Origin of the sequence: Pseudomonas sp. PDM31, from assembly GCF_019218965.1 — a bacterium.
In the GTDB taxonomy this organism is placed as follows: Bacteria; Pseudomonadota; Gammaproteobacteria; order Pseudomonadales; family Pseudomonadaceae; genus Aquipseudomonas.
Map to the genome: position 1 here is coordinate 511145 of NZ_JAHUWS010000002.1, position 57404 is coordinate 568548.

Below are 57404 nucleotides of genomic sequence, written 5' to 3' on the forward strand. Positions count from 1 at the left end.
GCCGAGCTCGACGCACTGGGCAAGGCCCTGGGCGCCCCGGCCCAGCCAATGGCTGCCATCGTGGCCGGTTCCAAGGTTTCGACCAAGCTCGACGTGCTCAACAGCCTGAGCCAGATCTGCAACCAGTTGATCGTCGGCGGCGGTATCGCCAACACCTTCCTGGCGGCTGCCGGTCACCCGGTTGGCAAATCCCTGTACGAGCCGGACCTGCTGGACACGGCCCGCGCCATCGCCGCAAAGGTCAGTGTGCCATTGCCGGTAGACGTGGTAGTTGCCAAGGAATTCGCTGAAAGCGCTGCGGCCACCGTGAAGCTGATCGCCGACGTTGCGGAAGACGACATGATCCTCGACATCGGCCCACAGACCGCGGCGAATTTCGCCGAACTGCTGAAGTCGTCGAAGACCATCCTGTGGAACGGCCCGGTGGGTGTATTCGAGTTCGACCAGTTCGGTAACGGCACCAAAGTGCTGGCCCAGGCTATCGCAGACAGCGCGGCGTTCTCCATCGCGGGCGGTGGCGACACCCTGGCTGCCATCGACAAATATGGCGTGGCCGAGCAAATTTCCTACATTTCTACCGGTGGCGGCGCGTTCCTCGAATTCGTTGAAGGCAAGGTGTTGCCAGCCGTTGAAGTCCTGGAAAGCCGGGCCAAGGCCTGAGGGTCGCCCGTTTGACCAGGCAAGGGAGTGTTGAAATGGTCAAGACGTTAGCGCTGATGATCGTCGCGGGTTTGCTGGCCGCTTGCGGGAGTAATCCGAAAGCCACGCCGGAGCCTGCGCCGTCTGCAGCGGAAAAGGGCTGCTACCAGGCTGACTGGCAGGCGGAAACCAATCCGGTGCTCAACAAGCGTTCCGGGCCTGATGGCCTGGACAAATACGAGACCCAGACCCCCGCCAAGGAACATGGATGTCCTTGACGGGTCTGACTCTTTACTCAGGGCTGGCGGCGTGCGCCGTTGGTCGAGGGACACGGATGAAAGGATTTATCGCCATTACGGCGCTGGCATTGTTGGCCGGGTGCACCAGCTTGAACCCGTTCGAGTCGTCCGCACCGGTGGACAACTGGACTACCTGGACCTGCGACAGCCAGGCGAAGGTTGTCTGGCGCTATACCGACGACAGCCGTGAGCAAGTCGACGTCCGCCTCGGCGGAGCCGATCAGGTCTACCGTCTCAAGCAGGAGCCGGGCGCGTCGGGTTCGCTATACAGCAACGACATGCTGGCGTTTCACATAAAAGGTGAGGAAGGCCTGGTTTACTGGGTCGCCACCAATGATTTGATTGGCCGTGGTTGCAAGGCGCAGTAATCGATACACCACCAATCCCGTGTGTAAACGGGTTTTTATGGTGAGGGGGCTTTTGTGGCGAGGGGGCTTGCCCCCGATGGGCTGCGCAGCAGCCCCCAATCGGTAAGTCAGAAATGTCGCATGGGAGCGCTTCGCACTCCAACGGGGGCTAGCCCCCTCGCCACAAGGCAACACCGAATTCGCAGCGCGGGGCCAACCCCCGATCTGCAATAACTTGAATAGCCGCCGCCGCTACGGCAGGCTGGCACGATTAACGACCCTCAACCGGGAGAGATACACACAATGGCACTTATCAGCATGCGCCAGATGCTGGACCACGCAGCCGAGTTCGGCTACGGCGTTCCAGCCTTCAACGTCAACAACCTTGAGCAGATGCGCGCCATCATGGAAGCCGCTGACAAGACTGACTCCCCGGTGATCGTCCAGGCTTCGGCCGGTGCTCGCAAATACGCCGGTGCTCCATTCCTGCGCCACCTGATCCTGGCGGCAATCGAAGAGTTCCCGCACATCCCGGTATGCATGCACCAGGACCACGGCACCAGCCCTGACGTCTGCCAGCGTTCCATTCAACTGGGCTTCAGCTCGGTAATGATGGACGGTTCCCTGGGCGAAGACGGCAAGACCCCGACCGACTACGACTACAACGTCCGTGTAACCCAACAAACCGTGGCCATGGCTCACGCCTGCGGCGTATCGGTAGAGGGCGAACTGGGCTGCCTGGGTTCGCTGGAAACCGGCATGGCTGGTGAAGAAGACGGCATCGGCGCCGAAGGCATTCTGGATCACAGCCAGATGCTGACTGACCCGGAAGAAGCCGCTGACTTCGTCAAACGCACCCAGGTCGACGCCCTGGCCATCGCCATTGGTACCAGCCACGGCGCGTACAAGTTCACCAAGCCGCCTACCGGCGATGTGCTGGCGATCGACCGCATCAAAGAGATCCACAAGCGTATTCCGAACACTCACCTGGTGATGCACGGTTCGTCTTCGGTTCCGCAAGAGTGGCTGGCGATCATCAACCAGTACGGCGGCGACATCAAAGAAACCTACGGCGTACCGGTTGAAGAAATCGTCGAAGGCATCAAGCACGGCGTGCGCAAGGTCAACATCGACACCGACCTGCGCCTGGCATCCACCGGCGCCATGCGTCGCCTGATGGCCACCAACCCGAGCGAATTCGACCCGCGCAAGTTCTTCGGCGCCACCGTGACCGCCATGCGCGACGTGTGCATCGCTCGTTATGAAGCCTTCGGTACCGCAGGCAACGCTTCGAAGATCAAGCCGATCTCCCTGGAAGCAATGTTCCAGCGTTATCTGAAAGGTGAGTTGAACGCCAAGGTCAACTAAGACCCGCAGCGTTTGGATCGAATGAAAAACCCGCCCGGAGGCGGGTTTTTTGTGGGCGCAAGATCTAAAGATTGCAGCCTGTTTACTTATCGTGATCGATATCCAGCTTGCTGAACGTCACTTTCCCGCCTTCACTGGTGTACCCGGTGTTGTCCTGCACATAAACGCCAGCCTTGAAGTACAGTGGTTTGTCCCGCCACGTCGCACTGATATTGGTGTCCCATTGATAGCCCGCCGCGCTGATGCCCAGCGCACCTCCAGGACTGAGGTGGATGAGATACGAGAACTCCCGATCAAGCTTCACTCCCGTGGCGATTGTGATCACCCGGCCTTCGGCGTCATAGGGGTGCATGCGCACTTTGGCGACGATATTGCCGGTGGCGGTCGTGGTTTTGTATTGGTATTCGACCTTCACCATGGGTTTCTGGCTTTCATAGGCATGGATCTGGCCTATGACGATTTTTCCCGAGCTTGGCACCTGGTTCACCGCCAGGGTGGCGCGCAATGTGTTGTCGGCGTCCGGGTAGTACCAATTGCGCAGGGTGCCGTTGCTGTAGGTTTCCCGTAGTTCGGTACGCGGATAAATGGCGTTTGCGGTACGGGAGCCGGTCACTGGAGCCCAGAAAAACAACGTACCGGTGTCGGAGTGGAAGTATTGATCCTTGAAGCCGTTCACCAGTTTTGACGTTTCAACGGTGTAGGGCGGGCTGCCGACGGGAACACTGAGGTTCCAGGTTGCGAGGTCGATCATGTCAGTGCTTCCATCTGCTGCTTCCTGTACGAACGTGCCAAACGCTCTGGCACGTGCCTTTGACGGCGGTCTTTATAAGCGTACGAGGTGAGCTTGTTAACGCTGGCCCGGTATTTAATTGGCGCCAGCATGTTGTCGAAATGCCATCCTTCCCGGTTTTATTGGGCCTCAAGGACTGACCGTTAGTCGGCAAAAAGACTTATTGGTAGATGATGGCGCTATGACACCTACTGCTTTAGTAGATCCGCGTCTAGAGTAAGCACTTACAATTTGTCCGGTTTTCACAAGAGCCCGGCCTGACTCCCGCCAAAGAGAAGCAGCATGGAATGCGCGCAACCCACGCCGGGTGAAGGCAGCTCAACCTTACTGATCGTCGATGACTACCCTGAAAACCTGATCAGCCTGCACGCCTTGCTGTCTCGTCAGGACTGGCAGGTCATCACCGCCGCGTCGGGCTTCGAAGCGCTGGGTCTGCTGCTCGAACACGATATCGACCTGGTGCTGCTGGATGTGCAGATGCCGGGCATGGATGGTTTTGAAGTCGCGCGCCTGATGCGCGGCAGCCAGCGAACGCGCCTTACGCCGATCATTTTCCTGACCGCCGCCGAACAGACCCAGGACGCCGTGATCAAAGGCTATGCCAGCGGTGCTGTGGACTATCTTTTCAAACCCTTCGATCCACAGATTCTTAAACCCAAGGTCCAGGCCCTGCTCGAGCATCAGCGCAATCGCCGGCAGTTGCAGCACCTGAGCCATGACCTGGAGTCCGCACGCGCCTTCAACGCTTCGATACTGGACAACGCCGCCGAAGGCATTGCGGTAGTGGGTGAGGACGGGCTGATACGGTTTGCCAACCCGGCAATGTCGCGGTTGCTCAATGCCACGGTGCAGGAGCTGCAAGGCAAGGAATTTCTGGACTGCCTGCAAAAACCGCATATTCCGGTATGGGCCGATTCCGACTTCTTTGCCGCTTACCGACGCGGCGAGACCCTGCGTCTGCACGATGCGCTGTTGCGCACGGCGCTGGGTCAGCAGGTGCCGGTGACGCTTTCCTGTGCACCATTGCCTTCGGAGCAACATGCGATGGTGGTGACCGTGCTGGACATGTCCGTGGTGCGTCACCTGCATCAGCAGCTGGAGTTTCAGGCCGTGACCGACCCGCTGACCGGGCTGCTCAACCGCCGGGGGTTTTACCAGACGGTGGAAAACCTGCTGCTGCGCGGCGAGCGAGCGGACAGCCACTGGGTATTGCTGTTCCTGGATCTCGATGGTTTCAAGCGAGTCAACGACTCTCTTGGGCACGATGCCGGTGATCGGGTCCTGCGCTGGGTGTCCGAGCAGCTCAAGACCTGCCTGCGGCCTTTCGATATCCTGGCGCGGATAGGCGGCGACGAGTTCACAGCGCTGCTGGATCTTGAGTTTCCCGAGCAGGCGGCCAAGATTGCCGAGAAGCTTATTGAGCGAGTATCCATCTGCCAGCAAATCGATGGGCTGGATATTGCGCTGGGCGCCAGTATCGGCATTGCCACGTTTCCCGATTGTGCTACCAATCTCGACGGGCTGTTGCGAGCGTCCGACATCGCCATGTACGAAGCCAAGCGTGCGGGCCGTCAGCAATATCGCTTTTATGACCACGAAATGAACGGGCGGGCGCGTTCGCGGCTGATGCTCGAGGAAAGTGTGCGAACGGCCATCGAGAATCGTGAGTTCAATCTGGTGTATCAACCCCAGGTCGCGATTGCTGGCGGGCGGCTCCGTGGTTTCGAGGCGTTGCTGCACTGGCAGCATCCAAGCGTCGGCGATGTTCCCCCGGGGCTGTTTTTACCCTTGCTGGAAGAGGCACGGTTGATCAGCCGGCTTGGCAGCTGGATTTACCAGCGCAGCGCAGGGCAACGCAAAGCCTGGGAAGCCGTATTTGCCGAGGATCTGGTATTGAGTGTCAGCTTGAGCAGTACGCAATTCGCTATGCCTGGCCTGGCAACAGAACTGCGTCAGGTACTTGAGCGCCATGGCTTGCAGCCACACCATCTGGAAATCGAGGTCACCGAGGAGGCCTTGATGCATAACACCGAGGAAACCCGCAAGCAACTGCGTCTGCTTCGCAATCTGGGGGTGCGGGTGGCTCTCGATGATTTTGGTTGCGGGCCATGCTCCCTCGCGCTTATTCGCGACCTGGAGCTCCACACGCTGAAACTCGACCGCCATATGATCGCGCGGTTGCCTTCATCCGAACGGGATGCGGCACTGGTGCGTAGCGTGATCGACCTGTGCAGCCAGTTGGCCATGGAGGTGGTTGCCGAAGGAGTGGAAAACGTCGTGCAATATCAATGGCTGCAAGCCAATGGTTGCGGCTATGTGCAAGGTTCACTGGTGGCGCGGCCGATGATGGCCGAGGAGGTCGGCGGCTTTGTGCAACCATTCGACTGGAGCGCGTTGTCCGGCTGAATTCGCTACACTGGCGATCTTTTCGTGACTTGTATTTACCGCCCCGATGACCGTTCTGAAATACCTCCAGGCCTATCCCGCTTCCCTGCAGGCTCAGGTGCGCCAACTGATCACCGACGGTCGGCTGGGTGATTACCTGAGCCAGCGTTACCCGGAAAAACACGCAGTGCAGAGTGACAAGGCGCTGTACACCTATGCGCTCGACCTCAAGCAGGAATACTTGCGCAATGCCCCGGCCATCGACAAGGTGCTGTTCGACAACCGTCTGGACCTGACTCACCGAGCCCTTGGCCTGCACACCACGATCTCCCGGGTGCAGGGCGGCAAACTCAAGGCCAAGAACGAAATTCGCATTGCCTCGCTGTTCAAGGATGCGCCTTCGCAGTTCCTGAAAATGATCGTGGTGCACGAGCTGGCACACTTCAAGGAATCGGACCACAACAAGGCGTTCTACAAGCTTTGCGAGCACATGTTGCCGGGGTATCACCAAGTCGAGTTTGATGTTCGGGTGTACCTGACGTGGCGGGATATGCAATAGACGATCTTTCAAGGAGCGTTAGATGGACGTAAGCAAGACCAAAAGCAGTTTCTATCGCCGCTTGTACGTGGCGTACCTGATCGACAGCGGGCTGGCCAGCAGCGTCCCGGCGTTGACCGAAGCCACCGGCATGCCACGGCGCACCGCCCAGGACACCATCGCGGCCTTGGCGGATCTGGATATTGTTTGCGAGTTCGAGCAGGAAGAGGGAGCGCGCAACCATGCGGGGCGCTACCGGATTCGCGAGTGGGGCGCGATCGATCGGGGCTGGATCGAGGGCAATCTGCAGCAGATCAAGGCAGTGCTGGAGTATCCCTGAGCTTCAGTATTGTGCAGCCTGCCGTATAACCCGGATCCCCTGCGGCAATCCGGGTTGAAGCACTTCAGGAACGACGCATCCCGATGTGTGGAATGCCATCCTCGACATATTCCTCACCCGACACGACAAACCCGTATCGCCCGTAATACCCCTGCAAATGTGCCTGTGCCGAGAGATAGACCGGCATGTCGGGCCAGTATTTTTCGATCTGCTTGAGCGCCTGCTCCATCAACTCGTGACCCAGGCCACTGCGACGAGCGTGCGGTGCGGTGAGCACCCGGCCGATCACCACGTCACCACCCTGTGATTGCGGGTCCAGCAGCCGCAGGTAGGCCACCAGTCGGTTGCCGTCCCAGGCCATCACGTGGCAGGTGTCACCTTCCAGATCCTGGCCATCAATGTCCTGATAAACGCATTTCTGTTCGACGACAAATACCTCGGTACGCAACTGCAGAATGGCGTACAGCTGCTCTTTGCCCAGATCGCTGTGGTGTTTGCAGATCCAATCGACTGTCATGTTTTGATTTCCTGAAAACGTACCTCCGATACTAAGCGCACTGGTGGCAGAAGTCTTTATGGCGGATCAATCTGTAACAATGTCCAAAATGCCATCATTGATTGCTCGCGGTTGCGCCGCCTTTGTGTACTCTGCAATGAAGCGCTTTGCAGTGGCTCCGATGAGCTACTTTGAGTACCCGGGATATGCCGGTAAGGGGCCTTGGGGTTCTGGCTGAAAGCACACCGGGCAAACCGCCCGCTAAGGATTTTCCAGCATGCCGCGATTGCATCGAGCTTTGGCCTTGATCGGATTGCTGTTGCAGGTCCAGGGGGTGTCCGCTGACAGGCTGCGTCTGGAAGCCGATGCCTGGCCTCCCTTTACCGATGCCACGTTGATCAATGGCGGCCTGGCCACGGATATTGTCAGTACCGCACTGGCCAGGGCCGGTTATGCCAGTGAGTTTGAACAGGTGCCCTGGGCGAGGGCTCTGCGGGGGGTGGGCGAGGGGCGGTACGACGTGCTGGTCAACGCCTGGTACAACGACGAGCGCACAAAACTTGGCCAGTTTTCCGCGCAGTACCTGCTCAACCGCGTGCGGTTTCTCAAGCGCAAAGATGCCCCCATCGAATTCAATGATCTGCAGCAACTGCACACCTATCCGATTGCGGTGGTGCGCGGTTACGCCTATTCATCGACCTTCGATGAAGACCAGTCGTTGCAAAAAGTCCCGGTGCACAGCTTCGCCATGGCAGTGCGCATGGTCGCGGCGAACAGGGTCAAACTGACCCTTGAAGACGAATATGTCGCCCGTTACTACCTCGCTCGCGAAGTGCCCAAGGTGCGCAATGCCGTGGAGTTCCTGCCCAAGCCGTTGAGCGAAAACAGTCTGCACATTCTGGTTAGCCTGAAGAACCCGGAGCACGAACAGATCGTCGCTGGTTTCGACCGCGCGATTGCGGCGATGAAGGCGGATGGGAGTTATGCCAGGTTGATGAGGCAGCATGGGATGTAGGGCGTTAGCTGCCAGCGGCGGGTTCGGCGTTGTTTGAGCGGGCCTCATCGCGAGCCTGCTCGCGATGAGGCCCCTCCAGGCGCCGCATGTCTCAAGCTTCGCTGGTGTCCTTGATCAGATGCGCCGCCAGCGTCCGCAACGGTCCCAATTGCCGGCAGATCAACGCCAGTTGTGTCTGCACCAACCGCTGGCCTTCATCGATTTCATCGGGCATCTGCTCAAGGGTATCGGCCAGCGCCTCTTCTTCGTCGCTCTGGATCGCAATCGAGGATTTACTGGCCAGCCCCTGGGCTATTTCGTCGATGCTGGTGGCGAGCTTCACCCCGGCGCCTTCGATCAGGTTCTCGCGAACATCGGCCGGCAACTGCGTTTCCCGGTGTGCCCCCAGGCCTGACAAATAGCTGAGCAGCGTGTGTGACAGCACCAGGAAGCGAAAGCCGACATCCGCCTCCTTACGGAAGTGCCCCGGCTCCATCAGCATGTTCGCCAAGGTGGTCGACAGCGCAGCGTCGGCGTTGTGTGCGTTGCGTCGGGCGAGGCGGTAGGCCAGGTCGTCGCTCTTGCCGGCGGCGTACTGCAGCATGATCTGGCGCAGGTAAATGCTGTTGCAGGTCAGCGTGTTGGCCAGCACCTTGTTCAGGCGTCGGCCTTGCCAGTCCGGCAGGAACAAAAACACCGCCAGCCCGGCGATCAGGCTGCCGAGCAAGGTATCGAGCAGTCGTGGCAGGAACAGCCCGTAACCGTCGCCCACCTGGTTGAAGCAGAACAGCACCATCAAGGTAATTGCCGCCGTCGCCAGGGTGTAGCGGGTGGTGCGATTGATAAAGAACACCACCCCGGCGGCGATGGCGAAGCATGACTGGATCAGCGGGTTCGGGAACAGATCGAACAGCGCCCAGGCCAGCGTCAGGCCAAAGGCGGTGCCGATGATCCGCTGGCCGAGTTTGCGTCGTGTCGCGCCGTAGTTCGGTTGGCAGACAAACAGCGTGGTGAGGATGATCCAGTAGCCTTGGGAAGGGTGGATCAAATGCACCATGGCGTAGCCGATGCTCAAGGCCAGGGGCAATCGCAGGGCGTGGCGGAACAGCAGCGAGGTCGGCGTGAGTTGCGTACGCAGGCGGGTCCACACGTCCTTGAGGTTGCGTGGCGAGCGATCGAGCAGGCTACTGTCGGTGGCGTCGGCCAGGGCATCAGGGTTGCTCGCGTCGCTGAGCAGGTGGTCGAGGGTACCCAGGTTTGCCGCCAGTGCCCGCAAGGAGCGGAGCAAGCCGCGCCAGGCTGGGTTGCTCTGCACCCGCAGGTGTTCGAGGGAGGCGTCCAGGTCGCTCAGGGCCTCGGCGAAGCTGGCGTCATAGATGAATGGCTGGCGCATCTGGATCGATTCGGCCAGTGCCCTGCAGGCCTTGCCTTGCTGGCGCAGCAGGCGCTGACAGCGGAACAGCACGTCGCTGTGGAAGAATGCTTCGGCCAGGGCGTTGTAGGGGTAGTGCGATGAGCTGGCGCGCTCGTGGATGTCCTGGGCGAGGAAGTACAGCTTGAGGTAGCGACTGACTTTCGATCCCGGCCGGGCGTTGCCAACCCGATGCAGGATGATTTCCTTGGCCGCATTCATCGCCGCCACCACCCGGCCGTTCTGCTGGGCCAGCTCCAGGCGTCGCGCTTCAACGTCCATTTGCCGGATCGGTTCGAACAGCGATGATTTGAGCTTCAGGTAAAACCCCAGCTCCCGGAACAGCCGCGCGAGGCTCTGCTGTACAGGCTGGTTGGAGAACAGCGCCTGCCAAAGCACTGAAAGCAGACCGTACCAGGCTGCACCGGCCACCAGCAGCACCGGTTCGTGCCAGACATCGGTGACCGCACCACCACGCTGGTCCACGCCGATCATGGTGTAGACCGACAGGATCAAGGTCGCTGAAGCAATCGCGCCATAGCGTTCGCCGAGGGCGCCGAGCATGGTCAGGCAGAAGGCAGCCAGGGCGAAGGCGACGATAAAGATTTTCGGGTAGGGGAATAGCAGTTCGACGGACAGCGAAGCGACCAGGAAACACACCAGCGTGACCGCCAGTGCATTGAGACGGCCCTGCCAACTGTCGTCGGTTTCAGCCAGGGCGCTGGCAATGATCCCCAGGAACAACGGGATCAACAGGCCCATTTCATCCTGATACCAACACAGCGCCATGGTGCCGGTCAGGGCGATGAACACCCGCACGCTGTAGCTGAATTTATCCAGCGCCCAAAGGCGACGCAGAGACTGGCTGAACGAAGTCGATGACATGAAGTGCGAAGGCCTTCCGAGGCAATGACGCTAAATTGAGCCACTAATGACGTCGACGCAATGGCGGCGATCACATCAGACAGCAAAATCTGTTCCTTCCTTGTGTGAATACACTCTGCAAATCATCACAGACCCAATGTGGGAGCGGGCTTGCTCGCGAAGGCGGTGTGTCATTCAACATCAATGTTGACTGATCCGACGCTTTCGCGAGCAAGCCCGCTCCCACAGTTGTTTTGTGTACGCCAGTTGGTCAGACGTACTGCGCGGCGGCGTAGCCGGATGCCCAGGCCCACTGGAAGTTGAAACCGCCCAGGTGCCCGGTGACATCGAGCACTTCGCCAATGAAATACAAGCCGGGGCTTTTCAACGATTCCATGGTCTTGGAAGACACCTCGTTGGTGTTGACGCCGCCCAAGGTCACTTCGGCGGTGCGATAGCCTTCGGTGCCGGCCGGGACCACTTTCCAGCTCGCCAGTTTTTCCGCGATGTCCGCCAGTTCCGCATGGGTGTACTGCTTCATCGGTTTGGAGGCGAACCAGTTGTCCGCCAGCAGGTTGGCCATTTTCTTGGTGAAAATTTCTCCGAGCAGGGTTTTCAGTTCGCTGTTCGGACGTTCGGCTTGCTGCTGTTGCAGCCAACTCGGCACGTCGTGGTCCGGCATCAGGTTGATTTCAACGGTGTCGCCGGATTCCCAGAACGAGGAAATCTGCAGGATCGCCGGGCCGCTGAGGCCGCGGTGGGTGAACAGGATGTTCTCGCGAAAGCTCTGGTCGTTGCAGCTCACCAGGCAATCCACCGACGTACCGGACAACTCGGTGCACAGGGCCTTGAGCTGATCGGTAATGGTGAACGGCACCAGGCCGGCGCGGGTCGGCAGCAGTTCGTGGCCGAATTGCCTGGCCACCTGATAGCCGAAACCGGTGGCACCCAGGGTCGGGATCGACAGGCCGCCGGTGGCGATTACCAGGGATTCGCAGGTGATCTGGTCGAGCGTGGTGTCCAGCAGGTAACCGCTTTCGAGTTTCTCGATGGTCTGGATCGAGGTGTCCAGGTGCAGGCTGACGCCGACCTGATCGCACTCGTTGAGCAGCATTTCGAGGATGTCGCTGGATTTGTTATCGCAGAACAGCTGGCCGAGTTTTTTCTCGTGGTAGGGCACGCCGTGCTTGGCCACCATGCCGATGAAGTCCCACTGGGTATAGCGGGCCAGGGCAGATTTGCAGAAGTGCGCGTTCTGCGACAGGAAATTGCCCGGTTCTGCGTACATGTTGGTGAAATTGCAGCGCCCGCCACCCGACATCAGGATTTTCTTGCCGGCCTTGTTGGCGTGGTCGAGCAACAACACTTTGCGCCCACGCCCGGCGGCGGTCAGTGCACACATCAACCCTGCGGCGCCAGCGCCAATGATCACGACTTCGGTAGAGCGCAAAACGGTGTCCTCTCGATGTATCACCACAAAACAAACTGTGGGAGCGGGCTTGCTCGCGATGGGGCCATCACATTCAACATCAATGTCGACTGATAGACCGCTTTCGCGAGCAAGCCCGCTCCCACAGGGGACCTTCTTTGGTTGGAAGATCGCTTACAAAATACGCACGCGCAACGAGCGGCCTTTGATCTTGCCATCGTTCAAACGCTGCAAGGCCTGCTTGGCGATGCCACGTTCCACGGCCACATAGGCCTGGAAGTCGAAGATCGCGATCTTGCCGACCTGGGCGCCGGGGATGCCGGCATCACCAGTGAGTGCGCCCAGAATGTCGCCCGGACGAACCTTGTCTTTACGGCCAGCACCGATGCACAGGGTACTCATCTGCGGCAGCAGCGGGCCACCGCCCTGATTGGTGAGGTTGTCTACCTGATCCCAGGTCAACGGCGATTTCTGCAACTGCTCGATGGCCTGCGCACGCTGGGCTTCGGACGGTGCGACCAGGCTGATCGCGAGGCCTTTCTCACCGGCACGGCCGGTACGGCCCACGCGGTGGATGTGGATTTCCGAATCACGGGCCAGCTCGACGTTGATCACCATGTCCAGGGAATCGATATCAAGGCCGCGGGCGGCAACGTCGGTGGCAACCAGTACCGAAGTACTGCGGTTGGCGAACATGGCCAGTACCTGGTCGCGGTCGCGCTGTTCCAGATCGCCGTGCAGGCCGACCGCGGAGATGCCTTTGGCGGTCAGGTGATCGACGGTTTCCTGCACCTGCTGCTTGGTGAAGCAGAATGCTACACAGGACGCCGGGCGGAAGTGGCCGAGGACCTTGGTCACGGCGCTCATGCGCTCTTCCGGGGAGATCTCGTAGAAACGTTGCTCGATCTGCGTGTCGTCGTGGAACGCCTCGGCCTTCACCTGCTGCGGGTTGCGCATGAATTTCGAGGCCAACTGCTTGATACCTACCGGGTAGGTGGCGGAGAACAGCAGGGTCTGGCGGCGCTCCGGGGCCTGCATGATGATTTCTTCGATGGAGTCGTAGAAACCCATGTCGAGCATGCGGTCGGCTTCGTCGAGGATCAGGGTGTTCAGGCCGTGAAGCACTAGCGAACCTTTGCGCAGGTGCTGCTGGATGCGCCCCGGGGTGCCGACGATGATATGCGCGCCGTGCTCCAGCGAAGCGATCTGCGGGCCGAGGGACACGCCTCCGCACAGGGTCAGAACCTTGATGTTGTCTTCGGCACGGGCCAGGCGACGGATTTCCTTGGCAACCTGGTCAGCCAGCTCGCGGGTCGGGCAAAGAATCAATGCCTGGCAGCCGAAATAGCGCGGATTGATCGGGTTCAGCAGGCCGATACCGAAGGCGGCAGTCTTGCCGCTGCCGGTCTTGGCCTGGGCAATCAGGTCCATCCCCTTGAGGATCACCGGCAAGCTTTGCGCCTGGATCGGCGTCATCTGGGCATAACCGAGGGAGTCGAGGTTAGCCAGCATGGCGGCGGACAGCGGCAAAGTATTAAATTCGGTGGCGATGGTGGTCACGGGACTGGCCTGCAAAACAAAATGTCGCGCAGTGTACCAGCCCAGTGGCCATTCGCCCTAAGGTTCGATGTGCTGTTCCGGACGTTTGACGCGCCGTCCGTCTTCCTTTGAGAGCTGCGAGAAGATCGTAGCGGCCAGCATGGCCATGATTCCAACGGTTACAAACGTCAGCTGGAATGCACCCAATACGGTCTCGACGCCGTCATTTCCGATTTCCGCCGTAAACCCGCCGAGCAGCGCCCCGGCGCAGGCAACGCCGAGGCTCAGGGACAATTGCGCGACCACCGACAACAGGCTGTTGCCGCTGCTGGCGCTGGCGTCGTCGAGGTCAATCAGGGTCACGGTGTTCATCGCGGTGAACTGCAAGGAGTTGATCGCGCCGAGAACCGCCAGCAGGCACAACAACAGCCAGTACGGCGTCTGTTCGCTGACCAGGCCCATGCCCGCCAGCATGATTCCCAAGGCGAGGGTGTTGCCGGTGAGCACGATGCGATAGCCCAGACGCTCGATCAGCGGCCGCGCCACCCACTTGGCGACCATCGCCGCTGCAGCCAGCGGCAGCATGCTCATCCCGGCCTGGGACGGCGAATAGCCCAATGCGACTTGCAGCAACAATGGCACCAGAAAGGGGAGCGCGCCGCTGCCGAGGCGGGCGAACAGGTTGCCGAGGATGCCGACGGCGAAAGTCCGGGTCTTGAACAGCGACGGTGCAAACAGCGGGTTCTCGATATGTCCGGCGCGCAACCAGTAGGCCGCGAGGCACGCCATGCCGGCGAACAGCAGCAGCATCACTCGCAAGTGCGGCAGGTGCAGTTCGCCCAGACCCTCCATGGCGACGGTGATCAGGATCATCGCCGCGCCGAACAATACGAAGCCCAGGCTATCGAAACGGGTACGCTCGGAACCGCGCAGGTCGGGGATGAATTTCCACACGGCGTAGCAACCGACCAGCCCCACCGGCAGGTTGATCAGGAAAATCCAGTGCCAGGTCAGGTATTGCACCATCCAGCCACCCATGGTCGGACCGATCAACGGTCCGAGCAGGCCGGGAATGGTGATGAAGCCCATGATCCGCACCAGTTCCGAGCGCGGGTAGGCGCGTAGCACCACCAGCCGCCCGACTGGCAGCATCAGCGCACCGCCCAGGCCCTGAATCACCCGGGCGCCGTTCAACTGGGTCAGGCTGGTGGACAATGCGCAGAGCAGCGAGCCGAGGCTGAACAGCAGAATCGCGCTGAAGAAGATTTTCTTGGTGCCGAAGCGGTCGGCGATCCAGCCTGAGGCGGGAATCAGCAGGGCGACGGTGAGCATGTAGGCGATGATCACGCCCTGCATGCGCAGCGGGTCTTCCGCCAGGTCTGCGGCCATGGCCGGCAGGGCGGTATTGAGGATCGTCCCGTCGAGGGACTGCATGAAGAAGGCAATGGCCACGACCCACGGTATCCAGCGGGCGGTGACGGCGTCGAGAGGCGGGCGGTTGGGCATGGGACCTCTGTTGGGTTGGAATGGACCATTGTGGCGAGGGGGCTTGCCCCCGTTGGACTGCGAAGCAGTCCCTGCACAGCAAATGCGTTTCATCAGAAAAAACGCATCCTGGATTTACGACGGCTTCGCCGCCGAACGGGGGCAAGCCCCATCGCCACAGGGTTTTGTGTTTACAAGGTCAGGGTCAACCGGCTGACGATCGCCCCCGGCAACAGGGACGACGCGGTGTCCCGCTGGCTATAGGTGCTCGCCGACAACAGCATCTCGCGTTCCTGGGTCAACGCTTCCAGTTGCGAACCCAGCAGGCTGTAGGCGCTGTCATCAAACCGCATGGTGCTCACCGGCGCCTGAATCTCGCCATTCTCGACCCAGAACGTCGCAAACCGGGTCATGCCAGTCAGGCGTGCCGCCGGTTGGTCCGAGTAGTTCAGGTACCACAGGTTGCTGATGTACAAACCGGTGCCGAGTTGTTTGAGTACATCTGCCTCAGGCAAATCACCCGCCTGCAAGTTCAACGCACTCGGCGATTCACCGCCACTGGCGCCGTTCGCGGTCAGACCGTATTCGGCGGCACTGCGCGAGCCGACCATTTGCGCCCCGGCCTTGCCTTCGACAATCAAGCGCAGATCGCTGCGCGGGTAACCCTCGGCGGAAAACGCCGGGCTGAGCGAGCCGGTGACTTTTTCATCCAGCGAAACCAGTGGGCTGAACGTCTGATCTCCTGCGTAGAGCTTCTGCAATGGGCTGCTTTTGCTGGCAATCGACTGCGCGGAAAAACCGCCCCAGCACAGCATGCCCATGATCTCCTCCAGCGCGGCAGGGGCGAGGTAAGCGCGGTACTGCCCCGGCGCCAACGTGCGCAACGGCCGCCCCAGAAACTCAAGTTGCTCACGGGCCTGCTGGAAGCGCTTGGCAAAACCCTCACTGCTCCAGTCGTGCCCGGCGTAGCTGGCTTTCACTGCCTGGCCGTTTTCATGGAACAGGCTGAAGTCGAAGTTGAAACTGTTGGCCTGATGCCAGCCGAACGCCCCGGCGGAGCTTGCAAAGCCACGGCTGATCGGCCCGGCGGCATAGAAGCCGACCAGATCGAGACCTTCGGCGGCCTGGGTGATTTCAGCAATCACCTGCTCGCTGTCCGGCAGTGGATGCTCCTGCACGTTCCTGCTTTGCCAACCATTGTGGTTGAGCAGCAGGTACGGATCCTTCGGCAGGAGTGGCAAGGTTTCACGCAGCTGTTGCAGACCTTCGGTCAGACGCTGAAGGTCGACTTGCGGATCGTCCGCCAGGGTGATTTGCAGGTCGGCGTGACGGCCCTCGTTGATCAGTTTCAAACCGATGCTCGCCTGCTGCACTTGCCCGGCTTGCCGGACCTTGGCGTGGTTGAAACGCACGAAGGCCGACGACTCGGCGGCGTAGCTGAGGGTGAACTGTTCCGGTTCGCGCAGAGCTGCGCGCAATCCGGCGACCAAGGCCTGGAACGATTCGGCCTGGGCTTTTGACGAGATCGTGAAAGTAGTCATCAGGCATCTCCCCCGAACACATCAACGTTGCTGAACACGCAGGCAGGTGAAGCATGGCCGACGCGGATTACCTGATTCGGCTCGCCCTTGCCGCAGTTCGGCGTCCCGAGGACCTTGAACGTGCTGGCATCGCCGACGGCGCTGAGACTTTTCCAGAACTGCGCGGAAATTGCCCGGTAGTTCGGGTTCTTCACCACACCCTTGAGTTCGCCGTTTTCGATCAACTGGCCCCATTCGCAGCCGAACTGGAATTTGTTGCGCGCATCGTCGATGGACCAGGAGCGGTTGGTACTCATCAGAATGCCGTGCTCGATGTTGCCGATCAGTTGCTCCAGCGGTTGATCGCCGGGCTCGATATTCAGGTTGGCCATGCGGTCGATTGGCGGACGGTTCCAGCCGCAGGCGCGGCTGTTGGCGACGCCTTCCATGCCGGCGCGAAATTGCGACAGGGCACCGCCCAGCGGGCGCAGCAACAGACCCTCGCGGATCAGGAATTGTTTGCTGGCGGGCGTACCGTCGTCGTCATGGCTGTAGCTGGCCAGTTGTTCGGGAATGTCCGGGTCGAAGGTCACATTGAGCAGTTTCGAGCCGTACTGCAGGCTGCCGAAGTCTTCGGCTTTGACGAAGCTGGTGCCGGCGTAATTGCGTTCGTCGCCGAGGATGCGGTCCAGCTCCAGCGGGTGGCCGATGGATTCGTGGATCTGCAACATCATCTGGTCGGGCATCAGCAGCAGGTCGCGCGGACCTTGCGGCGTGTTCGGCGCCAACAGCAATTGCAGAGCCTGATCGGCAACTCGTGCGCCGGCCCCGATCAGGCCGCAACGACTGATGACATCGAAGCCACCCTGTTGGCCGAAGTTTTCCCGGCCGAGGGTACGGGTCTGACTGTCATTGCCGTCGTAGGCGGTGACATCGAGGCCGGGGTAGACGAAACGCTGGGCCTGACGCAGTTCGGCACCGGCACTGCTGAGGTATATCTGTTCGACATGAGTGATGCCGATGCTCACCTGCCAGTTCACCAGACGCTCGTCCTTGGGGACGGCGGCGGATTCGGCACTGAGCAATGCGTAGCAGTCGCTCAGGTTCGGGAAGGGCTGATCGAGGTTCGGCGAAAAGTAGTCGGCACGGTCGCTGGAAACGGATTGCTCGCGCAGATCCAGCAGGGCGTGAGGCTTGAGCCGGCGCGCCTGGTGCTCGGCGCGTTCGAGGGCGGCTTGCAAGCCCTGTTGCGACAGGTCATTGGTGGCGGCATAGGCTTCGACGCCGTTGACCCGCACCGTCAGCATCGCCCCTTCGTCACGGCTCAGGCTTGGCGGTTCGGCGACGTTCTTGCGCACCGACAGGTACTGGCCAGACTCGCGCACATAACGCAGGGAAAAGAATTCAGCGCCCGTGCGCAAGGCAGCGAAGCGCTGCTTGAGCTGGGGGTAGAAATCGAACATTCGGAAACCTCCTTGGTATGGAGCATCGATGTTGCGAGGGGAGGGTGAAATATTTGCGTGGCGCTAGATTAGGCCTGCGTGGTGGTGGGAGCAAGGATGGAGCGGATTGGGAAGGTTTGACTCGGGTGAGCCAGATAGAGGGGTGTCGCTTTATAAGGCCCCTTCGCGAGCAAGCCCGCTCCCACATTTACCCTCGGGTGTTCACAATATATATGTTCACCGAAGATCCAGTGTGGGAGCGGACTTGCTCGCGAATAGCCGTGACGCGGTGCAGCGTCTTACGCAGTCTGGCCCACTTCCCGCATCGGCTTGCCCTTCACCGGCGCATCACCACACACGTAGTACGAAGCCTTGCTGCGCGGCAACGGCTGGCGGCCACGGATCTTGTCGGCGATTTTCTCGGCCATCATGATCGTCGGGGCGTTGAGGTTGCCGGTGGTGATGATCGGCATGATCGAGGCATCGACCACGCGCAGGCCTTGCATGCCGTGCACGCGACCTTCGCCATCGACCACGGCCATGTCGTCGGTGCCCATCTTGCACGAGCAGGACGGGTGGAACGCGGTTTCGGCGTGTTCGCGGATGAACTTGTCCAGTTGCTCGTCGGTTTGCACTTCGATGCCCGGGCTGATCTCGCGACCGCGGAAGGCATCCAGTGCCGGCTGCTGCATGATTTCACGGGTCAGGCGGATGCCGTCGCGAAATTCCTGCCAGTCCTGTTCGGTAGCCATGTAGTTGAACAGGATGCTCGGGTGCTGGCGTGGGTCCTTGGACTTGGCCTGGATGCGACCGCGGCTTGGCGAGCGCATGGAACCCATGTGCGCCTGGAAGCCGTGCTCTTTCACACCGTTGCTGCCGTTGTAGTTAATCGCCACCGGCAGGAAGTGGTACTGGATGTTCGGCCACTCGAACTCTTCTCGGGTGCGGATGAAACCGCCGGCTTCGAACTGGTTGCTGGCGCCGATGCCGGTGCCGTTGAACAGCCATTCGGCACCAATGGCCGGCTGGTTGTACCAGAGCAGCGACGGGTACAGCGAGACCGGTTGGGTGCACGCGTATTGCAGGTACAGCTCAAGGTGATCCTGCAGGTTTTCACCGACGCCCGGCAGGTCATGGACCACCGCAATGTCGAGCTTGTCCAGCAGTTGCGCAGGGCCGACGCCGGAGCGTTGCAGGATCTGCGGCGAAGCGATGGCGCCAGAGCACAGCAGCACTTCCTTGCGCGCCTTGGCTTCAACACGCTCTTCAGCATCGCCGACCAGGTAACGAACGCCGACCGCACGCTTGCCTTCGAACAGGATCTTGTCGGTCAGGGCGTGGGTGACGATGGTCAGGGTCGAACGCTTCTTGGCCACGTCCAGGTAGCCACGGGCGGTGGAGGCGCGACGACCTTTCGGGGTCACGGTGCGGTCCATCGGGCCGAAGCCTTCCTGCTGGTAGCCGTTCAAGTCTTCGGTACGCGGGTAACCGGCCTGCACGCCGGCTTCAACCATGGCGTGGAACAGCGGGTTGTTGCCGGCTTTTGGCGTGGTCACGCTGACCGGACCGTCGCCACCGTGGTAGTCGTTCGGGCCGATGTCGCGGGTTTCCGCTTTACGGAAATACGGCAGGCAGTCCAGGTACGACCAGTCTTCCAGGCCTGGCAGTTTCGCCCAGCCGTCGTAGTCCATGGCGTTGCCGCGGATGTAGCACATGCCGTTGATCAGCGAGGAACCGCCCAGGCCCTTGCCGCGGCCGCATTCCATGCGACGGCCGTCCATGTGTGGCTCCGGATCGGTTTCGTAGGCCCAGTTGTAGCGACGGCCTTGCAGCGGGAACGCCAGCGCAGCCGGCATTTGCGTACGGAAGTCAAAACGGTAGTCCGGGCCGCCGGCTTCGAGCAGCAGGACGGTGACGCCTTCGTCTTCAGTCAGACGGGTCGCCAGGGTGTTACCGGCCGAGCCGGCACCGATGATGATGTAATCGAATTCTTGGGACATTGAATGCACCCTCTTTGATGTTGGTTCAGGTCTCGGTCGCTGGGACACTGCACAACCTGTGGCGAGGGGGCTTGCCCCCGTTCGGCTGCGCAGCAGTCGCAAATTCAGCGACCTCGTTCTATCTGAAAGCATGCAGTGCCTGGATGGGGCCGCTTCGCAGCCCAACGGGGGCAAGCCCCCTCGCCACAATGGCGTTCACTCCAGAGCGCGTGCGAATCAGAACACCGAGGCGTAATCGCCCAGCTCGACCTGTACCGATTTGATGCGGGTAAAGTTGTTCAGCGAGCTGATGCCGTTCTCACGACCAACACCCGACTGCTTGTAGCCACCGACCGGCATCTTCGCGTCGGACTCGCCCCAGGCGTTGATCCAGCAGATACCGGCTTCCAGTTGATGAATCACGCGGTGGGCGCGGTTCAGGTCCTTGGTGACGATACCGGCGGCCAGGCCGAAGTCGGTATCGTTGGCACGGCGGATCACTTCTTCTTCGGTTTCATAAGACAGGATCGCCATGACCGGGCCGAAGATCTCTTCGCGAACGATGGTCATGTCGTCGGTGCAGTCGGTGAACACGGTGGGTGCCACGAACGCACCTTTGGCGAATTCACCGTCAGTCAGGCGCTCGCCGCCGCACAGCAGGCGTGCACCTTCTTCCTTGCCCTTGGCGATGTAGCCCAGCACGCTTTCCATGTGGGCGAAGCTGACCAGCGGGCCGAAGTTGGTGTTTTCGTCTTCCGGGTTGCCGATGCGGATGCGTGCAACGCGCTCAGCAATCTTGGCTTCGAAAGCGGCTTTCAGGTGCGCCGGTACGAACACGCGAGTGCCGTTGGTGCAGACCTGACCGGAGCTGTAGAAGTTGGCCATCATCGCGGTGTCGGCGGCGCGATCGAGGTCGGCGTCGTCGCAGATGATCAGCGGCGACTTGCCGCCCAGTTCCATGGTCACGTCCTTGAGCGAGGAGCTCGAAGCGCTGGCCATGACTTTCTTGCCGGTGTCGGTGCCGCCGGTGAACGAGACTTTCTCGATGCGCGGGTGCTCGGTCAGCCAGGTGCCGACTTCGCGGCCGCTGCCGGTCAGAACGTTGAACACGCCATTCGGCACGCCGGCTTCGGTGTAGATCTCGGCCAGCTTCAGGGTGGTCAGGGAAGTGACTTCGCTTGGTTTGAAGATCATTGCGTTACCGGCCGCCAGGGCCGGTGCGGATTTCCACAGCGCGATCTGGATCGGGTAGTTCCACGCGCCGATACCGGCGACAACGCCCAGTGGCTCGCGACGGGTGTAGACGAACGAAGTGGTGCGCAGTGGGATCTGCTCGCCTTCGATGGCCGGGACCAGGCCTGCGTAGTACTCCAGCACGTCTGCACCGGTGACGATGTCGACGTAACGGGTTTCGGAGTAAGCCTTGCCGGTGTCCAGGGTTTCCAGGGCAGCCAGCTCGTCGTTGCGCTCGCGCAGGATTTCCACGGCGCGACGCAGGATGCGCGAACGCTCCATGGCGGTCATGGCGGCCCAGATTTTCTGGCCCTTTTCAGCGCTGACTACGGCGCGCTCGACGTCTTCCTTGGTCGCACGTTGTACTTTTGCGAGGACTTCTCCGTTAGCCGGGTTGATGGCTTCGAAAGTGGCGTCGCTGCTGGCGTCGCTGTACGCGCCGTCGATGTAGAGTTTTTGCAGTTCGAAACGGGCCATATAGTCCTCGCAAGTGCATAAGTGGTTGGCGTTGACCACCGGGCGCGCCATGCAACCGGGCGACGCTGATCAGTGGCGGTTCAGGGGTTGAGCGTTTATGTGTGCTCTAACTCACCCGCTTGGCCAATTGGATATCCATGTATTCGTAAGCAATCTTTTGCGCCTGCCCGGTGTCGAAAGCGTCTCCCGACAGCGCGCCGCGCAACCACAATCCGTCGATCAACGCTGCCAGGCCACGGGCCGCGCTGCGCGCATCATCGAGCGCCATCACACGGCGGAACTGGCAGCACAGGTTGGAATACAGGCGGTGATCGTTGATCCGCTGCAACCTGTGCAAAGACGGCTGGTGCATGCTGGTGGCCCAGAAGGCCAGCCAGGTTTTCATTGCCGGGCCATTGACCTGGCTGGCGTCGAAGTTGCCTTCGATAATCACCTGCAGATGCGCCCGCGGGCTGTCATCTGTCAGCGCCTGTCGACGTGCGGTGACGTTCTCGCTCAGGACAGTCATCAGGTACCCCATGGTGGCGGCGATCAGGCCATTCTTGTCCTGAAAGTAGTGACTGATGATGCCATTCGAGACACCGGCCAAACGGGCGATCAGCGCAATGCTGGCGTCCCCCATTCCGACCTGGTCGACCGCCTGCAAAGTAGCTTCGATCAACTGTTGGCGACGGATGGGTTGCATACCGACCTTGGGCATCTTGCACATCTCCTTAGGCCTTCCGGCAGACGCAAAACGTCTATCGGATCGAGGGCCAGTCTATTTTGTTTTGATTGAACGTTCAATCAACAAAGAATAAGATCTGCGACAAATCGTCGCTACCTACAGATTTTTCCTACGCGTCGCGGCGAAAAAAACGACTTCCGAAAATGCTCGAAACCTACGCGCCACGGCGCTCAAGAGGGTTCGAGCTTTTTATGGCTGTCTTTATATCACCCGCTGGTCGGCTGCTCACAAAGCGATTGGTCGGGTAATTCGTTTGTCTTGCGTCTTCTCTCGCACTGCCCGGAGCATCTGTGCCATGAGTTCTGCCTCGCTAATAAAGACCCCACCCGAAAAGGTGACGGTCAACGGTTGGGTGTTCTACACCTCTACCGCGCTGATTCTGTTGTTGACCGCCATTCTGATCATCGCCCCGCAGGAGGCCGGCAAAATGCTCGGCACGGCGCAGGCCTGGTTGTCTCGCAGCTTCGGCTGGTACTACATGGTGGTGATTGCCGCCTACCTGATTTTCGTGGTCGGCCTGGCGTTCTCGTCCTACGGCAAGCTCAAGCTGGGCAGCAAGGACGACACCCCGGACTTCAGCTACGGCGCCTGGGCGGGGATGCTGTTCTCGTCGGGCATCGGCATTTCGTTGCTGTACTTCGGTGCTTCCGAGCCGCTGGACCACTACTTCAACCCGCCGGAAGGCGTGGCCGCCAGCAACCTTGCCGCCCGTCAGGCTGTGCAGTTGACGTTCCTGCACTGGGGCCTGCATGGCTGGGCAATTTATGCCTTGGTCGGCCTGGCGGTGGCGTACTTTGCTTATCGGCATAACCAGCCGCTGGCATTGCGTTCGGCGCTTTATCCGCTGGTGGGCGAGCGTTGGGTCAAAGGCGCGGCCGGTCATGCGGTGGACGGCTTCGGCATGTTCGTGACCCTGTTGGGGCTGGTGACCAACCTGGGGATTGGTTCGCTGCAGGTGTCGTCGGGCCTTGAAAACCTGTTCGGCATGGAACACAGCAACACCAACCTGCTGATCGTGATCATCGTGATGAGCACCGTGGCGACCATCGCTGCCGTGTCCGGGGTGGAAAACGGCATTCGTCGTCTGTCCAACCTCAACATCATCCTGTTTAGCGGCCTGCTGATTTTCGTCCTGCTGTTCGGTCCGACCCTGCACCTGCTCAATGGCTTCGTGCAAAACGTCGGTGACTATCTGAACGGCGTGGTGCTGAAGACTTTCGACCTTTACGTGTATGAAGGCGACAGTGAGAAGTCCGACCGCTGGTTGGGCCTGTGGACCTTGTTCTACTGGGCCTGGTGGATTTCCTGGGCGCCATTCGTAGGCATGTTTATCGCGCGTATCTCCCGTGGTCGTACGGTGCGTGAGCTGGTGGCTGGCGTGTTGCTGATTCCTCTGGGCTTCACCCTGGCATGGCTGTCGATCTTCGGTAACTCGGCCCTGGACCTGGTGATGAACCACGGGGCGGTGGAACTCGGGAAGACGGCTCTGGAACAACCGTCCATGGCGATCTACCAGTTGCTTGAGCATTACCCGGCGTCGAAGGTTGTGATCGGCGTGTCGATTTTTGTTGGTTTCGTGTTGTTCCTGACGCCTGCGGATTCCGGCGCGGTGATGATGGCCAACCTGTCCTGCAAGGGCGGCACCGTCGACGAAGACGCCCCACACTGGCTGCGGATCTTCTGGTCGGCGGTGATCACCCTGGTGACTATCGGTCTGTTGTTCGCCGGTAACTTCGAAGCCATGCAGACCATGGTGGTGCTGGCCGGCCTGCCGTTCTCGGTGGTGCTTGTCTGCTTCATGTTTGGCTTGCACAAGGCCATGCGCCAGGACGTGCAGATCGAACAGGAGCAAGCGGAACTGGCTGCACGCGGTCGCCGTGGCTTCAGCGAGCGTCTGACACAGTTGGACCTGCAACCGAGCCAGTCGGTGGTACAGCGTTTCATGGACAAGCAGGTGAGCCCGGCATTGGCCGATGCGACGGCGCAGATGCGTGCTCAAGGGCTGCAAGTGCAGACGTTGTTGGGTAAATCCAAGCGCTGCATGGGCGTGCGGGTCGAGATGGAAGAGGGCAACCCTTTTGTCTACGAAGTGAGCCTGGATGGCTATCTGGCGACGCCGACCGAGTCGGCCCAGTCCGATGAGACGCGTCAGCGTTACTACCGCGCCGAGGTGTACCTGCACAACGGTAGCCAGGACTACGACTTGATGGGCTTCACCCAGGATCAGATCACCCGGGACGTGCTCGATCACTTTGAAAGCCATCGGCAGCTCCTTGGCCGGGTTTATAGCTGAAGTTGCAGTGACGCGGCCCGGGGTTAGGGCCGCGTTGTTCCTGCGGCCATCGATTGATCCGCAATCCAGCCCTCACCCCAGCCCTCTCCCAGAGGGAGAGGGAGCCGACCGAGTTGTCTTGCGCAATGCGTCGACCTGAAAAATCGAGTCGATTATGGATCCGATGGAGGAGCAGCAGGCGGGTGTAACGCTGAAGAGGGAGTCGACCGCGTTGTCTTGCGCAATGCGTCGACCTGAAAAATCGAGTCGATTATGGATTCGATGAAGCAGGATCAGGTCGGTGTAGCTCTGAAGCATCCCCCAATCAGTCCCCTCTCCCTCTGGGAGAGGGTTAGGGTGAGGGGCTTTTTCCCTGACCCAATAAAAAAGGATCGCTCATAGCGATCCCTTTTTTCATCCCGCCTTACCCCAGGTTCTTCCCAAGCAAAGCGTGATACAGCTCGCTGTCCCCCAGAATCCCGACCACATGGTTGTTATCGTGCAGCACCAGCTTGTTACCTGTCTGGTAACGAATCTGCAGCGCGTCACGCATGCCGATGTTCGAGTCCACCAAGGTTGGTCGACGACCCAGACCTTCAACCGCCTGACCCGGTATCCAGTTCTGCAAATCCAGCGCAGAACCGTTCTGGCGCGCGCCCTTGATGGTGTTGCCTTCGGCCAGGTCCAGCCACGAATCGCCACCCGGGTCGAGGCACACCGAACCGTTGATGCGTTTGCATTTGTCCAGGGTGCGCATCAGGCTGCGACCGCACAGCACGTTCAGCGGGTTAGTGTGGGCGACGAAGGTCCGCACGTAGTCGTCCGCAGGGTTGAGGACGATTTCCTCCGGCTTGCTGTACTGGATGATCCGCCCGTCTTTCATGATCGCGATGCGGCTGCCCAGTTTCAGGGCTTCATCGAGGTCGTGACTGACGAACACGATGGTCTTGCTCAGCTTGCGTTGCAGTTCCAGCAGTTCGTCTTGCAGACCCTGGCGGATCAGCGGGTCGAGTGCGGAGAACGGTTCGTCCATCAACAGGATATCGGCGTCCATCGCCAGTGCTCGGGCCAGGCCCACCCGTTGCTGCATCCCGCCGGAAAGCTCGTCGGGTTTCTTGTTGCGCCATTGGGTCAGGCCTACCAGCTCAAGCTTGTCGTCCACCAGCTTGCGTCGTTCCTTCTCCGGTCGGCCCTGCATTTCCAGGCCGAAGCTGATGTTTTCGCGCACCGTCAGCCAGGGCATCAGGGCGAACTTCTGGAATACCATCGCAATGCGCTTGGTGCGCATCATTTTCAGTTCAGCGGCGGTGCAGGACGCAATGTTGATCTGCTTGCCTTCGTGCTCGACGAACAGCTTGCCACGGCTGACGGTGTTGAGGCCGTTGATGCAACGCAGCAGGCTGGACTTGCCGGAGCCGGACAGGCCCATCAGCACGCAGATTTCCCCTTTTTCGATATCCAGGCTGGCCTTTTCGACGCCAACGATCTGCCCGGTCTTTTTCAGGATCTCGCCACGGGTCAAACCTTGATCGAGAAGTTTGAGTGCTTCGCGCGGATCTTTGGTGAAGATCACGTCTACGTCTTCAAAGCGAATTATGCTCATGCGTCACCCCCTACTTTGGCGTCGGGTTGTTTGCAGATACGGTCGAGCATGATCGCCAGCAGTACGATCGCCAGGCCCGCTTCGAAGCCCAGGGCGATATCAGCAGTGTTCAGTGCGTTGACCACCGGTTTGCCCAGGCCATCGGCGCCTACCAGTGCCGCGATCACCACCATCGACAGCGACAGCATGATGCACTGGGTGATGCCGGCCGCGATGCTCGGCATGGCGTGGGGCAGTTCAATCCGTGTGAGCAGTTGGCGACGCGAGCAGCCGAAGGCTTTGCCGGCGTCCATCAATTCTTGCGGGACATCGCGGATACCCAGGTAGGTCAGGCGGATGGGCGCGGCAATCGCAAACACCACCGTGGAGATCAGGCCCGGGACCACGCCCAGCCCGAAGAGGGTCAGGGTAGGAATGAGATAAACGAAGGTCGGTACGGTCTGCATAAGATCGAGTACCGGACGCATTACCGTGTAGAACATCGGCTTGTGCGCCGCGACGATGCCCAGTGGCACGCCGATCAGCACGCACACCAGGGTGGCGAACAGCACCTGGGCGAGGGTTTCCATGGTTTCCTGCCAGTACCCAAGGTTGAGGATCAGCAGAAAGGATGCGACGACGAACGCGGTCAGGCCCCATTTGCGTTGGATGAAGTGTGCCAGCAGTGCAATCAGGCCGATCAATGCCAGCGGGTTGAACCAGGTCAGCGCAAACGTCACGCCGTGGATCATCGTTTCCAGGGTCACGGCGATTGCGTCAAAGGTGTTGGCGCCGTGTTGCGTCAACCATTCAACGAAGCCCGCGATGTACTGGCCTAAAGGGATTTTCTGATCAATCAGCATGGTATTGAACGTCCGCATGCAAGGAAATAACAGCCCGGACGGCCGGAGCCGTCCGGCATAAACAATTACTGCGCAAGCTTGGCTTTCACGGCCTCCAGGCCAGGTTTACCGTCAATGGTGGTCACGCCAGCGAGCCAGGTATCGAGCACCTGTGGATTGTTTTTCAGCCAGGCCTTGGCGGCCGCATCAGGCTTCATCTTGTCGTCCAGGATGTTGCCCATCAGTTCACTTTCCATGTCGACGGTGAACTCCAGGTTCTTGAGCAACTGACCGACGTTGCTGCACTCCTGCGCATAGCCCTTGCGGGTGTTGGTCGCCACGGTGGCGGCACCGAAGTCCGGGCCGAAGAAGTCATCACCACCGGTCAGGTATTGAATCTTGAAACGCTTATTCATCGGATGCGGCGCCCAGCCGAGGAACACCACGGAGGTGTCGCGTTTCTGTGCGCGTTCGACCTGCGACAGCATGCCTGCCTCGCTGGACTCGACGACTTTGAAACCGGCGTCCTTGAGGCCAAAGGCGTTCTTGTCGATCATGGTCTGGATCAGACGGTTACCGTCGTTGCCGGGCTCGATGCCATAGATCTTGCCGTCGAGTTCTTTCTTGAATTTGGCGATGTCGGCGAAATCGTGCAGCCCCTTGTCGTACAAGGCTTGAGGAACGGCGAGGGTGTACTTGGCGCCCTTGAGGTTGGTGCGCACGGTTTCCACGGTGCCGGCCTCGCGATAAGCCTTGATGTCGTTTTCCATGGTCGGCATCCAGTTACCGAGGAACACGTCCATGTTCTTGCCATCGGCCAGGGACTTATAGGTCACGGGCACGGAAATCATGGTGGTCTTGGTCTTGTAGCCCAAGGCGTTGAGCACGACGCTGGTGGTCGCGGTTGTTGCGGTGATATCGGTCCAGCCGACATCGGAGAAGTTTACGGTGCTGCATTGCGCCGGTTCTGCGGCATGCGCCAGAACCGGCAGACTTAGCATGGCGGCCAACAACAACGACGGGGAACCTTTCATGGATGGACTCCTTGGTGTTTTTTTTGGCAGTGTTCCGACTGGACCACCGCACTTATAGGTTGCGGTTGGGTGGCGTTTGGAGACAGCTCTACTACGGCGCCGTGCAATCGAGTCGATATGATCATGTACCAGTGAAAATCTGACGCCTACAGGGTGCGTCGTATCCAGTACAGGGAGGGTCGCATCCAGTGTCGGTGACGTCGTTTACAGATTTTTTCAGCCCTCTTTGTCCCTCTGATCCGCAAAAAAACGGCGAAAACGCTGCGTAAAAGACACGCGGCGTTAGTGGGCATGAGTGCGTCGGTGTGAGACGTCGAAAGACACGGTAAAAGCCCGATCATGCGGCCATCTCGGCGGATTGCAGCTTGAGCGTAGCAGCTCCGCCACCGGGCGCTTTTGCGTGCGGCGCAGGTACACCCAGGAGTTCGGCAGTCATGGCTATCAGTGTTTTCGATCTGTTCAAAATCGGTATCGGCCCTTCCAGTTCCCACACAGTGGGGCCGATGCGGGCTGCGGCTTTGTTCGTGCAAGGCTTGCGTGAGCGTGGGTTGCTCGAGCGGGTTCGGCGAGTCGAGGTCCAGCTGTTCGGTTCGTTGTCGGCCACCGGTATCGGTCACGGCAGCGACAACGCGGTGATCATGGGCCTGATGGGGGAGTGGCCGGACGCGATCGATCCGTCGCAAATCGGCCTGCGCATCGACATCCTGCGCGAAACGGATACTTTGTTGCTCGACGGACGTTTGCCGGTCCCGTTCATCTGGTCTCGGGACATGCGCCTGATCGATGAAAACCTGCCGTTTCACCCCAACGCCATGACCCTGATTGTCGAAGGCGACGACGGCGAGTTGCATCGCGACACCTACTATTCGGTCGGCGGCGGTTTTGTCGTCGATGAGGCGCAAGCCAGCAGCGGGGTGGTCGACATGGATCGCACCGAGCTGCCATACGATTTTTCCAGTGCGGCCGAGCTGCTGGAACTGTGTAAAACGCACAACCTGCGGGTGGCCGAACTGATGATGGCCAACGAGAAGGTCTGGCGCAGCGAAGAGGAAATCCGCAGTGGCCTGATGCACCTGTGGCGCGCCATGCAGGATTGCGTCGAGCACGGCCTCAAGCACGAGGGCATCCTGCCCGGTGGCCTGAATGTGCGCCGTCGCGCGGCCAAATTGCATCGCAGCCTGCAGGAGCTGAACAAACCCAACGTGATCGGCTCGACGCTGAGCGCCATGGAGTGGGTCAACCTGTTTGCCCTCGCGGTCAACGAAGAGAACGCCGCCGGCGGGCGCATGGTCACGGCACCGACCAATGGCGCGGCGGGGATCATTCCTGCGGTGTTGCACTACTTCATGAAGTTCAGCGAGGACGTGACCGACGCCAATGTCGTCGACTACCTGCTCGGCGCGGCTTCGGTGGGGATCCTGTGCAAGAAGAACGCCTCGATCTCCGGTGCCGAAGTCGGTTGCCAGGGCGAAGTCGGTTCGGCCTGCGCCATGGCGGCAGCGGGTTTGGCGGAAATCCTCGGGGCCACACCGGAACAACTGTGTAACGCGGCGGAAATTGGCCTGGAGCACAACCTGGGACTCACGTGCGATCCGGTGGGCGGCCTGGTGCAGGTGCCGTGTATCGAGCGCAACGCGATTGCTGCGGTGAAAGCGATCAACGCGGCGCAAATGGCTTTGCGCGGCGATGGTCAGCACTTTATCTCGCTGGACCGGGTGATTCGCACAATGCGCGATACCGGTGCCGATATGCATGACAAATATAAGGAGACGTCGCGGGGTGGGTTGGCGGTTAGTGCGGTGGAGTGCTGAGACCGAGTGGCCTCCATTCGCGAGCAAGCCCGCTCCCACATTGAAATGCGTTCCCCTGTGGGAGCGGGCTTGCTCGCGAAGGCGCCAGACCAGTCAAAACTGCGCGCTAAGTGAACACGTATTCCCAAACGCGCCACCTTTTGGCGCGTCGCTCACAGATAAGTACCTGACTTCAAAATCAGGACCACTCCTGTCCCTGACCACCCGCCACCCGTGCCTGCGGTGACACTCTTGCCGGGCGGCCCGCAGCCCTGTTCCCACAAGTGCTACCGATTTGCTCACAGGCAACGGAGCAGGGCACTCGCCGCCGCTGATGGCACTTATAACCCCTACTCCCTGCGCGTCATATATAGACACATTCCGACGTCGTTTTCAGGAGTTATTGAACGCGCATTCAAATTTAGGCATGGCAATTGCTCTGTCATTACAAAGCCCGTCTCCCGCGCGAGAACGATGGCCATAACAAGAGCCTCCGCCTGAGGCCATCACCCGCTTTGTGTGAGGAGATACCGCGATGACGTCGTCCAACTCTGGGGCCCAACCCCAGAACCGTGCGCCTCAATCCATCGGCTTTTTGCTGCTGGACAATTTCACGCTGATTTCCCTGGCCTCGGCAGTGGAACCCCTGCGCATGGCCAACCAATTGTCCGGCCGTGAGCTGTATCGCTGGACGACCCTCACCGTCGACGGCGGTCAGGTATGGGCCAGTGATGGTCTGCAGATCACTCCAGATGCTTCCATGCACAAAGCTCCGCCGATGGACACCATCATTGTTTGCGGTGGCATTGGTATTCAACGCACTGTTACCCGCGAACACGTGTCATGGCTGCAGAGCCAGGCCCGTCAGTCCCGCCGCCTCGGAGCCGTGTGCACCGGTAGCTGGGCGCTAGCCTGTGCGGGTCTGCTCGATGGTTTCGATTGCAGCGTGCACTGGGAATGCCTGGCAGCGATGCAGGAAGCGTTTCCGCGGGTGGCCATGAGTACCCGCCTGTTCACCCTCGACCGTAACCGCTTCACCAGCTCCGGTGGCACCGCGCCGCTGGACATGATGCTGCACCTGATCAGCCGCGATCACGGTCGCGAGCTGTCGGCCGCGATCTCGGAGATGTTCGTTTACGAACGCATCCGCAACGAACAGGATCACCAGCGCGTCCCGCTCAAGCACATGCTCGGCACCAATCAGCCGAAGTTGCAGGAAATCGTCGCACTGATGGAGGCCAACCTCGAAGAGCCGATCGACCTCGACGAACTGGCGGTGTACGTCGCCGTGTCCCGTCGTCAGCTTGAGCGGTTGTTCCAGAAATACCTGCACTGCTCGCCGTCGCGTTACTACCTGAAGCTGCGCCTGATCCGCGCGCGTCAGTTGCTCAAGCAAACGCCGATGTCGATCATCGAAGTGGCGTCGGTCTGTGGCTTCGTGTCCACGCCGCACTTCTCCAAGTGCTACCGCGAATACTTCGGCATTCCGCCGCGTGACGAGCGCGTAGGGTCCAATACCACGCAGCAGGTGGCGATGATGCCGCTGCCACAGGCCTTGGTACTGTCGCCGTTGTCGGGGCCGTTGTCGGCGCTGAGTCAGGCGCGTAATGAGTCGACTTTTGCCAGTGTAAGGCTCTAGACCGAGGCGCCTTCATTCGCGAGCAAGCCCGCTCCCGCATTCAACCGCATTCCCATGATGGAACTCGGTTGAATGTGGGAGCGGGCTTGCTCGCGAAGGCGTCTTAACGGGCGGTCTGGCTCTGCTGGTACTCCGCCAATGCCGGCAGCAATTGCCTGTCAATGGCCTGGCGCACCGCCGGCAGGATCGTCGCGCTGCTGGTGTACATCTGCTTGACCATGGTGCGCAGCACGATGGCCCGCTCGTTGTTCAAACCTCGCACCGCAAACTCGCAAGCCTGCTCAGCCGTGGCGCTGGTCGGCACTTGAAAGCCCAATGACTTGAGCTGACCCAACAGGTCTTCCTGGTCTATCAAATCGGCGTGCATCATGACGCTAATCCTTCTTCTGGGAATGATGTCGTGGCTCGATTCTGGTAGGGGCACGCAGTGGCGGCAAGGGCGATTTGTCGTAATGGCAGCATTGACTATGAACAGGTCGTTTTCGGGCTATTTCCCTGCGCTGAGAGTCGGCACACTGGACCCAGCTTGCTTCACGAGGGTTTGGTCACCTTTCCACGGCAGCTCCTCAACAGTACCTTCTGCCTCGATCCTGTCACGGCTTGATCGGGGCTTTTTTTTGCCTGTGAATCTCCCACATTGGATCAATGTCGTGCACGGATCCCCTGTGGGAGCAGGCTTGCTCGCGAAGAACGATGACGCGGTCTAGCGTTGCAACACAAGAATGCGCGACAACAACTCATCCCGATCCACATAACACCCCTGGAAATGCCGCGCCCCGGTAGCGGGATCAAAGGCATTGCGCGCATGCAAAGTGCGACGGTTGTCGAAGCACCAGAGCTCGCCCGGATTGAGCCTTTGCATCAGCCTGAATCGGGGTTCACGAGTCATCGCAATGAAGCGCCGATAGGCGTGATAAAGCGTGGGCATCTGCTCCACCGACGCATCGAACGGCCCCCGCAAAAAGTTCGCCATGCGAATCTCCGACACCTGCCCCAATGCATCCAGGGCGATGATCGGCGCGAGGCAGCGGTAGTCGCTGTAGCGGTCCTTGTTGCGAAACTCCACGGGGATCTCGCAAAGGCTGGTGAATGCCTCTGGGTCTTCGCGGCGCAAGGCGTCGGCGATGGCAAAACCGTCGACGAAAATACTCTCGCCACCCTCGGCATCGTTGACCAGGCAATGCAGGAATTGCAGCCCCGGTTGTAACTCGCGGGTCGGCAGGTCGCTGTGCAGCGGCAGGTTGAAAGCGGTGTAGGCGTTGCTGTCGGCATCGGCCTTGGATTGCACGTTGAACAGCACGCCGAAATTGCTCTCGCGGATGAAGGAAATGCGCTGGGCGATCAGCTTCAGCGAGCCGGGCTCCGTTGGGACGCCACGGACCTGGGTCAGGCCGGTGTCGCGCACGGCCAGCAGCCATTGCAGCAGGGCGTCGTTGTCCTTCATCAGCGCTTGATAGTCGAACACCGGCAACTGCAGATCACTGTGCCAAAGCCTGGCTTTGGGCTTGCCGGCCAGGCGCTCGGCGCGGGATTCGTCGTCATAGGCGTGGGCCCGCAACCAGCCAGGGTCGAAGCGGCTGAGGTGGCCATCCTGCCATTGCACGCTCAGGCAACCTTCAGCGTCGATGCTGGTTTGGGCGGGCATCAGGTTTTCCGGTACATCGACGATTTCCAGCACCTGTTCGCGGGTCACCGTATAGACGCATGACGGGCACGGGCAATTGTCCCGCAGCCAGGGGTGGTGAAAGGGGCTGACGCGGTTGTCGGCCCACTTCACCAGGACACGATCGGCCATGGCCTGCACGCCGGTCAGCGCGCTGATCAATGGATAAGTACGGAAGTCGGCAAAAGCGGCGGCGGTGTTCATGCGATCTCCTGGTTATTTTTTTGGCGGTAATGCGATCACTCGGCCGACGTAGGCGGGGGCGGGCAGGTCGGTCTGTTCGGCGACGATGGCTTGCAGTTTGCCCAGGGTATCTTCGTTGAATGGTGTAGAGCGCGGCCCGGCGAGGTCGACGTGCAGCAGCATTTGTTCATTACCCGCGAGCTCTTGGTCGTCACCGACCCGATGCAGGCTGTGATAGAGGTGCAGGCGTTTGCTGTCGTGGGCGATGATTTGTGTGTGCACCTCGACCTCGGCGTCGAGCTTCACCTCGTGCAGGTAATTGAGGTGCAGTTCGAGGGTGAACAGCGAGTGGCCGCTGGCTTCGCGGTTGTTGCTGTCCATGCCGAGGCGATCCATCAGGGCGTCGGTGGCGTAGCTGAAAATCAGCAGGTAGAAAGCGTCGCGCAGGTGGCCGTTGTAGTCGACCCAGTCGGGGATGATTTTGGTTTGGTAGGTGGTGAGGGTGGGCATGATGGCCGATCCAGAACAGATTGTGATTGGAATGCCGTCATCGCCAGCAGGCTGGCTCCCACAGTGGACTGCATTCGCCTGTGGGAGCCAGCCTGCTGGCGATGGGGCCAGTCCTGATAGTCGATTAATCGCTGAACGCCATCCCATGCTTCTCTTTGGTGGTCTTGACCGCCTCCAGCACGGCCAGCAGGCAGTCATCACGATAGCGCTCCAGCGCCGAAATGCTGTGTTTGCCCAACTGATCGCTGGTGCCGTCCACCACATCGTCGATCAACTTGTCGGTCAGCTCCGGCGCCGGCAGGTAAGTCCACGGCAACTGCAAGGCCGGGCCGAACTGGGCCATGAAGTGGCGCATGCCCGCGTCGCCGCCGGCGAGCGTGTAGGTCAGGAACGTGCCCATGAACGACCAGCGCAAACCGGCGCCAAAACGGATCGCGTCATCGATTTCGCCGGTGGTCGCCACGCCGTCGTTGACCAGATGCAACGCCTCGCGCCACAGCGCTTCGAGTAGACGGTCGGCGATAAACCCCGGCACTTCCTTGCGCACATGCAGCGGGCGCATGCCGAGGGATTCGTAGACTTTCATCGCCGCTTGAACGGCTTCGGGAGCGGTGTTTTTTCCGCCGACCACTTCCACCAGCGGCAACAGGTAAACCGGGTTGAACGGGTGTCCGACTACACAGCGTTGCGGGTGCGTCGAACTCTCGTAGAACTCGCTTGGCAACAGGCCTGAGGTGCTGGAGCCGATCAATGCATTCGGCTTGGCTGCGGCGCTGATTTTGCTGTGCAGTTCCAGTTTCAGTTCCAGGCGTTCGGGGGCGCTTTCCTGGATGAAGTCAGCGTCGCGAACGCATTCTTCGATGGTCGCGACAAAGCGCAGGCGATCCTGTGACGCACCGGGTGCCAGGCCCTGTTTTTCCAGTGCGCCCCAGGCATTGGCGACGCGTTTGCGCAGGGCAGCTTCAGCGCCGGGCGCCGGGTCCCAAGCGACTACGTCCAGGCCATGGGCGAGGGCGCGGGACACCCAGCCGCTGCCGATGACACCGCTGCCCAGGGCTGCGAAGGTTTTGATTTCGGTAATGAAGCTCATGGCGACTTCCTGAATAAGTATGAAGACCCTGTGGGAGCGGGCTTGTGTGGCGAGGGGGCTTGCCCCCGTTGGGTCGCGAAGCGGCCCTAAAAGATTTACGACTGCTTCGCAGCCGAACGGGGCGATGCGGCGTTCCGACAAGCCCCCTCGCCACACAGACTCGCTCCTACAGTGGTTTTTGTGAGGTTTTAGCCGCGCTGGGTCAGGCCCATTTTCTTGCGGCCTTCAGCCGGGGTCAGCACACGAGCGCCGAGGCGGCTGAGGATTTGCGTGGCACGCTCGACCAACTGGCCGTTGGTCGCCAACACACCCTTGTCCAGCCACAGGTTGTCTTCCAGTCCGACCCTTACGTTGCCACCGAGCAGCACCGCTTGCGCAGCCATCGGCATTTGCATGCGGCCGATGCCGAAACCGGCCCAGACGGCGTCTGCAGGCAGGTTGTCGACCATGGCTTTCATGGTGGTGGTGTCGGCCGGCGCGCCCCACGGGATGCCCAGGCACAGCTGGAACAGCGGATTGTCGAGCAGGCCTTCCTTGATCATCTGTTTGGCGAACCACAGGTGACCGGTGTCGAAAATCTCCAGCTCGGCCTTCACGCCCAGCTCCTGGATGCGTTTGGCGCCAGCACGCAGCTGCGCCGGGGTGGAGACGTAAATGGTGTCGCCATCGCCGAAGTTCAGGGTGCCGCAATCGAGGGTACAGATTTCCGGCAGCAGTTCTTCGACATGAGCCAGGCGGGTCAGCGGGCCGACCAGGTCAGTGTTGGGGCCGAACTCCATCGGGTTCTCGCCAGCGCCGATTTCCAGGTCACCACCCATACCGGCGGTGAGGTTGACGATGATGTCGACATCGGCCTCGCGGATGCGCTCCATCACTTCGCGGTACAGCGCGACATCGCGGCTGAATTTGCCGGTTTGAGGGTCGCGAACGTGGCAATGAACCACGGTGGCGCCGGCCTTCGCGGCTTCCACGGCGGCTGCGGCGATCTGTTTGGGGGTGACCGGCACGTGTGGGCTCTTGGCGGTCGTGTCGCCAGCACCGGTGAGTGCGCAGGTGATGATGACGTCGTGGTTCATTTGGCGGTTCCTTACAAGCGAGTGCGTATTAGGTAAAAGGCTGGGTGTGACGAACCCGTCCGCAGCCCGCGCGGGCTGCGAATCGGTGCCTCAACAGGATTTATTTGCTGGTCAGTTGCAGGTTTTCAGCGGCCGGCTTGCCATCGAAGGTGGTCACGCCTTGCAGCCAGCGCTCCTTGTCTTGCGGGTGATCCTTGAGCCATTGTCTGGCGGACTCGAAGGCGTCCTTGTGATCCAGCAACGGCTGCATCATCCGGCTCTCGTCTGCGGCGGTGAATGTCAGGTTGCTCAGCAGGCGACCGATGTTCGGGCATTGTTCGGCGTACTTGGGCGCGGTGACGGTCCATACGGTGGCCATGCCTTCGTTCGGACCGAGCGCATCGTCGCTGCCGGTGAGGTAGGTCATCTTGATGTTCACGTTCATCGGGTGCGGTGCCCAGCCGAAGAACACCACGGCTTCGTTGCGCCGCACGGCGCGGTCCACGGCGGAGAGCATGCCGGCTTCACTGGACTCCACCAGCTGGAACTTGCCGAGGCCGAACTGGTTCTTGGTGATCATCGCCTTGATCTGTGTATTGGCGCCTGAACCTGGTTCGATGCCGTAGATTTTGCCGCCCAGTTCTTTTTCGAATTTGGCGATGTCAGCAAAGGTTTTCAGACCCTTGTCGGCGAGGTAAGTGGGTACGGCGAGGGTGGCGCGGGCGTCTTTCAGGCTTGGGGCTTGAAGTACCTTGACCTGGTTGGCGTCGACGAACGGGGTGATGGTCTGGGTCATCAGCGGGTTCCAGTACCCCAGGAACAGGTCCAGACGCTGATCGCGGATCCCGGCGAAGATGATTTGCTGGGAAGCGCTGGTTTGTTTGGTGTTGTAGCCGAGGCCGTCGAGCAATACCTGGGTCATCGCACTGGTGGCGATCACGTCGGTCCAGTTCACCACACCCATGCGTACCTTCTGGCAAGAGGCGGGTTCGGCGGCCATGACGCTGGCGCTCAGCAAAGCGGTACCACTGAGTGCAAGAACACAGCTGCTGATCAGTCGTTTCATTCTCAGGTTCCTCGGCAGTTCATTATTGTGAGTTCCGGTGTCTGATGCGCCGGTGATGCCAAGTTACGCAGCTATGCGGCCATGAAAGCGCACTGCGGCGACCAGCACTTGCACTGCAGCGACCTGTGCTCTTGAATGCCTGTTGCAAGTGGCGTATCAACGTCCTCACGTTACCCGCCCCCTCGTTACCGGCTAATCGAGTGCGCTCCATGTCCCAGGATTTCTATTTCTTGTTGATGCCGGGTTTCTCGGCCATTGGATTTATCTCGGCCATCGAGCCATTGCGGGTCGCCAATCGCTTTCGTGGCGAGCTCTATCGCTGGCATGTACTGAGCGCCGATGGCGGGGCGGTACTGGCCAGTAACGGCATGTCGGTCAACGCCGATGCGGCACTGGAGCCGCTGAAAAAAGGTGCAACCCTGTTGGTGGTCGCCGGCTTCGAACCTCTGAAATTCGCCATCCCGGCACTGGAACACTGGCTGCGGCGGCTCGACATTGAAGGTGTGACCCTCGGCGCCATCGATACCGGCAGCTTTATCCTCGCCGAAGCCGGGCTGCTTGATGGCTATCGCCTGACCCTGCACTGGGAAGCCATCGACGCCTTCAAGGAATCCTATCCACAGCTCAGCGTCACCCAGGAACTGTTCGAGATAGATCGTCGGCGCATCACCTCCGCCGGCGGCACCGCCTCCATTGATTTAATGCTGGACCTGATCGCCCAGGCCCATGGGCCGGATCTGGCGATCCAGGTCAGTGAGCAATTCGTACTCGGCCGCATCCGTCCGCGCAAAGACCACCAGCGTATGGAAGTCGCCACGCGTTATGGCATCAGTAACAAGAAACTGGTGCAGGTGATTGGTGAGATGGAGCAGCACAGCGAACCGCCGTTGAGTACGCTGGAATTGGCGGAATCGATCAAGGTGACGCGGCGACAGCTGGAGCGGTTGTTTCGCCTGCACCTGAACGACACGCCGAGCAATTTCTATCTGCGGTTACGGTTGGAAAAAGCGCGGCAGTTGCTGCGGCAGACCGATATGAGCGTGCTGGAAGTGAGCATCGCCTGCGGGTTTGAATCGCCGTCGTATTTCACCCGCAGTTATCGGGCGAAGTATGAGCGGTGTCCGCGGGAAGATCGGCGCACCGCAAAAGCATAGACACCTGGGAACCCTGTGGGAGCGGGCTTGCTCGCGAAAGCGGTGTGTCATCAACAATGATGGCGACTGACACTGCGCCTTCGCGAGCAAGCCCGCTCCCACAATTTGATCTGTTTTTGCGGTTATTTCTTCAGCAACGCCGAACACGCCGCCTTGTAAGCCTCATGCTGATACTTGTTCAGCGTCGCCGGAGGCTCAAACCCGTGCTTCTTGGCCTGGGCATTGATCGTCTGTGGTGACAACAACGTCACTTCGCAATTCTCCAGCAACTGGAAAACCCCTTCGATCTTGAACGTCGTCGGCCCACCGGCGAACTCGCCTTTCTTGCTGCGCTTCTTGATCGCAATGCGGTCAATGGAATTCTCCCGGACAAAGGAGGCAACCTGGGCCGCGAAGAGTTTGACGTTGGCGGCGTCGTCGTCATCCTCCAGGGCGATCTTTTTGGTGGCGAGCGCAAGGTGGCTCAACGCCGAACCGTCGAGGGCGGCCACGGCGATAATCGCTTCACTGCCTTTGATTTCGATGCCGCAGACTTTCATGTTGAATCCCTTTAATGGCTGATAGCGTGCAGCTTACAGCTCAAGTTGACTGGCGTTGATGCCGAAAGCCGCAGCTATTTTTTCGCGGGTTGCCCTGCGTGGCTTTGCGACCGTCTCTTGCTGAGCGAAAGCCGGTTGGGAAATGCCCATACGTTTGGCCACCTCATCCTGTGTAAGGTTCAGGTGTTCGCGCCATGCTCGAATAGGCGTGGCGCCATCGACCATTCGACTGACCACATCATGAGGGATCAGGTCGGACTCTACCTTTTGCGCTACATACTGCGCATAGGGAATGACCACGAATGCGGGGTTGCCGTGTTCATCATTGATGATTTGAACGTCAGTAGGTGCGTTCATCGCGTTTTTTGACCTCTTGAATACTGACCACTTTGATTGCGCCATCCCAGTCAAACATCACCCGATAATTGCCGACGCGTAACCGGTAAGCGTAATCATGACCAACCAGAGCTTTGACTTGAGCCACATCTGGCATGTCGGTTAGCGCCGTGATGGCATCACGAACCTGAAACTGGTGAACGGAATGCAATCTCAAGAGTTGCTTAACGGCCTTTCGAGTCCAGTGGATGCTGTTCATGGAATAATATAAGTCTTTTATAAGATATGCGAATTTTCACTTATATTTCTCAGCCGGCCAACACATGAAATTTGTCGGGATATTGCGCGCAAAGCGCGCCGAACGGCGAACTCAAACCGCAGTAGAGGACTTTTCAGAAGGCGCTGTGGGAAAGTAATGTTCTGAAGTTGAAAGCTGGTCGGCAATACCAGCTTTCGACGGACAATGCGGGACTACTCCTGCCCAATCGACTCCAGAAACTCCGACCGCTCGTCACTCATCCGGGCGATGCAATCGTTCTGCGCAATGGTGTACGCCTTACTGCCAGCTGCTGCTGGAAAGGCTTCCACGTCGCAGTCGGCGTCGCGGGTTTTCAGCCATTGTTGCTGGGCGGCCTTGATCCTGGCGGTGATGTCGGCCAATTGCGACGGGTTCTTGCCGTAGAGCGACTGCATGCGCTCGGTCAGGCTCTGGTAGTTGTCTTTGAGCAGATCTTCGGCGGTGGTTTTGCTGAAAGCCGAACATTCCATGGTCTGGATGTCGTTTTCGACCTTGTCGCAGGGGGTATCCTCAGACTCCTCTGCCGCGTGTACGCCGGTCGCAATGAGTGCCAAAGCCAGGAAGATCGATTTCATTCGTCGCCGCCCCAAATTTCAGTAGTTTGGCGAATTCTGGCCCAAGCCGCAGGCGTTGAACAGGGCGACGATTGTGTCCTGTATTGGCCCTTTGTCGTGGATTGACGCTTTCGGCAATTCCCCTGTCGTTTTTGCACCCGGCTGCCGAGTCACCGAGGCATATGCTGGCCCCAAAGCGCCGGCAGACGATTCGGCGCATGAATCGCTAATAAGGGGACAGCCTGATGAGCCCAGCCGAATTGCACGCCGACAGCATCGTTATCGACGGGCTGATTATTGCCAAGTGGAACCGTGAGCTGTTCGAAGACATGCGCAAGGGCGGCCTGACTGCGGCCAACTGCACCGTGTCGGTGTGGGAGGGCTTCCAGGCCACCGTCAATAACATCGCCGCCAGCCAGAAGCTGATCCGCGAAAACAGCGATCTGGTGATGCCGGTGCGCACCACCGCCGACATCCGCAAGGCCAAGGAGCAGGGCAAGACCGGCATCCTTTTCGGCTTCCAGAATGCCCATGCCTTCGAAGACCAGATCGGCTACGTCGAGGTGTTCAAGCAGCTCGGCGTGGGTATCGTGCAGATGTGCTACAACACCCAGAACCTGGTGGGCACCGGTTGCTACGAGCGTGATGGCGGTCTGTCGGGCTTCGGTCGGGAAATCGTCGCCGAGATGAACCGCGTCGGTGTGATGTGCGATTTGTCCCACGTCGGTTCCAAGACCTCCGAGGAAGTCATCCTCGAATCGAAAAAGCCGGTGTGCTATTCCCACTGCCTGCCGTCGGGGCTCAAGGAGCACCCGCGCAACAAGTCCGATGAAGAACTCAAGTTCATTGCCGACCACGGAGGCTTTGTCGGCGTGACCATGTTCGCGCCGTTCCTCGCCAAGGGCATCGATTCGACCATCGACGACTACGCCGAAGCCATCGAATACGTGATGAACATCGTTGGCGAAGACGCCATCGGCATCGGCACCGATTTCACCCAGGGCCACGGCCAGGACTTCTTCGAGTACCTGACCCACGACAAGGGCTACGCCCGCCGCCTGACCAGCTTCGGCAAGATCATCAACCCGCTGGGCATCCGCACCGTCGGCGAGTTCCCGAACCTGACCGAAACCCTGCTCAAGCGCGGCCATCCCGAACGCGTGGTACGCAAGATCATGGGCGAGAACTGGGTCAACGTCCTCAAAGACGTCTGGGGCGAGTAACGCTTTCCAAGACCGCCGCCGAACTGCCCCCTCTCCTGTGGGAGAGGGCTGGGGTGAGGGCTGCGGCCAACACTGAATCCAAATTTTTCCGGAGTTAAGTTTCCATGGCCAAGATCGCCCCGCAATTGCCAATCGAAGTCGACAGCGAAACCGGTGTCTGGACTTCCGACGCCCTGCCGATGCTGTATGTGCCGCGCCATTTCTTCGTCAACAATCACATGGGCATCGAGGAAGTGCTGGGCGCTGACGCCTACGCCGAGATCCTCTACAAGGCCGGCTACAAATCCGCCTGGCACTGGTGTGAAAAAGAAGCTGAATGCCACGGCCTGGAAGGCGTCGCGGTATTCGAGCACTACATGAAACGCCTGTCGCAACGCGGCTGGGGCCTGTTCAAGATCCAGGACATCGACCTCGACAAAGGTACTGCAAGCGTCAAGCTCGAACACTCGGCGTTCGTCTACGTGTACGGCAAGGTCGGGCGCAAGGTCGACTACATGTTCACCGGCTGGTTTGCCGGCGCGATGGACCAGATCCTCGCCGCTCGCGGCAGCAAGATCCGCACCGTGGCCGAGCAAGTCTACGGTGGCTCCGAAGAGGGCCACGAAGACGGCTTGTTCACCGTCAAGCCGTTGTAAGTCGAGGAACCCGCCATGGCTTTCGAAGCAATGTTCCAGCCGATCCAGATCGGCAAACTGACCATCCGCAACCGTGTGCTCAGCACCGCGCACGCCGAGGTCTACGCGACCGACGGCGGCATGACCACCGACCGGTACGTCAAGTATTACGAAGAGAAGGCCAAGGGCGGGATCGGCCTGGCGATCTGCGGCGGTTCGTCCGTGGTGGCGATCGACAGCCCGCAGGAATGGTGGAGTTCGGTCAACCTGTCCACCGACCGTATCATTCCGCACTTCCAGAATCTTGCCGACGCCATGCACAAGCACGGCGCCAAGATCATGATCCAGATTACCCACATGGGCCGTCGCTCGCGCTGGGACGGCTTCAACTGGCCGACCCTGATGTCGCCATCGGGCGTGCGCGAGCCAGTGCACCGTGCCACCTGCAAGACCATCGAGCCGGAAGAGATCTGGCGAGTGATCGGCAACTACGCGCAGGCTGCGCGCCGCGCCAAGGCCGGTGGCCTGGACGGCGTCGAACTGTCGGCGGTGCACCAGCACATGATCGACCAGTTCTGGAGCCCACGGGTCAACAAGCGCACCGACGAATGGGGCGGCACCTTCGAAGGCCGCATGAAGTTCGGTCTGGAAGTCTTGAAAGCCGTGCGTGCCGAGGTCGGTGACGATTTCTGCGTGGGCATGCGTATCTGCGGTGACGAGTTCCACCCGGACGGTCTGTCCCACGAGGACATGAAGCAGATCGCCAAGTATTACGACGACACCGGCATGCTCGATTTCATCGGCGTCGTGGGCTCGGGTTGCGACACCCACAACACCCTGGCCAACGTGATTCCGAACATGAGTTATCCTCCGGAGCCGTTCCTGCACCTGGCCGCCGGCATCAAGGAAGTGGTCAAGGTTCCGGTGCTGCATGCGCAGAACATCAAGGACCCGAACCAGGCCACGCGGATTCTGGAGGGCGGTTACGTCGACATGGTCGGCATGACCCGCGCGCACATTGCCGACCCGCACCTGATCGCCAAGATCAAGATGGGCCAGATCGACCAGATCAAGCAGTGCGTCGGCGCCAACTACTGCATCGACCGTCAGTATCAAGGTCTGGATGTGCTGTGCATCCAGAACGCCGCGACGTCCCGTGAATACATGGGCGTGCCGCACATCATTGAGAAAACCACCGGCGTGAAGCGCAAAGTGGTGGTCGTGGGTGCCGGTCCTGCGGGGATGGAAGCGGCTCGCGTCGCTGCCGAACGTGGCCACGAGGTGACGCTGTTCGAGAAGAAAGAATTCATTGGCGGGCAGATCACCACCGCATCGAAAGCCCCGCAACGGGATCAGATCGCCGGTATCACCCGCTGGTATCAACTGGAACTGGCGCGGTTGAAAGTCGACCTGCGCCTGGGCACCGCGGCTGACGCACCAACCATTATGGACCTGCGTCCGGATGTGGTTGTGCTGGCTGTCGGCGGTCACCCGTTCATCGAGCAGAACGAGCACTGGGGCGCGGCTGAAGGCCTGGTGGTCAGCAGCTGGGACATCCTCGACGGCAAGGTTGCGCCGGGCAAGAACGTGCTGGTCTACGACACCATTTGCGAATTCACCGGCATGTCGACCGCCGACTTCATCGCCGACAAGGGCAGCCAGGTCGAGATCGTCACCGACGACATCAAGCCGGGTGTGGCCATCGGTGGTACGTCGTTCCCGACTTACTACCGCAGCATGTACCCCAAAGAAGTGATCATGACCGGCGACATGATGCTGGAGAAGGTCTATCGCGAAGGCGACAAGCTCGTAGCGGTGCTGGAAAACGAGTACACCGGCGCCAAAGAGGAGAGGGTGGTTGACCAGGTGGTCGTGGAAAACGGCGTGCGTCCGGACGAGGAGATCTACTACGCGCTGAAGGAAGGCTCGCGCAACAAAGGCCAGATCGACGTCGAAGCCTTGTTCGCGATCAAGCCGCAACCTTGTCTGGAACAGAGCGGTGACGGTTACCTGCTGTTCCGTATCGGCGACTGCGTGGCCCAGCGTAACGTGCACGCGGCGATCTACGACGCGCTGCGGCTGTGCAAGGATTTCTAACGGCATCACCACCATCACCTGTGGCGAGGGGGCTTGCCCCCGTTGGGCTGCGAAGCGGCCCCAATTCAACCAATGCGGTCTGTCGGGAAAATGCATTGGGCGGATTTACGACTGCTTTGCAGCCGAACGGGGGCAAGCCCCCTCGCCACAAGTAGGTGCATAGCCTTCATCGGCACGCACATGAATCCTTGCAAGACCCCGAGGTCTTTGGGAGCAACACCTATGTTGAACACCCTTCTTCCAATCCTGCTGTTCGCTGCCCTGGGCCTCGCGGTTCTGGGTGCGTTGCGGCGGGTGGCCATGTGGCGCCGGGGCCGGGCCTCGAAGGTCGACCTGATCGGCGGCCTGTTCGCCATGCCCAAACGCTACATGGTCGACCTGCACCATGTGGTGGCGCGGGATAAATACATCGCCAACACCCACGTGGCCACGGCCGGTGGTGCGGTGGCTTCGGTCGTGCTGGCGATTTTGGTCCACGGTTTCGGCCTCCATAACCGATTCCTCGGCTATGCGCTTCTGCTGATGTCGGCGGTAATGTTCGTTGGCGCGATCTTCGTTTATCTGCGCCGTCGCAACCCGCCATCGCGTCTGTCCAAAGGTCCGTGGATGCGCCTGCCGAAAAGCCTGCTGGCGTTCTCGGCGTCGTTCTTTCTAGTGACACTGCCTGTGGCCGGGATCCTGCCGGAGAACTTCGGTGGCTGGCTGTTGGCGGCAGTTCTCGGAGTCGGCGTGTTGTGGGGCGTTTCGGAACTGTTCTTCGGCATGACTTGGGGTGGGCCGATGAAGCATGCCTTTGCCGGTGCCCTGCACCTGGCGTGGCACCGTCGGGCCGAGCGCTTCGGTGGCGGTCGTTCCACCGGTCTCAAACCTCTGGACTTGAACGACCTGAGCGCGCCACTGGGCGTGGAAAAACCCAAGGATTTCACCTGGAACCAGTTGCTCGGCTTCGACGCCTGCGTGCAGTGCGGTAAGTGCGAAGCGGCGTGCCCGGCCTTCGCCGCCGGTCAGCCGCTGAACCCGAAAAAACTGATTCAGGACATGGTCGTCGGCCTGGCCGGCGGCACCGATGCGAAGTTCGCCGGCAGCCCTTATCCCGGCAAACCGATTGGTGAGCACGCCGGTAATCCGCATCAACCGATCGTCAACGGTCTGGTGGACGCCGAAACCCTGTGGTCCTGCACCACCTGCCGTGCCTGCGTCGAGGAATGCCCGATGATGATCGAGCACGTCGATGCCATCGTCGATATGCGTCGCCATTTGACTCTGGAAAAAGGTGCCACGCCGAACAAGGGCGCCGAAGTCCTGGAAAACCTGATCGCCACCGACAACCCGGGCGGTTTTGCGCCAGGCGGGCGGATGAACTGGGCGGCAGATCTGAACCTCAATCTGCTCAGCGAAAAGAAATCCACCGACGTGCTGTTCTGGGTTGGCGACGGCGCCTTCGACATGCGCAACCAGCGCACCCTGCGCGCCTTCGTCAAAGTGCTGAAAGCAGCGAAAATCGACTTCGCCGTGCTCGGCCTCGAAGAGCGCGACAGTGGCGACGTGGCCCGACGTCTGGGCGACGAGGCGACCTTCCAGTTGCTGGCCAAACGCAACATCCAGACCCTGGCCAAATACAGCTTCAACCGCATCGTTACCTGCGATCCACATAGCTTCCACGTTCTGAAAAACGAATACGGCGCCTTCGATGGCAACTACCTGGTGCAGCACCACAGCACCTACATGGCGGAAATCATCGGCGCCGGCGCGCTGAACCTCGGCCAGCACAAGGGCGACAGCGTGACCTATCACGACCCGTGCTACCTCGGCCGCTACAACGGCGAATACGAGGCGCCGCGCCAGGTCCTGCGCGCCCTTGGTATCGAAGTGAAAGAGATGCAACGCTCCGGCTTCCGTTCACGTTGCTGCGGCGGTGGCGGCGGTGCGCCGATCACTGACATTCCGGGAAAACAGCGTATCCCCGACATGCGCATGGAGGACATCCGCGAGACGGGCGCCGAACTGGTGGCCGTGGGCTGCCCACAATGCACCGCGATGCTTGAAGGCGTGGTCGAGCCTCGACCGTTGATCAAGGACATTGCCGAACTGGTGGCCGACGCGTTGCTTGAAGACCAGGCACCGAGCAAGCCAGCCACACCGGCGCAACGTGAACCTGCGGAGGTGCATTGATGAGCGACATTATCCGCCGCGACCCCCGTGCCGAATGGATTGCGCGCAATCGCCTGCACCCGCTGCACGCGGCCATTCAGACTGCGCAACATAGCTGGATGGGACCTAACGGCGTCATCCGCAAGAACCCCCACGGCATCGGCTTCCTCGGTCCCAACGGGATCAAGCGCATCGACCGCAGCGGCGCGCAGCAGGGCGGGGCGACCAAGCGCACGGCCGCCGTTGAAGTGCAGTTGCCGCTGCATCAGGTGCCTGCACCGGCGTTCTACATCAGCGTGGTGCCGGACATGGTCGGCGGCCGCTTGAGCAGCCACGACCGCGACTTGTTCGGCCTGGCTCATCAATTGGCCGGCAAGGATGGCGCGGTATTGGCCGTGGTCTTCGGCGAGCACAAGGAGAACGCCTTCGCCACGGCTGGCGTCGATCGCCTGCTGGTGCTTGAGGGCGAGCAGTTCAGCGGTTATGCACCGGAACAACGGGTCCAGGGACTGCGGGCTGTGGATAACCAGTTCAGCCCACGTCATTGGTTGCTGCCGGACAGTCGCACCAGTGGTGGAGAACTGGGTCGACGCTTTGCCGCCGCACTGGGCGAACGCCCGGCCACGCGAGTCTGGCAGGTCAAGGATCAGGAGTGCATCGGTCGCGCCGGTGCCGGTTTGCAAGACCTTGCTCGCCCGGTCCCACGGCTGATCCTGGCGGCTGCTGAATGTGCCGAACCGGTCAGCGAAACCCGTCACGAAGCCTTGCCGGTGGAGTTACCCACAACCGTTGCCCGCAGTCTCTCGCGCATCGAGGATTTGGGCGCGGTGGCGGTGGACCCGGCAGCGATTCCAATGGCCGAAGCGGAATTCATTTTCTCCGGGGGCAACGGGGTCAAGGATTGGGGACTTTTCCACAGGACCGCCGAAGCATTGGGCGCCACCGAAGGCGCGTCCCGGGTGGCGGTGGACGACGGCTTCATGGCCCGCGACCGCCAGGTCGGAGCGTCCGGCACCTGGGTCACCGCACGGGTATACGTGGCGGTGGGGATCTCCGGGGCGATCCAGCACCTGCAGGGCATCGGTGCCTGCGACAAGGTGGTGGCGATCAACCTCGACCCGGGCTGCGACATGATCAAACGGGCCGACCTGTCGGTGATCGGCGAGAGCGCCGAGATTCTTCAAGCCTTGATCGCGGCGGTAGAGGCCTACCGCAACGACGCCAAGCGCGATGCGGCTTAAGGGAAGGAAGGGGTTATGAGTACGAAAATCATCAGCCTGGTGTCCGTCGGCGCCCACCCGACCTCGGGTCGACCACGACGTGCGGATCAGGATGCGCGGGCGGTGGAACTGGGTTTGCAACTGGCTGGGGATAACTTGCAGGTACTGCATGCCGGCGATATCGCGGAGCCTGCGTTGCGCGCTTATCTGGGCATGGGGCTGGAGCAATTGCATGTGCTGGAACAACCGGAAGGCGCCGATGCGCTGCCGGCGCTCACCGCGTATTTGCGTGATGCCGGGGCCCAGGTGGTGCTGACCGGCAGCCAGGCGGAGACCGGCGAAGGCTCGGGCATGTTGCCGTTCCTGTTGGCCGAAGGTCTGGGCTGGCCGCTGGTGGTGGGGCTGGCGCAGGTCGAGTCGATCGACGGCAACTCGGCGCTGGTGCTGCAAGCCTTGCCCCGTGGTCAGCGCCGTCGCTTGAAAGTGCGCTTGCCATTCCTGGCCACTGTGGATAACGCCGCACCCAAGCCACGGCAAAGTGCCTACGGCCCGGCCCGGCGGGGCGTGCTGAAGGCGCAGGACGTTGAAGTGATCGACGACGAGCTGCTTGCAGTCGCCACCCTGCAACCGGCCAAGCCACGGCCTAAACGCTTGAAAGTGATCAAGGCCAAGAGCGGCGCCGACCGGATGAAGGCTGCAACGGCCAAGGCCAGCGGCGGCGGTGGGCAAGTGCTCAAGGGTGTGACTGCGCAAGCGGGGGCTGAGGCGATACTCAAACTGTTGATTGAAGAAGGGGTGATTCGCTGACGGTTAATCCGCGCAGGATCACAATGGCAGTCATTTTTTTCCAGATCCGGGGAAACCCTAGCAGAACTGCTAGTGTCGATTTTGTGGGTGGTTTGTTAGTTTGAGAAACAGAGGCTATCTACTTGCCGTGAGCGCGATAGTGGATGGTTCTGTCCGCGAATCCTGTTTCAGGGCGCGGGTCAACAAGACTGCTCAAGGATCCTCCGATGCCTGCTCCTCATCCACTTCAGAATCAAGGTCCGGTCCGTTCTCGCACAATGGATCCTGCCTTTTCACGAACGCTGTTGCTGGCAACGGACCTGCAACAGAGCATCCTTGCCGAACTAGATCGCAGTGGTCCGAATCGACTCGCTTATAGCCCATATGGTGTGCAAAGCAGCCTGCGCGCGCCTGGTACGCACTTGGGGTTCAACGGACAACTCCGGGAACGGCCAACCGGCTGGTATTACCTGGGTAACGGGTATCGCGTATATAACCCGGTGTTGATGCGATTCCACAGTCCGGATCGGTTGAGTCCGTTTGGTAGGGGTGGAGCCAATGCGTATGCCTATTGTACGGGCGATCCGGTTAACTTCGAGGATCCTACTGGGCAGTATGGGGAAATCATTGCCCGACTCGTTCAACTTACAGCCACCACCGCGCTGCATGCGGGAATAGTGACAACCAACCTGGTGGGAGCCACGGCGCGGGGCTGGCTACTGCACGCTGCACGGATGAGTACGGTGGCATCGTCGACTGCAATTGTCGGCACTGTTGGGCAATTGGCGGGGTTACCTGGCGCCGTTTACATTTCGAACGTAGCTACCACAGTCTCTGCCGCTGCAACTATGGTCCGATATGTTCCAGCAATTGTTAACGGTCTGCGTGCACGTACTTTGTGGGCGACGGTTAGAGGCAACGTTCGCAACCTGGTAAGGGGAACGGCATTTCCGAAATCTGCGGAAGTACCATCCACGTCATTGCCGGGAGGAGCGGCTCCTGCGTCAATCGAGATTCCGATGACTTCCCAAACACATGTTCCGGCTCCAGCGCAGCGGCAGGATGATTTCGCCCAAACCGGGAGTGTCATCAGAGGTAGTTTGAAACGCGAAAATTAATTTGAGCTTTACCTGCGTAGCTCCCTTCCAACTACAGTTTTTCCAGCCTTTACCCACAATCCCTGTTAATGGAGCTGTGGATAACATGTTCACCCATCTCTACACCTCATACAGATCAAGCTCTGCAAGGCGTCGATCAAAAAACGACCAGGGTTCTCGTGGATTTTTCCAAGCTTTTTCAAGGGGATAAGTCTGTCAGGTGGATCAGACTTGCCCCCAATCTCTGTTGGCGCTTCTGTGGATAAGATGTTCGCTATCCTCTGTAAGCCATATAAAACGGGCCTTTCATGCTAATGATCAAAAAATGAGCAATTCGAGGTTCAAACACATGATGTCCTTTGGAAACGTTGATTCCCAGCGCGTTTCAGTGGTTTTCCACAGACGGGGTAAAGTTGCCCCCAAAGTCTGTTGGCGCTTCTGTGGATAAGGTGTTTGCGATCCTCTACAGGCCAGGCGTGGCGGGGCTTGTAAGCCTAAGATCAAAAAATGATCAATTGCTTCGAGAAACCCTGGCTTTGGATAAGTCACGGTTTTTCTGTGGTTTGTGGAAATTTTTTTTAGCATTTTCCACAGTTGTCCCCATTAGCTGTGGGTGGAGGTGTGGATAACTTGTTTGCGGAAGGCTGGAAGGCGCGTAGATCATAGTGCTGAACGCAATAGATCATATTTCGTACAGTTCTGAATGGTGGGGGAATGTATGGCTGGGAGAGAACCTGCTGCGAGCAAGCCCCCTTGCAGGAGCGAGCTTGCTCGCGATGGAACTCAACGATGACGCAGGGAGCCTGACACCCCGCGGTGCTCTCAGGTTTTTCGCGAGCAGGCTCGCTCCTACAGGGGGGCATTAGCCTTGAACGGGTACGCCTTTGAGGTACGGCGCAGGCTCGGCGCCCAGGTTGCTCAGCAGACGCTCGCTGTACCAATCCACGAAGTTGACCACGCCGAACTCGTAGGTCTTGGAGTACGGGCCAGGCTGGTACGCGGTGGAATTGATGCCGCGCTGGTTTTCTTCCGCCAGGCGACGGTCCTGGTCGTTGGTCGCATCCCATACCTTGCGCATGCGCTCGACGTCGTAGTCCACACCTTCAACCGCGTCCTTGTGCACGATCCACTTGGTGGTGACCATGGTTTCCTGGGCGCTGATCGGCCACACGGTGAACACGATGATGTGGTCACCCATGCAGTGGTTCCAGGAGTGCGGCAGGTGCAGGATGCGCATCGAGCCCAGGTCCGGGTTCTTGATGCGGCCCATGAGCTTGGCGCAGCCCTGTTTGCCGTCCAGGGTCATCGATACGGTGCCCTTGAGCAGCGGCATGCGCACGATGCGGTTACGCAGGCCGAAGCTGGCGTGGGCGTAAGGGATCTTCTCGGCTTCCCAGGCGGCGGCGGAGGCGGCTACGTGGTCCTTGAACGCCTGGTCGGCGCGCGGGTCGGTGACGTCGTCCCACTCCAGCAGGGTTTTCAGCAGTTCCGGGTGCGACGCGTTGCAGTGGTAGCACTCGCGGTTGTTTTCCAGTACCAGCTTCCAGTTGGCCTTTTCCATCAAGGTGGTGGTGATCGCCACCTTGGTGTTTTCCATGTCGTACGGTTCCATGTAATGGCTGAGCGTCGACAGGAAGTCATCGATGGCCGGCGGATTTTCCGCCAGGCTGATGAAGATGTAGCCACCGGCGGTCTTCACGTTCACCGGCTTGAGGCCGTACTGCTTCATGTCGAAGTCGGCGCCCATCTCGGTACCGGCGAACAGCAGGCGACCATCCAGTTCGTAGGTCCACTGGTGGTAATGGCAGACCAGCTTGGCCACCTTGCCCTTTTCGCTGGTGCACAGGCGTGAGCCACGGTGGCGACAGACGTTGTGGAAAGCATGCACTACGCCCTCGGCGCCACGAATCACGATGATCGGGTTCTTGCCGACCTGCAGGGTCAGGTAGTTGCCCTTGGCAGGGATTTCGCAGGTCATGCCGGCGATCAACCACTCTTTCTGAAAGATTTCCTGCATGTCGATATCAAACAGGCGGTCGTCGGAGTAAAACGGCTGCGGCAGCGAGAACGTGCGCTCGCGCTCTTGCAACATCTGCGCGGTGGCCTTGCGTGCGGGTTCCAGCGGATCGCCCAGGCTCAGGGTAGTAGTGACGTCCATCGATTTAGTCCTCATGGCCATTCTGTGTGGCCGGCGAATTGTGGCTACGGTTGTGCGACGCAAGACAAAAAACAGCAGTTATCTGTTGAGGCGAGTGTGGGGCCGGCGCTGGCCAGAACCTTATCCATGGGCGACATGGTGCAATCTGTTCCCGACGCGCAAGCCCCGGTAGTTGGGGGCTGGTCGCGATAAGCATGTGAATGTCGCAGATAGGTAAACGGGTGGTTCGTGCTATACGCAGAATCGCCAACATGAAGGCCGACAGTCGGCCGTGGAGATCAGCATGTCCAACAACTTCCTGAACCCGGTAACCACCCAGACCTGGGCCAATGGTCGACACATCGTCCGTTGCGTCAAAGTCATCCAGGAAACCTGGGACGTGCGCACCTTTTGCTTCATGGCCGACCAGCCGATCATGTTCTTTTTCAAGCCGGGGCAGTTCGTCACCCTGGAACTGGAAATCGAAGGCGAGCCGATCATGCGCTCGTACACCATTTCCAGCTCGCCGTCGGTACCCTACAGCTTTTCCGTGACCATCAAGCGCGTGCCGGGTGGGCGGGTTTCCAACTGGCTGCATGACACCCTGCACGAAGGCCAGGAACTGGCGGTGCACGGACCGGTCGGGCTGTTCAATGCCATCGATTTTCCCAGCCCTAAAGTGCTGTACCTCAGCGGTGGCGTGGGGATCACACCATGCATGTCCATGGCGCGCTGGTTCTACGACACCAACGCCAACGTCGACATGACGTTTATCCACAGCGCCCGTTCACCCAAGGACATCATTTACCACCGCGAGCTGGAACACATGGCGTCGCGAATCGATAACTTCAGCCTGCACCTGATTTGCGAGAAGCATGGCCTGGGCGAGCCATGGGCTGGTTATCGCGGCTACCTGAACCACAAGATGCTGGAACTGATGGTGCCGGACTTCCTTGAGCGCGAAGTATTCTGCTGCGGCCCGACGCCGTACATGAACGCGGTCAAGCGTTTGCTGGAGAACGCCGGCTTCGACATGAAGCGTTACCACGAGGAGTCCTTTGGTGCGACGCCACCGGAAGCCCGCGCCGATGCTGTAGAGCAGGCCGAACAGGCTGCCGACGCGCCGCAAGTTGATGTGGCGGATCTGCATCAGGTGGAGTTCACGGCGTCCGGCAAGAGCATTCGTGTGGCGCCGGGCGAGACTGTGCATGCGGCGGCGGCGAAGGTTGGGCTGATGATTCCGAAAGCTTGCGGGATGGGGATTTGCGGCACCTGCAAGGTGTTGAAGCTGGGTGGCGAAGTGGAGATGGAACACAACGGCGGTATTACCGAGGAAGACGAAGCCGAAGGGTTCATCCTGTCGTGCTGCAGTGTGCCGAAGGGCGATGTGCGTATCGATTTCTAACGGTCACGCAATAACCCCTGTTGGAGCGAGCCTGCTCGCGATGAACCTGAGAACGCCGCGGGGTGTCAGGTTGCCAGCGTTATCGTTGACGTCCATCGCGAGCAGGCTCGCTCCTACAGGGGAGGGTGTTTAGTCGATAAACAAGTCTGTCATGAGTTTGTCGCTGCTGTCCGGCGCGAAGCGATAGTGCTCGAACTCGGTCACACCGCTTTCCCGCAGTATTTCCTCATCAATCAACAAACGGCCGGTCAGGCTGCGGTTTGTGCTGTTCAGAATGACGTGGGCCGCATCCGCCATGATCGCAGGCGTACGCGCATGTTTGAACGACTCCCTCGACCCCAACTGAAACTCAATAGCGGCGGTGGCAATCATGGTCTGCGGCCATAGCGAATTGACGCTGATGCCGTAGTTCTTGAATTCCTCACTCATGCCCAACGTCAGCATGCTCATGCCGTACTTGGTGACGGTGTACGGGCTGTATTGGGCGAACCATTTGGTCGCGAGATTCAGTGGCGGGGACAGGTTGAGGATGTGGCCGTTGGACTTCTTCAGGTACGGCAGCGCCGCCTGACTGCACAGCAGCACGGCACGGGTGTTGATCTGGTGCATCAGGTCGAAACGCTTGAGTTCGAGGTGTTGAACCCCGGTCAGCTTGATTGCCCCGGCGTTGTTGACCAGCGCATCAATGCCGCCGAAATGTTCGTTGGCCTGGGCCAATGCCTGATGCACGCCATCTTCATCGCGCACATCCACCTGCAAGGCCAATGCCTTGCCGCCTGCGGCCTCGACTTCCTGGGCGACGCTGAATATCGTCCCGGGTAGCTTGGGATGCGGCGAGGCACTTTTGGCCGCAATCACGATATTCGCCCCGTCGCGCGCAGCTCGCAGCGCGATCTCTCGGCCGATGCCACGGCTGGCGCCGGTGATGAACAGGGTTTTGCCTTGCAATGACATGCTGACGCTCCTGATTATTTTTATGTGAGCACGGGCTCGACAAACAATGTAGACGAAGTCTTTCAGGAGCAGTGGCGGGGGAACGGTTGTGGCGAGGGGGCTTGCCCCCGTTGGCCTGCGAAGCAGGCCCAAACCCTGAGAATGCGAGCAGCCAGACAGACCAGCATTTGCTGGTTTACGACGGCTGCGCCGCCGAACGGGGGCAAGCCCCCTCGCCACAGGGGATTGCGGTTATGCCATGACTTCACGGATATCCCGCGCTAATTCACGCACGCGCTCTTCCTCGGTGTCCCACGAGCACATGAAGCGTGCGCCGCCGTTGCCGATGAAGGTGTAGAAACGCCAGCCCTTGGCGGTCAGTGCGGCGATGGCCGGTTCCGAAAGTTGCAGGAACACGCCATTGGCCTGTACCGGGAACATCAGTTCCACGCCTGGAATGTCGCTCACCAGTTCGGCCAGCAATTGTGCGCAGTGGTTGGCGTGCTGGGCATATTTGAGCCAGGCGCCGTTTTCCAGAATCCCGACCCAAGGCGCCGACAGGAAGCGCATTTTCGACGCCAGTTGCCCGGCCTGTTTGCAGCGGTAGTCGAAGTCTTCGGCCAGTTTGTGGTTGAAGAACAGGATTGCTTCGCCCACTGCCATGCCGTTTTTCGTACCACCGAAGCACAGTACATCGACGCCGGCCTTCCAGGTCAGGTCCGCCGGTGTGCAGCCGAGGAACGCGCAGGCGTTGGAGAAGCGCGCGCCATCCATGTGCAGGTTCAGGCCCAGTTCTTTGCAGGTGGCGCTGATGGCGCGGATTTCGTCCGGGGTATAGACGCTGCCAACTTCGGTGGCCTGGGTCAGGGTCACCACGCGGGGTTTGGGGTAGTGGATATCCTGGCGCTTGAGGGCGACCTCGCGGATCGAATCCGGGGTCAGCTTGCCGTTCTCGGTACGGGCGATGAGCAGTTTGGAACCGTTGGAGAAAAATTCCGGGGCGCCGCACTCGTCGGTTTCGACGTGAGCCGTTTCCGAGCAGATCACGCTATGGTAACTCTGGCACAGTGACGACAGCGCCAACGAGTTGGCAGCCGTACCGTTGAACGCGAAGAACACCTCGCAATCAGTCTCGAACAACTTGCGGAAGTCATCGGACGCGCGGGCGGTCCATTCGTCGTCGCCATAAGCGCGCTGGTGGCCATGGTTGGCCTGTTCCATGGCGGCCCAGGCTTCAGGGCAAATGCCGGAATAGTTGTCGCTGGCGAATTGTTGGCTCTTATCGGTCATGGCCTGCTTCCGTGGTCGAGACGCCTATGGTGAAGTGTCTCGTGGTCAATGATGGTGCGCACTTTACCCAAGATCGTCAGGAGAGCACACGGGATGTTGCTTTCAAGAAAATACACAGTCAAAGGACGATTATGCACGCGACTCTGCACTTAAAGCAGCGCGACGGAGCACTGGATCTGCTCAAGTGGCTGGCGCTGTTGAGCATGGTGCTCGATCACCTGCGATATGTCGGTTACTCCGTCGATTTGTTGTATGTGCCGGGGCGGTTGGCGTTTCCTTGGTTTTGCCTGGCGATGGCCGCCAATCTTGCGCGAAAGCCTGCCGTGGAGAATGGTGGGCAATGGCGCTATCTGGGTTGGTTGTTGCTGTTTAGCGCCGTGAGCGAAATTCCCTACCGGATGTTCATACCCGAGCACGACACGTTGAACGTAATGCCCACCCTGGTCCTTGGCCTGTTGGTGGCGCGCGGCTGGCAGCAGCCGACACTGCATTCCCGATTGCTGGCAGCCGTCGCCTTGTTGCTGGCGGCGCTGTTCACGCAAAAAGTGATGTTCGGTTTCTTTGGGGTTTTGTTGCCATTGACGCTGTTGCTGGTGATTCGTCGCCCCTGGTATTACGCGCTGCTGCCGGGGCTGGTTTGTCTGGCGGCCAATCAATGGCAGGTGTTGTATTACGCCGTGCGGCTGGGCAACAGTGCGGCCATACCCGCCATCGTCACTTGTCTGATTGCGCCATGGCTGGGGCTGTTCTTGTTGCGACACATCAAAGACGTAAAACCACCACCGATGCGCCGCTGGGCCTATGCGCTGTATCCCGCGCATTTCCTTATTTTGTTGGCGTTGCGCCTGCTGATTGCTTGACCTCCTTTGACCCTGTGGGAGCGGGCTTGCTCGCGAAGCAGGCACCTCGGTGTTTCAGACAGACCGTGTCATCGTTCTTCGCGAGCAAGCCCGCTCCCACAGGGGACTCCTGTTGATTTGGGGATTGTGTTCGGCCTGCCATTTCAGTCCATGTCGTAAACGCACCTTTGCGTGGCGCCCGTAGGCATTTGACCACTTGAAGCCGGCCATACCATCGCTATCAAAGGGCACTGCCGAAAAGCCAGGGCCTCACCGAGACGAAAGGCGCACCGCCGCCGCTGGGAGAGACGCGATGTTCAGCAAGCAAGACCAGATCCAGGGTTACGACGATGCACTGCTGGCGGCGATGAATGCCGAGGAGCAACGTCAGGAAGATCACATCGAGCTGATCGCGTCAGAGAACTACACCAGCAAGCGCGTCATGCAAGCCCAAGGCAGTGGCCTGACCAACAAATACGCCGAAGGCTATCCGGGCAAGCGCTACTACGGTGGCTGCGAGCACGTGGACAAGGTTGAAGCCCTGGCCATCGAACGCGCCAAGCAACTGTTCGGCGCCGATTACGCCAACGTCCAGCCGCACTCCGGTTCCTCGGCCAACAGCGCCGTGTACCTGGCGCTGCTGCAAGCCGGCGACACCATACTGGGCATGAGCCTGGCCCACGGCGGTCACTTGACCCACGGCGCCAAAGTGTCGTCCTCGGGCAAGCTGTACAACCCCGTGCAGTACGGCATCGACACCAAGACCGGCCTGATCGATTACGACGAAGTTGAGCGTCTGGCCGTCGAATGCCAACCGAAGATGATCGTTGCCGGTTTCTCGGCTTACTCCAAGACGCTGGACTTCCCGCGCTTCCGTCAGATCGCCGACAAGGTCGGGGCGCTGCTGTTCGTCGACATGGCCCACGTAGCCGGTCTGGTCGCCGCCGGTCTGTACCCGAACCCGCTGCCCTACGCCGACGTGGTCACCACCACCACTCACAAGACCCTGCGCGGTCCACGTGGCGGCCTGATCCTGTGCAAGTCCAACGAAGAAATCGAGAAGAAACTCAACGCTGCAGTGTTCCCCGGCGCCCAAGGCGGCCCGCTGATGCACGTGATCGCCGGTAAGGCGGTGTGCTTCAAGGAAGCGCTGGAACCAGGCTTCAAGGTCTACCAACAGCAAGTGATCGACAACGCCCAAGCCATGGCCGGCGTGTTTATCAAACGCGGCTACGATGTAGTGTCCGGCGGCACCGACAACCACCTGTTCCTGGTCAGCCTGATCCGTCAGGGCCTCACCGGCAAAGAGGCGGATGCAGCCCTGGGTCGCGCCCATATCACCGTGAACAAGAACGCCGTGCCGAACGACCCGCAGTCGCCGTTCGTGACCTCCGGCCTGCGCATCGGCACCCCGGCGGTGACCACGCGCGGCTTCAAGGTGGCCCAGTGCGTCACGCTGGCCGGCTGGATCTGCGACATCCTCGACAACCTCGGCGACGCCGATGTCGAGGCCAATGTCGCCGAGCAGGTTTCGGCCCTGTGCGCGGACTTCCCGGTTTATCGCTGAGTGCGGTTTTGGAGTAAATGACTATGCAACGCTACTCGGGCTTCGGCCTCTTCAAACACTCCCTCAGCCACCACGAAAACTGGCAGCGCATGTGGCGCACACCGACCCCGAAAAAGGTCTACGACGTGGTCATCGT

The 57404-nt window shown here is 60.1% G+C and carries 50 protein-coding genes (2 of these 50 running past the window's edge); 23 read left to right on the forward strand and 27 right to left on the reverse strand.

Features of this window, described 5'->3' with window-relative positions:
• From KW839_RS05565 to fba, 4 genes are all read left to right on the forward strand, one after another.
• Positions 1-660 carry the 3' portion of a phosphoglycerate kinase gene (locus KW839_RS05565; RefSeq protein ID WP_218423662.1) on the forward strand. 504 nt of this gene lie to the left of the window's left edge, so the window shows 660 of its 1164 coding nt (coding positions 505-1164); its start codon lies beyond the left edge, outside the window; the stop codon is at positions 658-660.
• Between the two features lie 35 nt (positions 661-695).
• Positions 696-917: a hypothetical protein gene (locus KW839_RS05570; protein ID WP_218423663.1), complete on the forward strand. Its 222-nt coding sequence runs from the start codon at positions 696-698 to the stop codon at positions 915-917.
• A gap of 56 nt (positions 918-973) precedes the next feature.
• Entirely contained in the window at positions 974-1306 is a 333-nt protein-coding gene (locus KW839_RS05575) for an MliC family protein (RefSeq protein WP_060542371.1), read from the forward strand.
• A 282-nt stretch (positions 1307-1588) separates the two neighbouring features.
• The gene (gene fba, locus KW839_RS05580; protein ID WP_060542370.1) at positions 1589-2653 is read left to right on the forward strand and encodes a class II fructose-bisphosphate aldolase; all 1065 of its coding nucleotides are present in this window, start codon (positions 1589-1591) and stop codon (positions 2651-2653) included.
• An 82-nt stretch (positions 2654-2735) separates the two neighbouring features.
• Here fba and KW839_RS05585 read toward each other — a convergent pair whose 3' ends face one another.
• A complete protein-coding gene (locus KW839_RS05585) occupies positions 2736-3404 on the reverse strand; it encodes a polysaccharide lyase family 7 protein (protein ID WP_060542369.1) in 669 nt (222 codons plus the stop codon).
• A gap of 321 nt (positions 3405-3725) precedes the next feature.
• On the opposite strand from KW839_RS05585, the gene KW839_RS05590 reads away from it, so the two are divergent.
• From KW839_RS05590 to KW839_RS05600, 3 genes are read left to right on the forward strand one after another with little or no spacing between them, the layout of a single operon-like run.
• Positions 3726-5849 (forward strand): bifunctional diguanylate cyclase/phosphodiesterase, encoded by a 2124-nt coding sequence (locus KW839_RS05590; RefSeq protein ID WP_218423664.1) that lies wholly within the window; start codon positions 3726-3728, stop codon positions 5847-5849.
• A 46-nt stretch (positions 5850-5895) separates the two neighbouring features.
• Entirely contained in the window at positions 5896-6387 is a 492-nt protein-coding gene (locus KW839_RS05595) for a M48 family metallopeptidase (protein ID WP_218423665.1), read from the forward strand.
• 22 nt (positions 6388-6409) lie between these two features.
• Positions 6410-6706 carry a helix-turn-helix domain-containing protein gene (locus KW839_RS05600; protein WP_060542366.1) on the forward strand — a complete coding sequence of 99 codons (297 nt, stop codon included), beginning with the start codon at positions 6410-6412 and terminating at the stop codon, positions 6704-6706.
• Between the two features lie 64 nt (positions 6707-6770).
• Here the strand turns inward: KW839_RS05600 and KW839_RS05605 are convergent, their stop codons facing one another.
• Positions 6771-7223 (reverse strand): GNAT family N-acetyltransferase, encoded by a 453-nt coding sequence (locus KW839_RS05605; protein WP_060542365.1) that lies wholly within the window; start codon positions 7221-7223, stop codon positions 6771-6773.
• Positions 7224-7479: 256 nt separating this feature from the next.
• Between KW839_RS05605 and KW839_RS05610 the strand changes: the two genes are divergently transcribed.
• Positions 7480-8217 carry an ABC transporter substrate-binding protein gene (locus KW839_RS05610; protein ID WP_218423666.1) on the forward strand — a complete coding sequence of 246 codons (738 nt, stop codon included), beginning with the start codon at positions 7480-7482 and terminating at the stop codon, positions 8215-8217.
• Positions 8218-8308: 91 nt separating this feature from the next.
• Here KW839_RS05610 and yccS read toward each other — a convergent pair whose 3' ends face one another.
• The 9 genes from yccS to betI form a co-directional block, all read right to left on the reverse strand.
• The gene (gene yccS / locus KW839_RS05615) at positions 8309-10492 is read right to left on the reverse strand and encodes a YccS family putative transporter (RefSeq protein ID WP_218423667.1); all 2184 of its coding nucleotides are present in this window, start codon (positions 10490-10492) and stop codon (positions 8309-8311) included.
• Positions 10493-10742: 250 nt separating this feature from the next.
• Positions 10743-11921: an NAD(P)/FAD-dependent oxidoreductase gene (locus KW839_RS05620; RefSeq protein ID WP_218423668.1), complete on the reverse strand. Its 1179-nt coding sequence runs from the start codon at positions 11919-11921 to the stop codon at positions 10743-10745.
• 153 nt (positions 11922-12074) lie between these two features.
• Positions 12075-13412 (reverse strand): ATP-dependent RNA helicase DbpA, encoded by a 1338-nt coding sequence (gene dbpA / locus KW839_RS05625; protein WP_236707813.1) that lies wholly within the window; start codon positions 13410-13412, stop codon positions 12075-12077.
• A gap of 105 nt (positions 13413-13517) precedes the next feature.
• On the reverse strand, positions 13518-14945 hold the full coding sequence (gene mdtD, locus KW839_RS05630) for a multidrug transporter subunit MdtD (RefSeq protein ID WP_060542360.1): 1428 nt from the start codon (positions 14943-14945) through the stop codon (positions 13518-13520).
• Between the two features lie 170 nt (positions 14946-15115).
• Positions 15116-16465: a TldD/PmbA family protein gene (locus tag KW839_RS05635; RefSeq protein WP_218423669.1), complete on the reverse strand. Its 1350-nt coding sequence runs from the start codon at positions 16463-16465 to the stop codon at positions 15116-15118.
• Complete coding sequence (locus KW839_RS05640; RefSeq protein ID WP_218423670.1) at positions 16465-17907, reverse strand: TldD/PmbA family protein; 1443 nt, start codon at positions 17905-17907, stop codon at positions 16465-16467. Before KW839_RS05640 ends, KW839_RS05635 begins: the two co-directional genes overlap by 1 nt.
• A 278-nt stretch (positions 17908-18185) precedes the next feature.
• Positions 18186-19886, reverse strand: a complete 1701-nt coding sequence (gene betA / locus KW839_RS05645; RefSeq protein ID WP_218423671.1) for a choline dehydrogenase — start codon at positions 19884-19886, stop codon at positions 18186-18188.
• Positions 19887-20102: 216 nt separating this feature from the next.
• Positions 20103-21575, reverse strand: a complete 1473-nt coding sequence (gene betB / locus KW839_RS05650) for a betaine-aldehyde dehydrogenase (protein WP_060542356.1) — start codon at positions 21573-21575, stop codon at positions 20103-20105.
• A gap of 106 nt (positions 21576-21681) precedes the next feature.
• Entirely contained in the window at positions 21682-22275 is a 594-nt protein-coding gene (betI, locus tag KW839_RS05655) for a transcriptional regulator BetI (protein ID WP_060542355.1), read from the reverse strand.
• Positions 22276-22654: 379 nt separating this feature from the next.
• Here betI and KW839_RS05660 point away from each other — a divergent pair, with 379 nt between their 5' ends.
• On the forward strand, positions 22655-24595 hold the full coding sequence (locus tag KW839_RS05660; RefSeq protein WP_371318046.1) for a BCCT family transporter: 1941 nt from the start codon (positions 22655-22657) through the stop codon (positions 24593-24595).
• A gap of 403 nt (positions 24596-24998) precedes the next feature.
• Here KW839_RS05660 and choV read toward each other — a convergent pair whose 3' ends face one another.
• From choV to KW839_RS05675, 3 genes are all read right to left on the reverse strand, one after another.
• Positions 24999-26177, reverse strand: coding sequence for a choline ABC transporter ATP-binding protein (choV, locus tag KW839_RS05665; protein WP_060542353.1), 1179 nt, complete (start codon positions 26175-26177; stop codon positions 24999-25001).
• Entirely contained in the window at positions 26174-27019 is an 846-nt protein-coding gene (gene choW, locus KW839_RS05670; RefSeq protein WP_060542927.1) for a choline ABC transporter permease subunit, read from the reverse strand. Before choW ends, choV begins: the two co-directional genes overlap by 4 nt.
• A gap of 65 nt (positions 27020-27084) precedes the next feature.
• Positions 27085-28032: a choline ABC transporter substrate-binding protein gene (locus KW839_RS05675; RefSeq protein ID WP_060542352.1), complete on the reverse strand. Its 948-nt coding sequence runs from the start codon at positions 28030-28032 to the stop codon at positions 27085-27087.
• Positions 28033-28466: 434 nt separating this feature from the next.
• Between KW839_RS05675 and KW839_RS05680 the strand changes: the two genes are divergently transcribed.
• Both KW839_RS05680 and KW839_RS05685 read left to right on the forward strand, forming a co-directional pair.
• Positions 28467-29843 (forward strand): L-serine ammonia-lyase, encoded by a 1377-nt coding sequence (locus KW839_RS05680; protein ID WP_218423673.1) that lies wholly within the window; start codon positions 28467-28469, stop codon positions 29841-29843.
• 514 nt (positions 29844-30357) lie between these two features.
• The gene (locus tag KW839_RS05685; protein ID WP_060542350.1) at positions 30358-31461 is read left to right on the forward strand and encodes a GlxA family transcriptional regulator; all 1104 of its coding nucleotides are present in this window, start codon (positions 30358-30360) and stop codon (positions 31459-31461) included.
• 103 nt (positions 31462-31564) lie between these two features.
• Here the strand turns inward: KW839_RS05685 and KW839_RS05690 are convergent, their stop codons facing one another.
• The 6 genes from KW839_RS05690 to KW839_RS05715 form a co-directional block, all read right to left on the reverse strand.
• Positions 31565-31831: a hypothetical protein gene (locus tag KW839_RS05690; RefSeq protein WP_218423674.1), complete on the reverse strand. Its 267-nt coding sequence runs from the start codon at positions 31829-31831 to the stop codon at positions 31565-31567.
• Positions 31832-32164: 333 nt separating this feature from the next.
• Positions 32165-33328: a gamma-butyrobetaine dioxygenase gene (locus KW839_RS05695; RefSeq protein WP_218423675.1), complete on the reverse strand. Its 1164-nt coding sequence runs from the start codon at positions 33326-33328 to the stop codon at positions 32165-32167.
• 12 nt (positions 33329-33340) lie between these two features.
• The gene (locus KW839_RS05700; RefSeq protein WP_218423676.1) at positions 33341-33817 is read right to left on the reverse strand and encodes a thioesterase family protein; all 477 of its coding nucleotides are present in this window, start codon (positions 33815-33817) and stop codon (positions 33341-33343) included.
• Positions 33818-33941: 124 nt separating this feature from the next.
• Positions 33942-34907 carry an L-carnitine dehydrogenase gene (locus KW839_RS05705; RefSeq protein WP_218423677.1) on the reverse strand — a complete coding sequence of 322 codons (966 nt, stop codon included), beginning with the start codon at positions 34905-34907 and terminating at the stop codon, positions 33942-33944.
• 188 nt (positions 34908-35095) lie between these two features.
• Positions 35096-35983: a 3-keto-5-aminohexanoate cleavage protein gene (locus KW839_RS05710; protein ID WP_218423678.1), complete on the reverse strand. Its 888-nt coding sequence runs from the start codon at positions 35981-35983 to the stop codon at positions 35096-35098.
• Positions 35984-36083: 100 nt separating this feature from the next.
• A complete protein-coding gene (locus KW839_RS05715; RefSeq protein ID WP_060542344.1) occupies positions 36084-37028 on the reverse strand; it encodes a choline ABC transporter substrate-binding protein in 945 nt (314 codons plus the stop codon).
• Between the two features lie 209 nt (positions 37029-37237).
• Between KW839_RS05715 and KW839_RS05720 the strand changes: the two genes are divergently transcribed.
• Complete coding sequence (locus KW839_RS05720; protein ID WP_218423679.1) at positions 37238-38182, forward strand: GlxA family transcriptional regulator; 945 nt, start codon at positions 37238-37240, stop codon at positions 38180-38182.
• Positions 38183-38304: 122 nt separating this feature from the next.
• On the opposite strand, the gene KW839_RS05725 is transcribed toward KW839_RS05720, so the two are convergent.
• The 4 genes from KW839_RS05725 to KW839_RS05740 form a co-directional block, all read right to left on the reverse strand.
• Positions 38305-38721, reverse strand: a complete 417-nt coding sequence (locus KW839_RS05725) for a DUF3010 family protein (RefSeq protein ID WP_218423680.1) — start codon at positions 38719-38721, stop codon at positions 38305-38307.
• A gap of 33 nt (positions 38722-38754) precedes the next feature.
• Positions 38755-39078 (reverse strand): helix-turn-helix domain-containing protein, encoded by a 324-nt coding sequence (locus tag KW839_RS05730; RefSeq protein WP_060542341.1) that lies wholly within the window; start codon positions 39076-39078, stop codon positions 38755-38757.
• Positions 39062-39316: a type II toxin-antitoxin system RelE/ParE family toxin gene (locus KW839_RS05735; RefSeq protein WP_218423681.1), complete on the reverse strand. Its 255-nt coding sequence runs from the start codon at positions 39314-39316 to the stop codon at positions 39062-39064. Before KW839_RS05735 ends, KW839_RS05730 begins: the two co-directional genes overlap by 17 nt.
• A gap of 212 nt (positions 39317-39528) precedes the next feature.
• Positions 39529-39930: a lysozyme inhibitor LprI family protein gene (locus KW839_RS05740; protein WP_060542340.1), complete on the reverse strand. Its 402-nt coding sequence runs from the start codon at positions 39928-39930 to the stop codon at positions 39529-39531.
• Positions 39931-40154: 224 nt separating this feature from the next.
• Here KW839_RS05740 and KW839_RS05745 point away from each other — a divergent pair, with 224 nt between their 5' ends.
• The 7 genes from KW839_RS05745 (at position 40155) to KW839_RS05775 (ending at position 49118) form a co-directional block, all read left to right on the forward strand.
• Positions 40155-41132, forward strand: a complete 978-nt coding sequence (locus tag KW839_RS05745) for a dipeptidase (RefSeq protein ID WP_060542339.1) — start codon at positions 40155-40157, stop codon at positions 41130-41132.
• Between the two features lie 104 nt (positions 41133-41236).
• Entirely contained in the window at positions 41237-41767 is a 531-nt protein-coding gene (locus KW839_RS05750; RefSeq protein ID WP_060542338.1) for a DUF5943 domain-containing protein, read from the forward strand.
• A 15-nt stretch (positions 41768-41782) separates the two neighbouring features.
• A complete protein-coding gene (gene dgcA / locus KW839_RS05755) occupies positions 41783-43843 on the forward strand; it encodes a dimethylglycine demethylation protein DgcA (protein WP_060542337.1) in 2061 nt (686 codons plus the stop codon).
• Positions 43844-44065: 222 nt separating this feature from the next.
• The gene (dgcB, locus tag KW839_RS05760; protein ID WP_218423682.1) at positions 44066-46015 is read left to right on the forward strand and encodes a dimethylglycine demethylation protein DgcB; all 1950 of its coding nucleotides are present in this window, start codon (positions 44066-44068) and stop codon (positions 46013-46015) included.
• Positions 46015-47235 carry an electron transfer flavoprotein subunit alpha/FixB family protein gene (locus KW839_RS05765; protein ID WP_218423683.1) on the forward strand — a complete coding sequence of 407 codons (1221 nt, stop codon included), beginning with the start codon at positions 46015-46017 and terminating at the stop codon, positions 47233-47235. The genes dgcB and KW839_RS05765 overlap by 1 nt, the downstream gene beginning before the upstream one ends.
• Before the next feature lie 15 nt (positions 47236-47250).
• Positions 47251-48021, forward strand: a complete 771-nt coding sequence (locus tag KW839_RS05770; protein WP_218423684.1) for an electron transfer flavoprotein subunit beta — start codon at positions 47251-47253, stop codon at positions 48019-48021.
• 257 nt (positions 48022-48278) lie between these two features.
• Positions 48279-49118 (forward strand): RHS repeat-associated core domain-containing protein, encoded by an 840-nt coding sequence (locus KW839_RS05775; RefSeq protein ID WP_256352542.1) that lies wholly within the window; start codon positions 48279-48281, stop codon positions 49116-49118.
• Between the two features lie 841 nt (positions 49119-49959).
• Here the strand turns inward: KW839_RS05775 and gbcA are convergent.
• Entirely contained in the window at positions 49960-51255 is a 1296-nt protein-coding gene (gbcA, locus tag KW839_RS05780; RefSeq protein WP_060542333.1) for a glycine-betaine demethylase subunit GbcA, read from the reverse strand.
• Positions 51256-51538: 283 nt separating this feature from the next.
• Here gbcA and gbcB point away from each other — a divergent pair, with 283 nt between their 5' ends.
• Positions 51539-52639 carry a glycine-betaine demethylase subunit GbcB gene (gbcB, locus tag KW839_RS05785; protein WP_218423686.1) on the forward strand — a complete coding sequence of 367 codons (1101 nt, stop codon included), beginning with the start codon at positions 51539-51541 and terminating at the stop codon, positions 52637-52639.
• Between the two features lie 129 nt (positions 52640-52768).
• Here the strand turns inward: gbcB and KW839_RS05790 are convergent, their stop codons facing one another.
• Both KW839_RS05790 and KW839_RS05795 read right to left on the reverse strand, forming a co-directional pair.
• Positions 52769-53593, reverse strand: coding sequence for an NAD(P)-dependent oxidoreductase (locus tag KW839_RS05790; RefSeq protein ID WP_060542331.1), 825 nt, complete (start codon positions 53591-53593; stop codon positions 52769-52771).
• Positions 53594-53824: 231 nt separating this feature from the next.
• Positions 53825-54862, reverse strand: coding sequence for a low specificity L-threonine aldolase (locus tag KW839_RS05795; protein ID WP_060542330.1), 1038 nt, complete (start codon positions 54860-54862; stop codon positions 53825-53827).
• A 131-nt stretch (positions 54863-54993) separates the two neighbouring features.
• On the opposite strand from KW839_RS05795, the gene KW839_RS05800 reads away from it, so the two are divergent.
• From KW839_RS05800 to KW839_RS05810, 3 genes are all read left to right on the forward strand, one after another.
• Positions 54994-55722 (forward strand): TraX family protein, encoded by a 729-nt coding sequence (locus tag KW839_RS05800; RefSeq protein ID WP_256352543.1) that lies wholly within the window; start codon positions 54994-54996, stop codon positions 55720-55722.
• 292 nt (positions 55723-56014) lie between these two features.
• On the forward strand, positions 56015-57268 hold the full coding sequence (gene glyA, locus KW839_RS05805) for a serine hydroxymethyltransferase (protein WP_218423687.1): 1254 nt from the start codon (positions 56015-56017) through the stop codon (positions 57266-57268).
• Positions 57269-57291: 23 nt separating this feature from the next.
• Positions 57292-57404: the beginning of a sarcosine oxidase subunit beta gene (locus KW839_RS05810; protein WP_218423688.1), read on the forward strand. The gene runs 1138 nt beyond the window's last position; only the first 113 of its 1251 coding nucleotides appear in the window; it begins with the start codon at positions 57292-57294; its stop codon lies off the right edge, out of view.

Excerpts from the sequence above, each read along its gene's own strand:
- KW839_RS05570 (WP_218423663.1), top strand. The coding sequence starts at position 696 with ATGGTCAAGACGTTAGCGCTGATGATCGTCGCGGGTTTGCTGGCCGCT.
- KW839_RS05575 (WP_060542371.1), top strand. The coding sequence starts at position 974 with ATGAAAGGATTTATCGCCATTACGGCGCTGGCATTGTTGGCCGGGTGC.
- fba (WP_060542370.1), top strand. The coding sequence starts at position 1,589 with ATGGCACTTATCAGCATGCGCCAGATGCTGGACCACGCAGCCGAGTTC.
- KW839_RS05585 (WP_060542369.1), bottom strand. The coding sequence starts at position 3,404 with ATGATCGACCTCGCAACCTGGAACCTCAGTGTTCCCGTCGGCAGCCCG.
- KW839_RS05590 (WP_218423664.1), top strand. The coding sequence starts at position 3,726 with ATGGAATGCGCGCAACCCACGCCGGGTGAAGGCAGCTCAACCTTACTG.
- KW839_RS05595 (WP_218423665.1), top strand. The coding sequence starts at position 5,896 with ATGACCGTTCTGAAATACCTCCAGGCCTATCCCGCTTCCCTGCAGGCT.
- KW839_RS05600 (WP_060542366.1), top strand. The coding sequence starts at position 6,410 with ATGGACGTAAGCAAGACCAAAAGCAGTTTCTATCGCCGCTTGTACGTG.
- KW839_RS05605 (WP_060542365.1), bottom strand. The coding sequence starts at position 7,223 with ATGACAGTCGATTGGATCTGCAAACACCACAGCGATCTGGGCAAAGAG.
- KW839_RS05610 (WP_218423666.1), top strand. The coding sequence starts at position 7,480 with ATGCCGCGATTGCATCGAGCTTTGGCCTTGATCGGATTGCTGTTGCAG.
- yccS (WP_218423667.1), bottom strand. The coding sequence starts at position 10,492 with ATGTCATCGACTTCGTTCAGCCAGTCTCTGCGTCGCCTTTGGGCGCTG.
- dbpA (WP_236707813.1), bottom strand. The coding sequence starts at position 13,412 with ATGCTGGCTAACCTCGACTCCCTCGGTTATGCCCAGATGACGCCGATC.
- mdtD (WP_060542360.1), bottom strand. The coding sequence starts at position 14,945 with ATGCCCAACCGCCCGCCTCTCGACGCCGTCACCGCCCGCTGGATACCG.
- KW839_RS05635 (WP_218423669.1), bottom strand. The coding sequence starts at position 16,465 with ATGACTACTTTCACGATCTCGTCAAAAGCCCAGGCCGAATCGTTCCAG.
- KW839_RS05640 (WP_218423670.1), bottom strand. The coding sequence starts at position 17,907 with ATGTTCGATTTCTACCCCCAGCTCAAGCAGCGCTTCGCTGCCTTGCGC.
- betA (WP_218423671.1), bottom strand. The coding sequence starts at position 19,886 with ATGTCCCAAGAATTCGATTACATCATCATCGGTGCCGGCTCGGCCGGT.
- betB (WP_060542356.1), bottom strand. The coding sequence starts at position 21,575 with ATGGCCCGTTTCGAACTGCAAAAACTCTACATCGACGGCGCGTACAGC.
- betI (WP_060542355.1), bottom strand. The coding sequence starts at position 22,275 with ATGCCCAAGGTCGGTATGCAACCCATCCGTCGCCAACAGTTGATCGAA.
- choV (WP_060542353.1), bottom strand. The coding sequence starts at position 26,177 with ATGAGCATAATTCGCTTTGAAGACGTAGACGTGATCTTCACCAAAGAT.
- choW (WP_060542927.1), bottom strand. The coding sequence starts at position 27,019 with ATGCTGATTGATCAGAAAATCCCTTTAGGCCAGTACATCGCGGGCTTC.
- KW839_RS05675 (WP_060542352.1), bottom strand. The coding sequence starts at position 28,032 with ATGAAAGGTTCCCCGTCGTTGTTGTTGGCCGCCATGCTAAGTCTGCCG.
- KW839_RS05680 (WP_218423673.1), top strand. The coding sequence starts at position 28,467 with ATGGCTATCAGTGTTTTCGATCTGTTCAAAATCGGTATCGGCCCTTCC.
- KW839_RS05685 (WP_060542350.1), top strand. The coding sequence starts at position 30,358 with ATGACGTCGTCCAACTCTGGGGCCCAACCCCAGAACCGTGCGCCTCAA.
- KW839_RS05690 (WP_218423674.1), bottom strand. The coding sequence starts at position 31,831 with ATGATGCACGCCGATTTGATAGACCAGGAAGACCTGTTGGGTCAGCTC.
- KW839_RS05695 (WP_218423675.1), bottom strand. The coding sequence starts at position 33,328 with ATGAACACCGCCGCCGCTTTTGCCGACTTCCGTACTTATCCATTGATC.
- KW839_RS05700 (WP_218423676.1), bottom strand. The coding sequence starts at position 33,817 with ATGCCCACCCTCACCACCTACCAAACCAAAATCATCCCCGACTGGGTC.
- KW839_RS05705 (WP_218423677.1), bottom strand. The coding sequence starts at position 34,907 with ATGAGCTTCATTACCGAAATCAAAACCTTCGCAGCCCTGGGCAGCGGT.
- KW839_RS05710 (WP_218423678.1), bottom strand. The coding sequence starts at position 35,983 with ATGAACCACGACGTCATCATCACCTGCGCACTCACCGGTGCTGGCGAC.
- KW839_RS05715 (WP_060542344.1), bottom strand. The coding sequence starts at position 37,028 with ATGAAACGACTGATCAGCAGCTGTGTTCTTGCACTCAGTGGTACCGCT.
- KW839_RS05720 (WP_218423679.1), top strand. The coding sequence starts at position 37,238 with ATGTCCCAGGATTTCTATTTCTTGTTGATGCCGGGTTTCTCGGCCATT.
- KW839_RS05725 (WP_218423680.1), bottom strand. The coding sequence starts at position 38,721 with ATGAAAGTCTGCGGCATCGAAATCAAAGGCAGTGAAGCGATTATCGCC.
- KW839_RS05730 (WP_060542341.1), bottom strand. The coding sequence starts at position 39,078 with ATGAACGCACCTACTGACGTTCAAATCATCAATGATGAACACGGCAAC.
- KW839_RS05735 (WP_218423681.1), bottom strand. The coding sequence starts at position 39,316 with ATGAACAGCATCCACTGGACTCGAAAGGCCGTTAAGCAACTCTTGAGA.
- KW839_RS05740 (WP_060542340.1), bottom strand. The coding sequence starts at position 39,930 with ATGAAATCGATCTTCCTGGCTTTGGCACTCATTGCGACCGGCGTACAC.
- KW839_RS05745 (WP_060542339.1), top strand. The coding sequence starts at position 40,155 with ATGAGCCCAGCCGAATTGCACGCCGACAGCATCGTTATCGACGGGCTG.
- KW839_RS05750 (WP_060542338.1), top strand. The coding sequence starts at position 41,237 with ATGGCCAAGATCGCCCCGCAATTGCCAATCGAAGTCGACAGCGAAACC.
- dgcA (WP_060542337.1), top strand. The coding sequence starts at position 41,783 with ATGGCTTTCGAAGCAATGTTCCAGCCGATCCAGATCGGCAAACTGACC.
- dgcB (WP_218423682.1), top strand. The coding sequence starts at position 44,066 with ATGTTGAACACCCTTCTTCCAATCCTGCTGTTCGCTGCCCTGGGCCTC.
- KW839_RS05765 (WP_218423683.1), top strand. The coding sequence starts at position 46,015 with ATGAGCGACATTATCCGCCGCGACCCCCGTGCCGAATGGATTGCGCGC.
- KW839_RS05770 (WP_218423684.1), top strand. The coding sequence starts at position 47,251 with ATGAGTACGAAAATCATCAGCCTGGTGTCCGTCGGCGCCCACCCGACC.
- KW839_RS05775 (WP_256352542.1), top strand. The coding sequence starts at position 48,279 with ATGGATCCTGCCTTTTCACGAACGCTGTTGCTGGCAACGGACCTGCAA.
- gbcA (WP_060542333.1), bottom strand. The coding sequence starts at position 51,255 with ATGGACGTCACTACTACCCTGAGCCTGGGCGATCCGCTGGAACCCGCA.
- gbcB (WP_218423686.1), top strand. The coding sequence starts at position 51,539 with ATGTCCAACAACTTCCTGAACCCGGTAACCACCCAGACCTGGGCCAAT.
- KW839_RS05790 (WP_060542331.1), bottom strand. The coding sequence starts at position 53,593 with ATGTCATTGCAAGGCAAAACCCTGTTCATCACCGGCGCCAGCCGTGGC.
- KW839_RS05795 (WP_060542330.1), bottom strand. The coding sequence starts at position 54,862 with ATGACCGATAAGAGCCAACAATTCGCCAGCGACAACTATTCCGGCATT.
- KW839_RS05800 (WP_256352543.1), top strand. The coding sequence starts at position 54,994 with ATGCACGCGACTCTGCACTTAAAGCAGCGCGACGGAGCACTGGATCTG.
- glyA (WP_218423687.1), top strand. The coding sequence starts at position 56,015 with ATGTTCAGCAAGCAAGACCAGATCCAGGGTTACGACGATGCACTGCTG.